At 62.0% G+C, this 57,671-nt stretch carries 47 protein-coding genes, 4 tRNA genes and 1 pseudogene (1 of these 52 running past the window's edge); 13 read left to right on the forward strand and 39 right to left on the reverse strand.

Annotated elements, in window-relative coordinates; translation table 11 throughout:
• Positions 1 to 50: 50 nt before the first annotated feature.
• Positions 51 to 1,835 carry an aspartate--tRNA ligase gene (gene aspS, locus ACE03M_RS07035; RefSeq protein ID WP_485933275.1) on the reverse strand — a complete coding sequence of 595 codons (1,785 nt, stop codon included), beginning with the start codon at positions 1,833 to 1,835 and terminating at the stop codon, positions 51 to 53.
• 119 nt (positions 1,836 to 1,954) lie between these two features.
• Between aspS and ACE03M_RS07040 the strand changes: the two genes are divergently transcribed.
• A complete protein-coding gene (locus ACE03M_RS07040; RefSeq protein WP_485933277.1) occupies positions 1,955 to 2,329 on the forward strand; it encodes an ArsR/SmtB family transcription factor in 375 nt (124 codons plus the stop codon).
• Between the two features lie 83 nt (positions 2,330 to 2,412).
• On the opposite strand, the gene hisS is transcribed toward ACE03M_RS07040, so the two are convergent.
• The gene (gene hisS, locus ACE03M_RS07045; RefSeq protein WP_485933279.1) at positions 2,413 to 3,747 is read right to left on the reverse strand and encodes a histidine--tRNA ligase; all 1,335 of its coding nucleotides are present in this window, start codon (positions 3,745 to 3,747) and stop codon (positions 2,413 to 2,415) included.
• 127 nt (positions 3,748 to 3,874) lie between these two features.
• Positions 3,875 to 4,519, reverse strand: coding sequence for an MBL fold metallo-hydrolase (locus ACE03M_RS07050; protein ID WP_485933281.1), 645 nt, complete (start codon positions 4,517 to 4,519; stop codon positions 3,875 to 3,877).
• Positions 4,520 to 4,638: 119 nt separating this feature from the next.
• Here ACE03M_RS07050 and ACE03M_RS07055 point away from each other — a divergent pair, with 119 nt between their 5' ends.
• Together ACE03M_RS07055 and ACE03M_RS07060 are read left to right on the forward strand one after the other, a co-directional pair.
• The gene (locus ACE03M_RS07055) at positions 4,639 to 5,991 is read left to right on the forward strand and encodes a DUF349 domain-containing protein (protein WP_485933282.1); all 1,353 of its coding nucleotides are present in this window, start codon (positions 4,639 to 4,641) and stop codon (positions 5,989 to 5,991) included.
• A 96-nt stretch (positions 5,992 to 6,087) separates the two neighbouring features.
• Positions 6,088 to 6,648, forward strand: coding sequence for a hypothetical protein (locus ACE03M_RS07060; protein WP_260848028.1), 561 nt, complete (start codon positions 6,088 to 6,090; stop codon positions 6,646 to 6,648).
• Between the two features lie 30 nt (positions 6,649 to 6,678).
• Here the strand turns inward: ACE03M_RS07060 and ACE03M_RS07065 are convergent, their stop codons facing one another.
• The 18 genes and pseudogenes from ACE03M_RS07065 to ACE03M_RS07150 all read right to left on the reverse strand — a co-directional run bounded on the left by ACE03M_RS07065 (position 6,679) and on the right by ACE03M_RS07150 (position 26,397).
• Positions 6,679 to 8,976 carry a RelA/SpoT family protein gene (locus ACE03M_RS07065; RefSeq protein WP_143921810.1) on the reverse strand — a complete coding sequence of 766 codons (2,298 nt, stop codon included), beginning with the start codon at positions 8,974 to 8,976 and terminating at the stop codon, positions 6,679 to 6,681.
• 16 nt (positions 8,977 to 8,992) lie between these two features.
• The gene (gene secF / locus ACE03M_RS07070; protein ID WP_485933283.1) at positions 8,993 to 10,009 is read right to left on the reverse strand and encodes a protein translocase subunit SecF; all 1,017 of its coding nucleotides are present in this window, start codon (positions 10,007 to 10,009) and stop codon (positions 8,993 to 8,995) included.
• The gene (secD, locus tag ACE03M_RS07075; RefSeq protein WP_485933284.1) at positions 10,006 to 12,357 is read right to left on the reverse strand and encodes a protein translocase subunit SecD; all 2,352 of its coding nucleotides are present in this window, start codon (positions 12,355 to 12,357) and stop codon (positions 10,006 to 10,008) included. The genes secF and secD overlap by 4 nt, the downstream gene beginning before the upstream one ends.
• Before the next feature lie 33 nt (positions 12,358 to 12,390).
• A complete protein-coding gene (locus tag ACE03M_RS07080; RefSeq protein ID WP_485933285.1) occupies positions 12,391 to 12,999 on the reverse strand; it encodes a preprotein translocase subunit YajC in 609 nt (202 codons plus the stop codon).
• Positions 13,000 to 13,080: 81 nt separating this feature from the next.
• Positions 13,081 to 14,124 carry a Holliday junction branch migration DNA helicase RuvB gene (ruvB, locus tag ACE03M_RS07085; RefSeq protein WP_143921914.1) on the reverse strand — a complete coding sequence of 348 codons (1,044 nt, stop codon included), beginning with the start codon at positions 14,122 to 14,124 and terminating at the stop codon, positions 13,081 to 13,083.
• A gap of 77 nt (positions 14,125 to 14,201) precedes the next feature.
• Complete coding sequence (gene ruvA / locus ACE03M_RS07090; protein WP_485933286.1) at positions 14,202 to 14,798, reverse strand: Holliday junction branch migration protein RuvA; 597 nt, start codon at positions 14,796 to 14,798, stop codon at positions 14,202 to 14,204.
• A 177-nt stretch (positions 14,799 to 14,975) separates the two neighbouring features.
• Positions 14,976 to 16,613 (reverse strand): HNH endonuclease signature motif containing protein, encoded by a 1,638-nt coding sequence (locus ACE03M_RS07095; RefSeq protein WP_485933359.1) that lies wholly within the window; start codon positions 16,611 to 16,613, stop codon positions 14,976 to 14,978.
• An 857-nt stretch (positions 16,614 to 17,470) separates the two neighbouring features.
• A pseudogene (gene ruvC, locus ACE03M_RS07100) lies at positions 17,471 to 18,068 on the reverse strand (crossover junction endodeoxyribonuclease RuvC).
• A 21-nt stretch (positions 18,069 to 18,089) separates the two neighbouring features.
• Positions 18,090 to 18,842 carry a YebC/PmpR family DNA-binding transcriptional regulator gene (locus ACE03M_RS07105; protein WP_143921815.1) on the reverse strand — a complete coding sequence of 251 codons (753 nt, stop codon included), beginning with the start codon at positions 18,840 to 18,842 and terminating at the stop codon, positions 18,090 to 18,092.
• Positions 18,843 to 18,969: 127 nt separating this feature from the next.
• On the reverse strand, positions 18,970 to 19,449 hold the full coding sequence (locus tag ACE03M_RS07110) for an NUDIX hydrolase (protein ID WP_235344391.1): 480 nt from the start codon (positions 19,447 to 19,449) through the stop codon (positions 18,970 to 18,972).
• A 224-nt stretch (positions 19,450 to 19,673) separates the two neighbouring features.
• Complete coding sequence (locus ACE03M_RS07115; protein ID WP_485933287.1) at positions 19,674 to 21,695, reverse strand: alpha/beta hydrolase family protein; 2,022 nt, start codon at positions 21,693 to 21,695, stop codon at positions 19,674 to 19,676.
• Positions 21,692 to 22,291 (reverse strand): HIT family protein, encoded by a 600-nt coding sequence (locus ACE03M_RS07120; RefSeq protein WP_143921817.1) that lies wholly within the window; start codon positions 22,289 to 22,291, stop codon positions 21,692 to 21,694. The genes ACE03M_RS07115 and ACE03M_RS07120 overlap by 4 nt, the downstream gene beginning before the upstream one ends.
• A complete protein-coding gene (thrS, locus tag ACE03M_RS07125) occupies positions 22,288 to 24,294 on the reverse strand; it encodes a threonine--tRNA ligase (protein WP_143921818.1) in 2,007 nt (668 codons plus the stop codon). The genes ACE03M_RS07120 and thrS overlap by 4 nt, the downstream gene beginning before the upstream one ends.
• Positions 24,295 to 24,479: 185 nt before the next feature.
• Positions 24,480 to 25,829, reverse strand: a complete 1,350-nt coding sequence (locus tag ACE03M_RS07130) for a DUF4190 domain-containing protein (RefSeq protein WP_485933288.1) — start codon at positions 25,827 to 25,829, stop codon at positions 24,480 to 24,482.
• 184 nt (positions 25,830 to 26,013) lie between these two features.
• Positions 26,014 to 26,085: transfer RNA gene (locus ACE03M_RS07135), tRNA-Val, on the reverse strand.
• A gap of 36 nt (positions 26,086 to 26,121) precedes the next feature.
• Positions 26,122 to 26,193 (reverse strand) — tRNA-Val (locus ACE03M_RS07140).
• Positions 26,194 to 26,227: 34 nt separating this feature from the next.
• A tRNA-Cys gene (locus ACE03M_RS07145) sits at positions 26,228 to 26,298 on the reverse strand.
• Positions 26,299 to 26,324: 26 nt separating this feature from the next.
• Positions 26,325 to 26,397 (reverse strand) — tRNA-Gly (locus ACE03M_RS07150).
• A gap of 136 nt (positions 26,398 to 26,533) precedes the next feature.
• Here ACE03M_RS07150 and ACE03M_RS07155 point away from each other — a divergent pair.
• Positions 26,534 to 27,010 carry a PGPGW domain-containing protein gene (locus ACE03M_RS07155; RefSeq protein WP_485933289.1) on the forward strand — a complete coding sequence of 159 codons (477 nt, stop codon included), beginning with the start codon at positions 26,534 to 26,536 and terminating at the stop codon, positions 27,008 to 27,010.
• A 124-nt stretch (positions 27,011 to 27,134) separates the two neighbouring features.
• Here ACE03M_RS07155 and zapE read toward each other — a convergent pair whose 3' ends face one another.
• From zapE to hrcA, 8 genes are all read right to left on the reverse strand, one after another.
• Entirely contained in the window at positions 27,135 to 28,145 is a 1,011-nt protein-coding gene (gene zapE / locus ACE03M_RS07160; RefSeq protein WP_143921820.1) for a cell division protein ZapE, read from the reverse strand.
• A gap of 97 nt (positions 28,146 to 28,242) precedes the next feature.
• A complete protein-coding gene (era, locus tag ACE03M_RS07165) occupies positions 28,243 to 29,178 on the reverse strand; it encodes a GTPase Era (RefSeq protein ID WP_485933290.1) in 936 nt (311 codons plus the stop codon).
• Position 29,179: 1 nt separating this feature from the next.
• The gene (locus tag ACE03M_RS07170; RefSeq protein WP_485933291.1) at positions 29,180 to 30,433 is read right to left on the reverse strand and encodes a hemolysin family protein; all 1,254 of its coding nucleotides are present in this window, start codon (positions 30,431 to 30,433) and stop codon (positions 29,180 to 29,182) included.
• A gap of 3 nt (positions 30,434 to 30,436) precedes the next feature.
• Positions 30,437 to 30,925, reverse strand: a complete 489-nt coding sequence (gene ybeY, locus ACE03M_RS07175) for an rRNA maturation RNase YbeY (protein WP_198396321.1) — start codon at positions 30,923 to 30,925, stop codon at positions 30,437 to 30,439.
• Positions 30,922 to 31,974, reverse strand: a complete 1,053-nt coding sequence (locus tag ACE03M_RS07180) for a PhoH family protein (RefSeq protein ID WP_485933292.1) — start codon at positions 31,972 to 31,974, stop codon at positions 30,922 to 30,924. The genes ybeY and ACE03M_RS07180 overlap by 4 nt, the downstream gene beginning before the upstream one ends.
• A 28-nt stretch (positions 31,975 to 32,002) precedes the next feature.
• Positions 32,003 to 32,785, reverse strand: coding sequence for a 16S rRNA (uracil(1498)-N(3))-methyltransferase (locus ACE03M_RS07185; RefSeq protein WP_485933294.1), 783 nt, complete (start codon positions 32,783 to 32,785; stop codon positions 32,003 to 32,005).
• Positions 32,782 to 33,897, reverse strand: coding sequence for a molecular chaperone DnaJ (dnaJ, locus tag ACE03M_RS07190; RefSeq protein WP_143921826.1), 1,116 nt, complete (start codon positions 33,895 to 33,897; stop codon positions 32,782 to 32,784). The genes ACE03M_RS07185 and dnaJ overlap by 4 nt, the downstream gene beginning before the upstream one ends.
• Before the next feature lie 121 nt (positions 33,898 to 34,018).
• A complete protein-coding gene (gene hrcA / locus ACE03M_RS07195; protein WP_485933295.1) occupies positions 34,019 to 35,089 on the reverse strand; it encodes a heat-inducible transcriptional repressor HrcA in 1,071 nt (356 codons plus the stop codon).
• 141 nt (positions 35,090 to 35,230) lie between these two features.
• Between hrcA and ACE03M_RS07200 the strand changes: the two genes are divergently transcribed.
• The gene (locus ACE03M_RS07200; RefSeq protein WP_485933296.1) at positions 35,231 to 36,094 is read left to right on the forward strand and encodes a DUF3097 family protein; all 864 of its coding nucleotides are present in this window, start codon (positions 35,231 to 35,233) and stop codon (positions 36,092 to 36,094) included.
• Positions 36,095 to 36,217: 123 nt separating this feature from the next.
• Positions 36,218 to 37,057: a DUF4870 domain-containing protein gene (locus tag ACE03M_RS07205; RefSeq protein ID WP_485933297.1), complete on the forward strand. Its 840-nt coding sequence runs from the start codon at positions 36,218 to 36,220 to the stop codon at positions 37,055 to 37,057.
• Positions 37,058 to 37,185: 128 nt separating this feature from the next.
• Here ACE03M_RS07205 and hemW read toward each other — a convergent pair whose 3' ends face one another.
• Entirely contained in the window at positions 37,186 to 38,418 is a 1,233-nt protein-coding gene (gene hemW / locus ACE03M_RS07210) for a radical SAM family heme chaperone HemW (RefSeq protein ID WP_485933298.1), read from the reverse strand.
• Complete coding sequence (gene lepA / locus ACE03M_RS07215; protein WP_260848033.1) at positions 38,419 to 40,290, reverse strand: translation elongation factor 4; 1,872 nt, start codon at positions 40,288 to 40,290, stop codon at positions 38,419 to 38,421.
• 187 nt (positions 40,291 to 40,477) lie between these two features.
• Here lepA and ACE03M_RS07220 point away from each other — a divergent pair, with 187 nt between their 5' ends.
• From ACE03M_RS07220 to rpsT, 4 genes are all read left to right on the forward strand, one after another.
• Positions 40,478 to 41,245: an endonuclease/exonuclease/phosphatase family protein gene (locus tag ACE03M_RS07220; protein WP_143921831.1), complete on the forward strand. Its 768-nt coding sequence runs from the start codon at positions 40,478 to 40,480 to the stop codon at positions 41,243 to 41,245.
• A gap of 11 nt (positions 41,246 to 41,256) precedes the next feature.
• The gene (locus tag ACE03M_RS07225) at positions 41,257 to 41,853 is read left to right on the forward strand and encodes a type II toxin-antitoxin system PemK/MazF family toxin (RefSeq protein WP_485933299.1); all 597 of its coding nucleotides are present in this window, start codon (positions 41,257 to 41,259) and stop codon (positions 41,851 to 41,853) included.
• Between the two features lie 61 nt (positions 41,854 to 41,914).
• Positions 41,915 to 42,280, forward strand: a complete 366-nt coding sequence (locus ACE03M_RS07230; RefSeq protein ID WP_485933300.1) for a VOC family protein — start codon at positions 41,915 to 41,917, stop codon at positions 42,278 to 42,280.
• A 215-nt stretch (positions 42,281 to 42,495) separates the two neighbouring features.
• Positions 42,496 to 42,756 carry a 30S ribosomal protein S20 gene (gene rpsT / locus ACE03M_RS07235; protein WP_143921834.1) on the forward strand — a complete coding sequence of 87 codons (261 nt, stop codon included), beginning with the start codon at positions 42,496 to 42,498 and terminating at the stop codon, positions 42,754 to 42,756.
• A 105-nt stretch (positions 42,757 to 42,861) separates the two neighbouring features.
• On the opposite strand, the gene holA is transcribed toward rpsT, so the two are convergent.
• From holA to ACE03M_RS07260, 5 genes are all read right to left on the reverse strand, one after another.
• Positions 42,862 to 43,845, reverse strand: a complete 984-nt coding sequence (gene holA / locus ACE03M_RS07240) for a DNA polymerase III subunit delta (protein WP_143921835.1) — start codon at positions 43,843 to 43,845, stop codon at positions 42,862 to 42,864.
• A gap of 63 nt (positions 43,846 to 43,908) precedes the next feature.
• Complete coding sequence (locus tag ACE03M_RS07245) at positions 43,909 to 46,206, reverse strand: ComEC/Rec2 family competence protein (RefSeq protein WP_485933301.1); 2,298 nt, start codon at positions 46,204 to 46,206, stop codon at positions 43,909 to 43,911.
• Between the two features lie 40 nt (positions 46,207 to 46,246).
• Positions 46,247 to 47,140 carry a helix-hairpin-helix domain-containing protein gene (locus ACE03M_RS07250; protein ID WP_485933302.1) on the reverse strand — a complete coding sequence of 298 codons (894 nt, stop codon included), beginning with the start codon at positions 47,138 to 47,140 and terminating at the stop codon, positions 46,247 to 46,249.
• A gap of 146 nt (positions 47,141 to 47,286) precedes the next feature.
• Positions 47,287 to 48,162: a DegV family protein gene (locus ACE03M_RS07255; protein ID WP_485933303.1), complete on the reverse strand. Its 876-nt coding sequence runs from the start codon at positions 48,160 to 48,162 to the stop codon at positions 47,287 to 47,289.
• Positions 48,159 to 49,466 carry a UDP-glucose dehydrogenase family protein gene (locus ACE03M_RS07260; RefSeq protein WP_485933304.1) on the reverse strand — a complete coding sequence of 436 codons (1,308 nt, stop codon included), beginning with the start codon at positions 49,464 to 49,466 and terminating at the stop codon, positions 48,159 to 48,161. Before ACE03M_RS07260 ends, ACE03M_RS07255 begins: the two co-directional genes overlap by 4 nt.
• A gap of 94 nt (positions 49,467 to 49,560) precedes the next feature.
• Here ACE03M_RS07260 and ACE03M_RS07265 point away from each other — a divergent pair, with 94 nt between their 5' ends.
• Positions 49,561 to 50,256, forward strand: coding sequence for a hypothetical protein (locus tag ACE03M_RS07265; RefSeq protein ID WP_485933305.1), 696 nt, complete (start codon positions 49,561 to 49,563; stop codon positions 50,254 to 50,256).
• A gap of 20 nt (positions 50,257 to 50,276) precedes the next feature.
• On the opposite strand, the gene nadE is transcribed toward ACE03M_RS07265, so the two are convergent.
• A complete protein-coding gene (gene nadE / locus ACE03M_RS07270; RefSeq protein WP_485933306.1) occupies positions 50,277 to 51,104 on the reverse strand; it encodes an ammonia-dependent NAD(+) synthetase in 828 nt (275 codons plus the stop codon).
• 39 nt (positions 51,105 to 51,143) lie between these two features.
• Entirely contained in the window at positions 51,144 to 54,068 is a 2,925-nt protein-coding gene (gene leuS, locus ACE03M_RS07275) for a leucine--tRNA ligase (RefSeq protein WP_485933308.1), read from the reverse strand.
• Between the two features lie 190 nt (positions 54,069 to 54,258).
• On the opposite strand from leuS, the gene ACE03M_RS07280 reads away from it, so the two are divergent.
• On the forward strand, positions 54,259 to 56,067 hold the full coding sequence (locus ACE03M_RS07280) for an AMP-dependent synthetase/ligase (protein WP_485933309.1): 1,809 nt from the start codon (positions 54,259 to 54,261) through the stop codon (positions 56,065 to 56,067).
• Positions 56,068 to 56,178: 111 nt separating this feature from the next.
• A complete protein-coding gene (locus ACE03M_RS07285; RefSeq protein WP_143921919.1) occupies positions 56,179 to 57,195 on the forward strand; it encodes a glutathione S-transferase family protein in 1,017 nt (338 codons plus the stop codon).
• Positions 57,196 to 57,270: 75 nt separating this feature from the next.
• On the opposite strand, the gene ACE03M_RS07290 is transcribed toward ACE03M_RS07285, so the two are convergent.
• On the reverse strand, positions 57,271 to 57,671 hold the 3' portion of the coding sequence (locus tag ACE03M_RS07290; RefSeq protein ID WP_222103586.1) for a DedA family protein. It continues 364 nt past the right edge of the window; only the last 401 of its 765 coding nucleotides appear in the window; the start codon falls outside the window, past its right edge; it ends in the stop codon at positions 57,271 to 57,273.

Genomic DNA, 57,671 nt, shown 5'->3' on the forward strand with positions numbered 1-57,671 from the left:
CGATCCCTGGTCCGGGCTGTCGGAGGAGAAGAGGTCAGGACCGTTGGTCATCAGGCCTCGGCGTCGTCGTCTTCCGGTTCGAAGTCCACGCCGGCCTCGGCACGCTGTGCGTCGGTGATCGGTGCGGGAGCCTGGGTGAGCGGATCGTATCCGGCACCCGTCTTCGGGAAGGCGATGACTTCGCGGATCGAGTCGACCCCGGCGAGCAGGGACACGATGCGGTCCCAGCCGAAGGCGATGCCTCCGTGCGGGGGTGCGCCGAACTTGAAGGCTTCGAGGAGGAAGCCGAACTTCTCCTGTGCGTCTTCCTCGGAGATGCCCATGATCTTGAACACCCGTTCCTGGACGTCCTTGCGGTGGATGCGGATCGAACCTCCGCCGATCTCGTTTCCGTTGCAGACGATGTCGTAGGCGTAGGCCAGGGCAGCACCCGGGTCGGATTCCAGGGTGTCGAGGAATTCCGGCTTCGGAGCGGTGAAGGCGTGGTGGACAGCGGTCCATGATCCTTCACCGACAGCGACGTCGCCTGCGGCCTGAGCCGCTGCTGCGGATTCGAAGAGCGGTGCATCGACGACCCACACGAAGGCCCAGTCGCCTTCTTTGATGAGTCCTGTGCGTTCGGCGATCTCGTTGCGGGCGGCGCCCAGGAGAGCACGTGAGCTCGCAGGGTCACCGGCGGCGAAGAAGATCGCGTCACCGGGGGTGGCTCCTGCGGCGTCGACGAGGCCTGCCTTCTCCTCATCGGAGATGTTCTTGGCCACGGGACCGGTCAGGGTGCCGTCTTCGGCCACGAGCACGTAGGCCAGGCCCTTGGCGCCGCGCTGCTTGGCCCAGTCCTGCCAGGCGGCGAGCTGACGACGAGGCAGTGAGCCGCCGCCGGGGTAGACAACCGAGCCGACGTAGTCGGACTGGAAGACCCGGAACGGGGTGTCCTGGAAGAATTCGGTGAGGTTGTGCAGTTCGAGCTCGAAGCGAAGGTCGGGCTTGTCGCTGCCGTACCTCTCCATCGCCTCGGCGTAGGTGATGTGCGGGATCGGCGTAGTGATCTCGTGTCCGATGAGCTTCCACAGAGCCACGAGGATCTTCTCGGCAAGCTCGATGATGTCCTCCTGCTCGACGAAGGAGGCTTCGATGTCGAGCTGGGTGAACTCGGGCTGACGGTCCGCGCGGAAATCCTCGTCACGGTAGCAGCGTGCCAGCTGGTAGTAGCGTTCCATGCCGGCGACCTGCAGAAGCTGCTTGAACAGCTGCGGTGACTGCGGCAGGGCGTACCAGGAACCGGGCTGCAGGCGTGCGGGGACGAGGAAGTCGCGGGCGCCTTCAGGGGTGGACCGGGTCAGGGTCGGGGTCTCGATCTCGAGGAATTCCTGCTCGTCGAGGACAGTGCGGGCTGCCTTGTTCGCGGCCGATCGCAGACGCATGGTGGAAGCCGGACCGGACCGACGCAGGTCGAGGTACCGGTAGCGCAGGCGGGTCTCCTCGCCGACGGTGCCGGCGTCTTCGGCGTGGTCGGAGACCTGGAAGGGCAGCGCCTCGGCGAGGCTGAGGATCTCGACGTTCGTGTCGATGACCTCGATGTCACCAGTGGGCAGGTTGGCGTTGGTGTTGCCCTCGGGACGCAGGGACACGGTGCCGGTGACCTTGACGACGGATTCGTTGCGCAGCGAGTGCGCATCGTCCTCACGGACGACGACCTGGACGATGCCCGAAGCGTCACGCAGATCGATGAAGGCGACACCTCCGTGATCGCGACGACGGTCGACCCACCCGGTCAGGGTGACGGTCTGTCCTGCGTGTGAGGCTCGCAGGCTTCCGGTTTTGTGGCTTCGCAGCACCTAGGGCTCCTTTACGATGTTTATGTGGCAGCGCGTGAACAATGATAGTCGCTCGCCAGTGGAATACCGGCATGGCCCACTGCAGGTCATCTGCCGCGGGCGACGAGGAAGAGGATCACATGAGCACAAGTGGCACGGGCACGGAGGATCTCGGCTCGGATGTGGGAACCGACCCCACCTCCGCGCAGGTCGAGGTGGCCGCGGAGACCTTTCGCATGCTCGCCTCCGGGACTCGCCTCCGTCTGGTCTGGACGTTGGTCAATCAGGAGCTCGATGTCTCTTCCCTCGCCGAGGCGATCGGTGCGGCTGTACCCACCGTGAGTCAGCATCTGGCGAAGATGAGATTGGCGGGCCTGATCTCGTCTCGCCGGGACGGGCGTCGGATCTTCTACACCGTCGACGATCCGCACGTGGTCTCAATGGTGCGCGAGATCTTCGATCACATCGCCCCCGACGGATCGTTGGCACCCGACCCGCCCGCGAGCGGCTCCTGACACTGGGCAGCGGCTTCACACCTGGGCCCAGGCAGGATAGAGGCTTCACACCTGGGCTCAGTCAGGATTCGGTCTGAACGATCTCAGTCCCGGTACACCCGTGGCTTACGGTCGGCAGCGACAGGCTCCCATGTCTGCGGGTTCGCCGGAGCCTGCTCCCCGGAGCGGATGTCCTTGATTTCGTGACCACTCTCACCTTCGGTGAACCACACGAAGGGGATACCCCGACGTTCGGCGTAGCGAATCTGCTTTCCGAACTTCGCAGCACTCGGTGAGACCTCACAGGCGATGTCACGGGCACGCAGAGCGGTGGCAACCGCATCGGCTTCACCGCGCTTGTCCTCATCCGTCACAGCGACGACCACAGCCGACGGTGTTCCACGCGTGGCCTTGATGCCGCTGTCGGCATCGAGGACGAAGGCCATGAGCCGCGAGACGCCGATCGACATCCCAACACCGGGGTAGCTCTTCTTACCCACAGTCACGAGCGAATCGTAGCGACCGCCTGAGGCCACCGATCCGAGTTCTTCGTGTCCGATCAGCTGCGTCTCGTAGACGGCTCCTGTGTAATAGTCGAGTCCACGTGCGATCTTCAGCTGCGCCACAACGACGCCGGGTGCTCGCTCGTGGGCGGCGCGAAGCATCGTCGTCAGAGAGTCGAGACCCTCGTCGAGCAGGGGGTGTTCGACGCCGAGCGCACGCACGTCGTCCGCGAAGTCCGGCGAATCCGATTCGATCGCGGCCAGTGCGAGGCACAGTCGCTGCTGCTGCTCGTCGGCCTCGGCTTCCGCAGCCAACAGTTTGCCCACCTCGGCGGGACCGATCTTGTCGTACTTGTCGAGGCAGCGCAGGACGGCCTGGATGTTGGTGAGTCCGATGCCACGCGCGAACCCTTCGAGGAGCCTGCGATCGTTGACCACGATCTTGACCCCGGGCACGCCCAGTGGGGCCAGCCGGCTGAAGGCGTCGGCGACGGCGAGTGGAATCTCAACTTCGAAGTGTCCGGGCAGCTCCGCCTCGGCGACGACGTCGATATCGGCCTGGATGAACTCGCGGTACCGGCCCTGTTGGGGGCGTTCACCGCGCCACACCGGCTGGATTCGAGCGGCTTTGAACGGGAAGGAGAGTTCGTTCGCATTGTCGGCGATGAACCGCGCCAGAGGCACAGTGAGGTCGAAGTGCAGCCCCAGCGGATTGCGCTCGGCGCCCTCGGAGTGCAGGCGGCTGACAGCGAAGATCTCTTTGTCGATCTCTCCGTCCTTGGCGAGCTGGCTGATCGGCTCGACTGCACGGTGGTTGAGTGCCGAGTATCCATGCAGCGCGAAGGTGTGTTCGAGGACGTCGATGATCGACCTCTCGATTACGCGCTCTGCTGGAAGTCGTTCCGGGAAACCGGACAGTCGGGCTGACTTCGCCATTGTTCTCCTTGGTGCTCTTCGTCTCTGGTGGGTGTTGTCGTACCTGGTGGGTGTTGTCGTACCTGGTGGGTGTTGGTCGGTTCGTCTCGCTCGGAACCGATTCGTCTCTGGAAGAACCGATTCGTCTCTAGAAGAACGGGTTCGTCGCCAGCTCGTGGCCGACTCGGGAGCCTGGACCGTGTCCAGGATAGATGGGAACGTCGGGCAGCGTCGCGAAGGCTCGCAGTGATTCTGCCATCGCCGAGGCGTCTCCCCCTGGGAGGTCGACGCGTCCGATCGCTCCGGCGAAGACCACATCGCCGGTGAAGATGATCTCCTCACCGTCGGCCTGCACCCGCAGCAGAGTTGAACCTTCCGTGTGTCCGGGTGCGGCCACAGCAGTGATCGTCAACCCTGCGACCTCCACCGTCTGCGCGTCGATCAGCGCGTTGACCTCGGGCGCTGACCAATCCTTGACGAGGGGTTCGAGCATCTGGGCGAACTGAGGGCTGAGAGTCTCGGCGGGCTTGTCCAAGCGATAACGGTCGGTATCGCCCAGGTAGACGGGCACATTCCAGCGGGACAGGACGTTGGTCAGTCCGAGGATGTGGTCGGGGTGACCGTGGGTGAGGAAGATGGCCCGAGGCACCAGATTCTCTTCGTCCACGATCTCGTCGAGACCGGGTGCACAGTCGAAACCTGAGTCGACGAAGATGGCATCGTCGTGGCCTTCGGCACGCACGGCGTAGCAGTTGACTTCGAGAAATTCGGCGCGGGTCACAAATACATCCATGCTCAAAGTCTATCCAGAGCATGGGGCTTGGTTATGCTGGGATAACGTCAATCAGGAAATCGAGTGATCTGCAGGCACAGAGTCCCGCAGGTTCGACCGATGGAAACAAGGTGAGAATCATGTCGACCCCGACCCCGAAGCCGGTCCCGCGCCCGTCCTCTCTGCCCCGTCCACAGGCGGCTCAGACCGTGACCGGGACTACCGTTGATCATGATGCGGAAGTCCGGCGCGCAATCGAGCACGGTCGCGCTGACCAGGAAGGCAATGTCTTCGTCGTCACTGCCGACGGCGAGCGTGCGGTCGGGCAGTATCCCGATGCCGGCCCTGAGGAAGCCTTGGAGTACTTCGCAAAGAAGTACGTCGACCTGGTGGAGAACGCAGCACTTCTCCGCAATCGTCTGTCCGCCGGTGCTCCCGGTCGCGAAGTGTCCTCTGCTGCGAAGACCCTGCAGGAGACCCTGCCGGAGGCCAATGTCGTCGGCGATCTCAAGGGCCTCTCTGCCACCTTGGATACCCTGATCTCGGATGCGCAGGCCACCGAGTCGAAGCAGGCTGCCCGTGCGGAAGCAGCCAAGCTCGAGGCCGCACAGGAACGCGAAGAGATCGTCGCCGAGGCTGAATCGCTGGCCAAGCGCGATCCCGCGAAGATCCAGTGGAAGCAGTCCGGGGCACGTCTGCGTGAGCTCTTCGGTCAGTGGAAGGACATGCAGCGCAGCGGTCCCAGACTGCCGCGTGCCGTGGACCAGGAGCTGTGGGGCCGCTTCTCGCAGGCTCGGAACACGTTCGAGCACAAGCGCAAGGAATTCTTTGCAGAGCTCGACAAGCAGAATTCCGAAGGCAAGCGGATCAAGGAGAAGCTCGTTGCCGAGGCGGAATCGCTGTCCGACTCGACCGACTTCCGCAATGTGTCGCAGAAGTACAAAGACCTCATGAACCAGTGGAAGAAAGCTCCGCGTGCCTCGCGCAAGGACGATGATGCTCTCTGGGCGCGCTTCCGCGCCGCCCAGGACGTCTTCTTCGCAGCTCGAGATGCAGAGAATGCTGCCGTCGACGAGGAGTACAAGGGCAACCTTGAGGCCAAAGAGGAGATCTTGGCCAGGGCGCAGGGTCTGCTGCCGATCGGTGATATTGCCGTGGCGAAGAAGGAACTGCGCGTCATTCAGGACGAGTGGGAGGCTGCCGGCAAGGTGCCTCGGGCCGACGTGTCCCGCATGGAGAACGGGCTGCGTGATGTCGAACGCGCCCTCTCCGATGCCGAGAACGCCGAATGGAAGCGCAGCAACCCGGAGACCAAAGCACGCACGTCCGGTGCGCTGAGCCAGCTCGACGACTCGATCGCCGAACTGGAACAGAAGTACGAGAAGGCGAAAGCCGGTGGCGACGAGAAGGCCGTCGCTGAAGCACAGTCGGCACTCGACGCACGTCGGGCCTGGCGAGACCAGCTGTCTCAGACAGCTGCCGAACTGGGCTGATGGGGCTTCCACAGCCTGGCGACCATGAGTCGCGGGTTATCCACAGATCGGATCTTCGGTCTTGAACACGCCTCCATACAGCGCAATAGTTGCTGTATGGAGGCGATGTTTCATCTACGCGACTACAGCTATGAGCACCTCACCGAACTGACGCTGGACGGACTGCTGACGCGGCTGACCGAGTCCACATGGGTCCGCAAGGGCGCTGTGCTCAGCTCAGAGGACCGCATGGCGGCGCTGCGGGCGCAGATCCCACCTCGCCTTGTGCTCTCCCATGACATCGCGTGGTGGGTTCACACCGGCCTTGGCAGAGCTCCGAGTCCGCTGACGTTCATCACCTATCCGAGGCGGCGCTACGTCGACAGCTGCGACGTCGTCGTCCATGAACTCACCATTGCGCGGAACGAATGGGAACTGATCAGCGATCTGCCCATCACCACGGAGGACAGAACGCTCTACGACCTGCTGGTCCCCCACCTGCGCACCCCCGATGAACGTTCGGCCCAGGTCGTGAAGAACCTCATCGACGAACTTCCCGCAAGAGCCAGACAACGGTTCCGCATGTATCTGGCGGAGATGTCCCGCAGGCCATATGTCGCCCACATGCGAACCGTCTTCGAGCGGACCTGTGCCGCATCAGACCGCGATAGACGCTGAACCAGTGCGGCAGTCTGAATCCGGTCGCCCTCAGCCCCCGGCGATGCGGTAGACGTCGAAGACCCCTTCGACCTTGCGAACTGCCGAGAGTACGGTATCGAGATGGCTGGCGTCGCTCATCTCGAAGACGAACTTCGACTGGGCAACTCGAGCCCGTGACGTGGCAACCGAGGCGGACAGGATGTTGACGTGAGTCTCGGTGAGGACCTTCGTGATGTCCGAGAGCAGACCTGAGCGGTCCAAGGCCTCGACCTGGATCTGAACGAGGTAGATTCCGCTGGTCGTCTCGCCCCAGGAGACATCGACCATCCGCTCAGGCTCCCGCTCGAGGGACGCGATGTTGGGGCAGTCCACACGGTGAACGGAGACTCCCGAACCACGCGTGACGAAACCAAGGATCTCATCACCTGGCACCGGCGTGCAGCAGCGGGCGAGTTTCACCAGGACGTCGTCGACGCCTTTGACTGTGACTCCCCCGGACGAGGAATGATGGCCCGAGGACTGACCAGTGCGATTGCGCGGTGACGGTGGCAGAACCGTCTCTTCGTTGTCGTCTCCAACTTCTTTTGCCAGCAGATCAACGACGTGGGCGGCCGAGCTCACGCCGTTGCCGATCGCAGCGTAGAGCGCGGTGACATCGGGCAGGCGCAGCTCAGTGGCGACAACCTGCAGCGCTTCCTGACTCATCAGCGCCGAGGCGGAGAGCGTGTGACGACGCATTGCCCGAGCCAGCTGCTCGCGACCGTTCTCGATCGCCTCTTCGCGGCGTTCCTTGGAGAACCATTGACGGATCTTGCTGCGTGCGCGAGGGCTCTTGACGAAGCCCAACCAGTCACGGCTGGGGCCTGCGTTCTCATCTTTCGAGGTGAAGACTTCGACCGAGTCGCCGTTCTTCAGCTCGGTGTCGAGCGCGACGAGACGACCATTGACCCGGGCGCCCATGGTCTTGTGCCCGACCTCGGTGTGAACCGCATACGAGAAGTCGACGGGAGTCGCCCCTGCCGGCAGACTCATCACGTCACCCTTGGGAGTGAAGACGTAGACCTCTTTCGAATTCACTTCATAACGGAGGTTGTCGAGGAACTCATCGGGGTCGCTGACCTCGCGCTGCCATTCCAGCAGCTGACGCAGCCATGCTGCGTCATCAACTTCGCCGTCATCTGAGACTTTGACCGACCGTGCGGTATTCGACGTAGCGGCCTTCGACGCGTTGCGGCGATCCTTGTACTTCCAGTGGGCGGCGACGCCGAATTCTGCGCGTCGGTCCATTTCGTGGGTTCGGATCTGGATCTCCACGGGTTTCCCGTTCGGTCCGATCACCGTCGTATGCAGGCTCTGGTACATGTTGTACTTCGGCATCGCGATGTAGTCTTTGAATCGGCCGGGGACAGGATTCCACCGGGCATGGACGATCCCCAGCGTGGCGTAGCACTCGCGAACGGTCTCGACGAGGACGCGAACCCCGACGAGGTCATAGATGTCGGCGAATTCGTGACCGCCGACGACCATCTTCTGATAGATCGAGTAATAGTGCTTCGGTCGCCCTGTGATCGCGGCTTCGATGTTTGACTGCCCGAGCTCCGATTGGAGTTCGCTGGAGACCGTGGCCAGATACTTCTCACGTTGGGGTGCCCTATCGGCGACGAGTCTCACCACTTCGTCGTAGACCTTCGGGTGGAGAACCTGGAAGGACAGGTCCTCGAGTTCCCACTTGATCGTGTTCATGCCGAGGCGGTGAGCCAATGGGGCATAGATCTCGAGGGTCTCACGAGCCTTCTTCGTACTCGATGAGGCGGGTACGAAACGCCAGGTGCGGGCGTTGTGAAGACGGTCTGCAAGTTTGATGACGAGGACACGGATGTCCTTGGCCATGGCCACGATCATCTTCCGCACGGTCTCCGACTGCGCGGCCTGGCCGTAGGTGAGTTTGTCGAGCTTCGTCACCCCGTCGACCATCGCGGAGACTTCGGGACCGAACTCCTCGGTGAGTTCCTTCAAAGAGTAGGAGGTGTCTTCGACGGTGTCGTGAAGCAGCGCGGCGGCGAGGGTGACCGGCAGCATGCCGATCTCAGCCAAGATCGTGGCCACGGCCACGGGGTGCGTGATGTAGTCATCACCCGACCTGCGGGTCTGACCACGGTGAGCCTGTTCTGCGACCTTATAGGCCCGGACCACCAGATCGATGTCGGCTTTCGGGTGATTGGACTGCAGAGCCCTGATCATCGGACCGAGGACACGTGGGTAGCCAGGGTTGTTCTGCGCCCTGGCCGCCCACCATGCTAAGCGGGAGATGCCTCGCGGACGGCGCGAATCGGCGGAAGAAGCCATGACATCCCCTTTCTGCTCAGACCTCGGCGTGAATCACCGGCGGAACATCTTCTGCTCCATTCTTCAAGCGTAGTTCACGCACAGCCTCTTCCTGCTCCTTGACTGCGGGTTCATTTGCCCGCAGGAGGGCATAGAGGGGGCTGGCGACGAACAACGTCGAAGCTGCTGCCACAATCGTACCGATGAACAGCGACAGTGAGATGTCGACCAGAGTTCCCGCGCCGAGCAGGAATACACCGATGAAGAGAATCGATGCGATCGGGAGCACCGACACGACGGAGGTATTGATCGAACGAACCGTTGTCTGATTGACGCCGAGGTTGACCAACTCAGAGAATTTCAGATTGCGTTTGTCCTTGAACCGAGTCGTATTCTCTCTGATCTTATCGAAGACCACCACAGTGTCGTAGAGCGAGAAGCTCAGGACCGTCAGGAAGCCGATCACCGCCTCAGGAGTGATTTCGAATCCTGTCGCGGAATAGATGCCCGTCGTGATGATCATGACGACCAGCAGTCCGACGATCGCTGCCAGAGACATCTTCCAAGTACGGAAGTACAGCGCCATCACGATCATGGCGATGCCGACGAAGATGACGAGAGCGCGAATCATCTTCTCGGTCACGTCCTGGCCCCACTCGGGGCCGACGAACGTGGATGTGACGTCTTCTGCCTTGACGTCGTATCCGCTCACAAGAGCGTCACGGACTTCCTGCATCTCGTCATCGCTGAGCTGGTTCGTCTCGATCTTCACAGCTGTATCGCCCGTAGGACTCAGACGTGGTTCGGAATTGCCCACGACCCCGGCGACGATGTCTTCGCCCTTAGCCGGCGCAGTGTCCGAGACGTGGTCGACCTGGAACTGCGATCCGCCCTTGAAGGCAATACCGAAGTTGAATCCTGCGATCAATGGGACGAGCAGTGACAGAAGAACCAGACCGCCGGAGATCAGCAGCCAGAGTTTGGCCTTCCCGACGAAGGGAATCGATGACTCACCGTTGTGGAGCCGGTTGCCCCAGGCAAAGAACCGTTTCACTTGTCTGCCTCCTTGCCATTGTCGGCAGAATCTTCGGCGGCCTTCTTCTCAGCCGCCTTCCGCTCTGCGATCGTGCTACCGGTTCGTGCCGATTTCGTCGACGACGCGGTCTTCTTCTTCGACTTCGTCTCGGTCGCGACATCGACTGGCTCTGTGGAATCAGAGGCCTCGTCGGAATCGGTGGACCGAGACTTCGTTGACCGTTTGGTCGTCGTCGTGCCACGAGACTGGCTGGATGACTCGGATCCGGCATCGACCTTCGACGATGCAGACGAAGATCCAGACGTCGAAGTTGTCGACTCGACAGTCGACTCCTCGACCGAATCCGCCTCGGGGTCGGAGGACATTCCTGCCTTCCGGGTTCGAGCCTTCTCCCGTCTGCGTGCCTCCGGCGACTTCTCGTCGTCGTCGATGCTGAGGTTGAGCGCGCCACGATAGGCAGCGGGCTTGACACCCAACAGCCTCGGATCCATACCGGACATCGGATGGCCCTGACCGAAGAACTTGGTGCGTGCGAGCACTTCCAACATGGGGTGCGTGAACAGGAAGACGATGAGCACGTCGATGATCACAGTCAGGCCCAGGGTGAAGGCGAACCCGCGCACAGAACCGACAGCCAGGATGTAGAGGATGACCGCGGCAAGCATGTTCACGGCCTTGGAAGCCCAGATGGTGCGTTTGGCACGATCCCAACCGACTTCGACCGCCGAGAGCAGATTTCTGCCGCTGCGCAATTCGTCTCTGACTCGTTCGAAGTAGACGATGAACGAGTCCGCCGCCATGCCGATGCCGATGATGATACCGGCGACACCTGCCAGAGACAGTCGATAGCCGTATCTCCACGAAGCCAGAAGCAGCAGGAGATACGTCAGCACGCCGGCGACGACGAGGCTTGAGACCGTGACCAGACCGAGCACTCGGTATTGCAGGAGCGAATAGATGACGACGAGGATGAGTCCGACGAGACCGGTGAGCAGGCCGATATTGAGGTAGTTGGTACCCAACGTCGGCGAAATCTGATCCTCGCTCTGGACCTGGAAGCTCAACGGCAGAGAGCCGTTCTTGAGCTGGTCGGCCAGGGTCTGTGCCTCGTCAAGAGTGAAGTTGCCCGAGATCTCAGCATTGCCGTCAGTGATCGCTGCGTTCGATGTCGGTGCCGAAAGCACGTTGCCGTCAAGAGCGATGGCGAACTGGTTGTACGGCTGCTGCTTCCCGGTGATGTCCGAGGTGATCTGCTTGAAGATCTCACGCCCGACGCCGTCGAACTTGAGGTTCACTGCAGGCTGGTTGGTCTGCACTCCGTTGGCGCCGGCCGCATAGCCGAAGTTGGCGTCTTCGAGATGCTCGCCCGAGAGTTCGACGGGGCCGAGAATGTACTTGGCCTCTCCGTCCTTACCGCAGGCGACGACCGGTTCATCGGCTGGCTGCTGCTGTCCACCGGTCCGATTCTTCGGATCAGTGCAGTCGAGCTCCGAGTACTTCTTGATGATGGACTCGGTCTGCCACTTGTCGACGTCCTTCTCGGGGTCGAAGAGCGGTCTCGGCGTCGAATCAGTGACCTTCGTGTCGTCGCCCTTGCCGGACCCGCTCGCTTCGGCCGCCTGTTCGCCGCTCTTCTCCCCGGATTTCTCAGCGTCCTTGCCTGCCGGTCCTGGAACGCTGCCACCGGCCCTGGCGACATCGCCGCCACCGGCCTTGGCAACTTCGCCGCCACCGGCCTTGGCAACTTCGCCGCCACCGGCAGGTGCATTCCCGCTGTCCTGGCCCGGTGCTCCAGCTCCGCCCTGACCGCTGCCGTCGCCCTGTGCACCAGCATCTGCCTGTGCACCGGCACCGCCACCGGTGAGATCTTCGAGTCGCTTCTTCTCCTCGTCTGTGAGTCCTTCAGAGGGGTCCTGCTGCTCTCCCCCGCCGCTCTTCTCCTGTTCCTTCTGGATATCCTCCTGGGAACGAGGGTCACCGACGAGTGCGACTCGACGGAAGACGAGCTGCGCGGAAGAACGGACCAGGTTACGTGTCTCCTCGTCCGGGTTGCCCGGCAGGTTCACAATGATGTTGCGATCGCCTTGGGTCGTGATCTCGGCTTCGGAGACACCTGTCGAGTCCACACGCTGTCGAATGATCGACACGGCTTGATCAAGCTGCTCTTTGCTGATGTCCGTGTCCTCTGAAACCTGGGGCTCCAGGATGATCGAGGTTCCGCCCTCGAGGTCGAGTGCGAGCTTCGGAGTGGTCGTGGCATCTGACCATACGACACCGCCGGCAATGATGCCGAGGAGCAGTGCAGCGATGATCGACAGCCACACGAAGCGCAAACCAGGACGTGGCTTTTCTTCAATATCGGACACGTTTCAGCTTTCGATTGAGTGCAGTGAGCGAAGTCAGTTCTTCTTGTTGTTCTCAGGATCGGAAGAATCGGTGCCGGATGCGTCAGCATCAGTGTCACCGGAAGCATCCACGACGTCCTCGGCACGCTCAGACCCGGGAGCATCGTCGCCGGTGACGGAGTCTGCGTCATCGGCCTTGGGCTGATCAGCATCCGTGTTCAGTCCGGTGTCGGAGTCAACGAGATCGTCTGCTGGAAGATCCGCATCATTATCGGTGTTCTCGGCGCGCTTACGCTCATTCATGGCGTCGAGTTCTGCGTCGGTGATCGCCGGGGTATCCCTGCTCTCAGCGTCGTCGGCAACGTCGGCAGATCCTGCAACAGCGCCGCCGGCGGCAGCACCTTCGGTTTCAGGGTTGTTGATCTGGCCGATTGCCTGACGGTGAACGCGGAGGACGGTGCCGGGGCCTGACTCGAGGGTGACCTGGTTGTTTTCATCGTCGATGGACAGAACCGTTCCGAACACACCGAACGTCGTCATCACGGTAGCCCCGGGGACGAGTCCCGTCTTGATCTGCTCTGCACGCGCTTTCTGTTTACGCCGAGAATTGAACAGGAAAAAAATAAGCAACGCTGCAAGCGCGAGAGGGATCAATAAATCCACAGGTATCTACCTTTCATAAGAATGAACCAGTCCACTACCTTAGTTCGTACTCAGTACTCAAGGCGAACTCAATTGCCGGGATCAGAACTCATAGTTTGCTGGGATCTGCATCCCGAGATGTTTCCAAGCTGCTGACGTCGCAACTCGACCGCGTGGAGTGCGGCTTATGAGCCCTTCTCGCACAAGGTAGGGTTCCGATACGGTTTCCACGGTGTCGGCCTCTTCTCCGACGGAAACAGCGATGGTTCCAAGGCCAACCGGCCCCCCGGCGAAACGTTTGCACAGAACTTGCAGCACGGAACGGTCAAGACGATCCAGTCCAAGTTCGTCGACCTCGTAGACCTTGAGCGCCGTGAGCGCTGCGGCCTCATCGATGATGCCGGTTCCGCGCACCTGCGCCCAGTCTCTGACCCTTCGCAGGAGGCGGTTGGCAACTCGAGGAGTGCCGCGAGACCGGGTTGAGATCTCCGTCAGACCTGCAAGATCTGCTTCGATTCCGAGCATGTGAGCTGACCGCTTCAGCACGGTCAGGAGATCATCGCTTGAGTAGAAGTCTAAGAGTCCGGTGAATCCGAACCGGTCACGCAGAGGTGCGGGCAGCAGACCGGAACGAGTCGTGGCCCCGACCATGGTGAACTGGGGCAGGTCGAGCGGAATCGCTGTGGCGCCGGGGCCCTTGCCGACGATGACATCGACACGGAAGTCTTCCATCGCGACATAGAGCATCTCTTCTGCGGCGCGAGCCATCCGGTGGATTTCGTCGATGAAGAGGACTTCGCCTTCCTCCAGTGAAGAGAGGATCGCTGCGAGATCTCCTGCATGCTGAACTGCCGGCCCGGAAGTGACCCGCAGACTCGTCTGCATCTCATGCGCGATGATCATTGCCAGCGTCGTCTTCCCCAGGCCGGGAGGCCCCGAGAGCAGCACGTGGTCGGGGGCTCTGTTCCGTGCTTTCGCAGCATCGAGCACGAGGGACAGCTGTTCGCGGACCTGAGGTTGGCCGATGAAGTCCTGCAGTCCTTTGGGACGAAGTGCTGCTTCCGCATCGCGCTCGGCGGTCTCCGCGCGGCCTGAGACCAAACGCTCCTCTTCGGCGCCGGTCAGTTCCTGATCACCGAATTCCATTTCGTAGGAGGTGTCACCACCGCCGTAGGAGTTGTTTCCACCGCCGTAAGAGCTGTTTCCACCGTCATAGGAGCTGGTCACTTCCTAGCACCCAGAACCTTGAGCGAAGCCTTCAGCAGCTCCGAGGTGCCCGCATTCTGGCCGAGATCATTGATCACTTCCTGCACGACGTCAGCGGCCTGTGCTTCTTTCCAGCCAAGACCGACCAAAGCGTCGACGACCTGCTGATTCGCACCGCCGAACGACAGCTGCGGCCCTGGCTGGGACACGGAGAGCTTCGGCAGTTTGTTCTCGAGTTCGAGGATGATTCGGGAGGCGCCCTTTTTGCCGATCCCTGGCACGCGGGTCAGCGCGTTGGCATCCTGATTCGAGATCGCGGCTGCCAGTTCGCCCGGCCCCATCACCGACAGAATTGCCATGGCCAGGCGGGGACCGATTCCGGAGATCGACAACAGCACGTCGAAGGTGTGATTCTCATCTTCTGTATCGAAGCCGAAGAGAGTCATGGAATCTTCACGCACAACCAGGGTGGTCACGAGTTCGATATCTGCACCATGACGTGTGTTTGAAAGGGTATCCGGCGTGACGTTGACTCGGCGCCCGACACCATAGGTGAGAATCACGAGGTGGTCAGCTGCGATGCGATGGACCGTACCGCTGAGGAAACTGATCACGGCCTGCCTTTCGAGTGGGAACACATGTACGAATCCAGGCTATCAGCTAGTCCCCGAGTACCTGACTCGACATACCGACGATACCAAGGCTCCGCCCCGCAATGGTCTGTCCGGAAAACATCACCAGCGCGTCACAGCGGTGGGAGCTCTGCCACCACTGCGGTGGGAGCTCTGCGATCACTGCGGTGGGAGCTCGGCTCCGTCGAACAGTCCGTCAATGATCTCCTGCGCGACGAACCTGGCGTGTAGGATCGGACGCCGTTCGACGTCAATGCCCAGTGGCGGGATCCATCCTGGTCGGCCATCGTGGAGCATTCGGGCATACCAATCCGATTTGTCGATCAGGTGGTGATGCAGTCCGCATGCCAACGTGAGGTTGTTGATGTCGGTCTTGCCCCCGTCAGCCCAAGGCACAATGTGGTGCGCGTCGCACCATCCTGGCGGTGCATCGCATCCGGGGAAGGTGCAGCCTTGATCTCTGGCTGCGAGTACTGCCACTTGCCTGTTCGTGGCATATCGACCTTCGGTGGCGATTTCCATCGTCTTGGCTTTATCCGACATCAGGTGGAAGAAGACTGAACCGTTCAATCCTTCGCTGACCGCCGTTGATAGAGGAAATTCGGCTTCGCAACCTGTGGTCGATCGTCCTTTTCCGGTCGCAATGTCTTCAGCTTTTGCGGTGACGACCAAGGCGAATGGCGAACCTCGCCCTATCCGGTCCATCTCGACGCGTGAGATCATTGTTGCAAATCGTTCGTAGATGCGATTGCGCACTGTTCCTTGACTCCCGCTTGTGTCGACCAGCGCTCCGTCTTCGCTGACTCCGAAGCTCGAGAACCCAGAAACAGCCGAATCGGAACCTCCTGAATCGGCAATCCAGTCCGGCCGATCCTCTGGCAGAGCATGTGGCAACGGCGCGTCCGAGACGTCCCCGGCCAAAACGGCTCGAAAGATGTCGAATTCAGGCTCGGCAGGACCCTCGTCTTTCACGGTCGTGCGCGTGCCATCAGTCGTGCGCGCGCCATCGTGAGCCTGCAGGGGCTCCGTCGAGCCCGGTGCGCTCTGTGCGTTTTCCGAGTTGTCACCTGGCAGAATACGCGAGGCCAGCAGTCCGTTGAGGATTCCTCCTGAGACTGAGTCCAAGAGGCCTCTGAGATCCCAGTCGCCGTCATCTCGGGCTCGCACAGTCACGTAACAGCGCGAACGATCCCGCGAAAGCTTCGGTTCTTCTCCGTCGGGATCAATACAGTCCAAAATAGTAGCGAAGATCGTTTTCAAATCTGAGACCCGGACTCGTGGGGCCCTTTCCACAAGGTCCGCTTCGACTTTGTCGCGCACACTGGATGAAACCCAGATCGGCAGCTTGGAAAGACAGTCGTTGATCGCGGTCGCCTGACCCGCCGAGAGCACTCCCGAATGCAGGGCCTTGGAAACGATGGGGTTGACGGGTTCTCTGGCCTGACCAGTCATGTACACGCGGCCGCCGAGATTTTTGGCGAGCTCCGCACGTCGGTTGGCTTCATACCCGGTCAGATTCAACCGGTTCTGGACCAGCGCCTTCGTCGTCTTCGCTCCATAGTCGGTGGGAGTCCCGCACCGTTCATAGACCGACAGAGCGACAGCAGACATCGCTTCGAGAATGCGAGTGGCGGTTTCGATCCCGTTGATGACAGTCATCGCGTAATCAGGCCCAAGAGGACGTTCGAATCTCAACAGTTCGTCTTTGAGGATACTGAGGTTACCGATGCTGCGGGTCAACTCGGGGGCAAGTCGGTCGAGGTCGCGCCATTCGGCATCCGATAGAAGTGGATGCATCACGACAGAAGTCGATCGACCTTCGTCCGCAGTTGGGGACCGGTCGATCCCACCGCCATCACTCTGCGTTCCAGAATCGACTGGAGCAACCTGTTCATCGGCATATGCACCTTCGGTGCTGTGCCGGTCAGAATCGTCGTCGCAACTTTCCATGGGTGTGGCTGGAACAGCCGCGATCGAATCGAGCTTCTCCGCCAAAGGATTGCCTGTCAGGTCCATTCCGGCGGCCTCAAGCTGCTCCCGAAACGATGTAGGCTCCGGCATCGACAACGATTCATCTTCGTCGGCGGCGGACTCCCCCACAGCTGTGCCAGGTTCCTGCGGGCCTTCGGCAGACTCTCCCGCGGCGGTACCAGGTGAGCGCCTATGGCACTTTCCTGGTGTCCGGTCGGGGGTGAGAGTCGTCGTCTGTACATCCGTTCGTCAACAACATTGTTGCGTGTATAGTCCCATTGTATTAGATCTAATGCGCATTGTATAGACTTTTATTCGATTCTATCTACATTCGATTCGTCGTATTCTATGTTGTTCTATTCGGCTAGAGCGACATTCATGCTCAGCCAAGAAGGATTGACACCTGCGCACACTGCACATCGGAAACTGACAGGACTGCTCGGTTGTCATCTCCGCTCTGCTCGGTGGTCATCTCCGCGCCGACACCCGCGATCACACACCCGGACTCGCGCACAAAAGAACCGTCACACCCGCTTCGCACTGCGAAACGAAGTGACGGCGAAGTGACGGCACAATGTCGGAGTGGAGTGCCGCAGTGACGGTGAAGCGCAGCGACAGCGGGACGACACTCAACGACTGGACGACCGGACGGCGAAACAGCGGGACGCCCGACCGCGATGACACTACTTGGCTTTGCGAAGGGCCTTGGCCCACTGCTCCTGAGCTTTCGTCAGGCCCGTGCCTTGACGTCCGGCGCTCTTGCGCTCATTCAGGTCCTTATTCGCTCCAGGAGTCGATTGCCCGCTCAGAGCTCCACGCCATGAGTGGCAGATCGCGATCGCGAGAGCATCCGCGGCATCGGCCGGCTTCGGCGCAGCCTCGAGTTCGAGGATCCGGGTCACCATGTTCGTGACCTGCTTCTTATCAGCCCGTCCTGACCCGGTGATGGCGGCTTTGACCTCGGAGGGCGTGTGCATCGCCACCGGCAATCCGCGCCTGGCGGCAAGCCCCATAGTCAGGCCTGACACCTGGGCCGTTCCCATGATCGTGGAGACGTCATTGCGGGCAAATACTCGCTCGATGGCCACGACATCGGGACGGTACGTGTCCAGCCAGCTGTCGAACGCCTCGGCGAGGGCGCCCAGACGCAGATCCACGGAGTCCGTGGATGGCGTGCGCAGCACATCGACGGAAACCATTGTGGCCTTGCGGGGCGGGCAGGGTGTCGATGACACCCAGCCCGCACCGGGTCAGACCAGGATCAACGCCGAGGATTCTCATCAGTCACCATATTCGGACTCATCAGGAATCAAGTTCGGCAAGAACCTCGTCGCTGACATCAGCATTGGAATAGACGTTCTGAACTTCGTCGCTGTCTTCGAGCGCATCGATGAGGTTGAAGACCTTGCTGGCGGTGTCCGCGTCCAAGCTGACTTCGATCCCGGGCACGAAGGATGCCTCAGCCGAGTCATAGTCGATGCCTGCGTCGACAAGCGCTGTGCGCACGGCGACGAGGTCGGTGGCCTCACAGATGATCTCGAAGTTCTCGCCTTCGTCCTTGACCTCTTCGGCTCCGGCGTCGAGGGTGGCCAGGAGGATCGAGTCCTCGTCGGTTCCCTCGGCGGGAACGGTGATGACGCCCTTGCGGTCGAAGTTGTATGTGACCGATCCGGGGTCTGCCATGGTGCCGCCGTTGCGCGTGACTGCCACGCGGACTTCAGAGGCTGCCCGGTTGCGGTTGTCGGTCAGACATTCGATAAGGAGGGCGACACCGCCTGCGGCATAGCCTTCGTACAGAATGTTCTCGTAGTTCACGGCAGAGCCGTCGAGACCACCGCCGCGCTTGACCGCGCGGGTGATGTTGTCGGCAGGAACCGAGTTCTTCTTCGCCTTCTGGACCGCGTCGAACAGCGTCGGGTTGCCTTCGAGATCAGGCCCACCGTTGCGAGCGGCAACCTCGATGTTCTTGATCAGCTTGGCAAAGAGCTTGGCCCTCTTGGAGTCGATGGCAGCTTTTTTGTGTTTAGTCGTTGCCCACTTGGAATGACCTGACACTGGTGTTCCTTCCTATAGATACAGCCCCCTAGAGTCTATACGCTCAGCACACCGTTATGTGCGCTGTGCCGGACGAAGCAGCTCACCGCTCATGCGGTAAGTTCCCTCGGCCGATGCCGAGCGGCCACTAGTCAATGACGAGGGGAACCTCGGGCACAGAGCCTTCAGCGACAAGATCCATGAGGCTGAGAAGATTCTTCGGATAGATCGTCTCCGTCGTGGTCATCAGCTCTTCGCGAGACCACCACCGGAATTCCAGCAGACTGCGCTTCTCGATGTCAGTCCAGACGGCGTCCTCGAGCTCGATGTCCTCGCTCGTGCGGAATGCGAAGTAGGTTTCCCGCTGGTGCAGAGACTTCTCCGTGAATTCGAACACCCCGTCACGGGTGGCCAAGGGTCCGATGAGCTCTCCGGGTTCGCATTCGATCCCGGTCTCCTCGGCGAGTTCGCGGGCCGCTGTCTGAGCCGCAGACTCCCCCAGTTCGGATCCGCCGCCGCAGGTCATCCACCACTGGTGTGTGGGCGTGAGCAGGTCCTGAGCACGAATCAGGAGAACCTCGTCGCGCTCATTGAGTAATACGACCCGTGAGGCTTTACGAGGTTTCATGGTTCTCCAGGAGTTGACGATGGACGGATGCAGTCTGAGCAGAATAGTGAAGCGGCAAGCAACCGGCAAGACCGCAATCGTAACCGACAGAACGATATCGGGTAGTCCCCAGACGACCAAGCTGGTGACGTTCAATGTGAGAAATCACCGACTTGGGACGTGTTCTGGCCAGGTGCAAGAGGGGTAGGGGCATCGCCTCAGAGGCGGTTGAGTCGGTCATCGGCTCAGTGGATCGCCGAGGCGGTCTGGTCGTCGAGATTCGCATCGACGTCTCCGCCCAGATGCTGGTCCCACCAGTCGAGCATCGCTTCGAAACGCTGCCGACGGTGGCGGGGCTGGCCCGAGCGTGAGAGTTCGTGGTTCTCTCCGGGGAAGATGAGCATTTCGGTGTCCACACCGGCCCGCTGCAGCGCGGCATAATACTGCTGAGCCTGTTCGAGCGGACAGCGGAAGTCGAGTTCCGAATGCATCACCAGGCTGGGCGTGTGCACCTGCGAGGCGTGTGCCAAAGGCGACTGCCGTGCAATGGCCTCCCGATCACGGGTGGTGTACTCCTCGGTGAAGAACCGTCCGATGTCAGAGGTGCCCACGAAGCTGTCGGGGTCGAGGTAGCCGCGTTCGACGATGGCCGCCTGGAAGCGATGATCTGCAGCAGTGATCATCGCGGTGAGATAGCCGCCGTAGGATCCGCCCTGGACGCCGAGACGGGTGGAGTCGAGCTCGGCATCATTGGCCAGCGCGTGGTCGAGGACCGCGAGAACGTCGGCCATCGCTGGGGCCGCCATGTCCCCCTGCACTGCGGTACCCCACGCACGGGTGCGTCCGCCGGAGCCGCGCGGGTTCGCGTAGACCACGGCGTACCCGGCGGAGGTGAGCACCTGGGTCTCATCGAACCACCCGTGGGTGTACTGCGCGAACGGTCCACCGTGGATGTTGAGAATGACGGGGAACGGTCCTGGGCCGCTGGGCTTCGCCAGCCACCCCGTGATGGCCCCGCCCTCACCGTCGACTCGAAGAAGCTGCGGGAGGACGGAATTCGCGGGCGCAGGATGTGCTCTGAGGACCTCGCCGTCGCCAGCGGATGTCCGGCCGGATCCGGAGAGTCGCACACGGTCGAGAACAGCAGGGTTCGTGGGCGTCTCCCCTGTCCAGACGAGATTGTCTCCGTCCACGTCGAAGCCGTTGACCACTGCCGTGTCATCCGTGAGGAAGTTCAGTTCGTCCAGTGTCCGTTTCTCGGCTGCCAGATCGATCGAGATGATTCGTGAGGCTCCATCCGTGTCCACGACAGCGATGACAGAAGCCTCGGCCGCATCTGAGCCGTCTCCAGCTGTATCGATGACCTGGGGCCGGATCGACGCGACCGAGACGGTCTCCGGGTCGGTCAGGCGTCGTGTCGAGCCAGTGGTCAGATCGTGGACGAAGAGTCCGGGCATCTGCCCAACGAAGTCGAGTTCGTCTCGGGTCAACTCGTTGCCGACGAGCAGCACAGTCTCATCGTCGATCCAACTGTGCAGGTTCACACTCATCCGCGGCAGCGTCAGCGGCTCCGGGTGGTCTCCGCCAAGCAGCCACACCGTCGTTCGCAGGTCGGACTCGCCATGGTCGGGCACCACCGAGGAAACCACGCTGGCTCGGGTGCCGCTCGGTGAGAACTGCGGGTCGTGGACATCTGACTCCGGGGACTCCAGGAGTGTGGACAGCGGTACCTCGGCGCCGCCGGCGATGCCGGACTTCCCCAGGCCCGGTTCGGCGAGATCGACCAGGAATGCCCGCGCCGGACGGTCGTTCGTGTAGCCCAGCCCGTTGCTCAGGTAGGCCGCCGAGGTGATTCGCCGTGGCGCTTCCTCACCGGCAGGGATGTCGTCGTCCTGGCCGTAGCGTCCCGGCTGCGCCACCCGCGCGACGTAGAGTGCCCGCGCCCCATCATCGTCGAGCGCGAACTCGGAGACGCCGAGGTGGTTATCCGTGATCCGATGTGCAGTCTCGAGGCTGGAGCCGGCGAACAGCTGGGCTGATTCCTTCTTCGCCGCACTCAGATATCCGGACCAATTGCTGCGGATTTCGGGGGCGAAGTCTCGCCAGTTGTGCGTCAGCCGTCTCGAGGTCTCCCCCGACAGCGCGAAGAGCTGCGAGAGATAGCTGTTCGACTCAAGGTCGGGGCGGGTGATCGTGATGACGGCTTCGCTGCCGCGCAGCAGTGGGGATGAGTACTCGGCGAGAGAGTCAAGATCTTCGGGGTTCATCTGTTCCATTCCTTTGACAGCGCAGCCTGCACGTCGGCGTGCACCTGCGGCAGAGCTTTGGTCTGTGCCACGACGGGCAGGAAGTTCGAGTCCCCGCCCCATCTGGGCACAATGTGCTGATGGAGGTGCGCGGCGATTCCGGCACCTGCCACGGGTCCTTGGTTCATTCCCAAGTTGAAGCCGTCAGGGGACGATACGGCGCGAATCACGGTCATCGCCTTCTGCGAGAAGTGGGAGAGTTCCGCCGTCTCCGACTCGGACAGCTCCGTGTAGTCCGCGACGTGACGATAGGGGCAGATGAGGAGGTGGCCCGGGTTATACGGGTACAGATTGAGCACTGCGTACACTTCCTCGCCGCGGGCCACGATCAGGCCCTGTTCGTCGGACCTCGTCGGCGCCGTACAGAACGGGCACTCGGAAACTCCGGAGTGCTTGGGTTTGTCCTGCCCTCCGATGTAGACCATCCGATGCGGTGTCCACAGCCGCTGGAAACCATCGGACTCCCCCGGAAAACCCGCAGCCGCCTCGGGTTCGGGCATGCCTTCACAAGGATCGGGCCTGCCCTCGCCGAGGCGGTTGTGTGGGTCCTCTGTCATACCTGGGCCTTGGTTTCGATGGATTCGACGATTCGGGTGACCGCCTCGGCGACGGATACGCCGTTGTCCTGCTCACCGTTGCGGAAACGGAACGACACAGCATTCGCGTCGCGATCCTCCCCACCGGCGATGAGCACGAAGGGCACCTTCGACTTCGAGGCGTTGCGAATCTTCTTCGGGAACCGATCGTCGCTGTCATCGATCTCGACGCGAACGCCGGCAGCCCGCAGCTGTGAGGCCACCTCGGCGAGGTAGTCGTTGAACTCCTCGGCCACGGGGATGCAGGTGACCTGGACCGGTGCCAGCCAGACGGGGAACGCGCCCGCATAGTGTTCGATGAGCACACCCATGAACCGCTCGATGGACCCGAACTTCGCCGAGTGGATCATCACCGGCTGCTTACGAGTACCGTCGGCGGCCTGGTATTCCAGGCCGAAGCGCTCCGGCTGATTGAAGTCGAGCTGCACGGTCGACATCTGCCAGGTCCGGCCGATGGCATCGCGGGCCTGGACGGAGACCTTGGGACCGTAGAACGCGGCTCCGCCGGGATCGGGGACCAGTTCGAGCCCGGTCTCCCGTGCAACCTCTTCGAGGACCTGAGTGGCTTCTGCCCACTGTTCATCGGAGCCGATGAATTTGTCCTTCTTCTTCCCGTCTTCGTCGCGTGTGGAGAGTTCGAGGTAGAAGTCGTCGAGTCCGAAATCACGCAGCAGGCTGAGGACGAATTCGAGCAGGTGACGGATCTCCTTCGCGGCGTCTTCCTGCGCCACATAGGAGTGCGAATCGTCCTGGGTCAGTGCGCGCACACGGGTGAGACCATGGACGACCCCAGAGGCCTCGTCACGGTACACGGTGCCGAATTCGAAGAGACGAAGGGGAAGTTCGCGATAGGAGCGTCCGCGCGAGCGGAAGATCAGGTTGTGCATCGGGCAGTTCATCGCCTTGAGACGATAGGGGGTGCCCTCCTTGACGATTTCCCCGGATTCGTCGCGGACCTCGTCGACGGAGATCGGCGGGAACATGTTCTCGCCGTAGTACGGCAGATGCCCGGAGGTGTAGTACAGGGTCTCCTTGGAGATGTGCGGGGTGCCGACGTACTCGAAGCCCTCTTCGATGTGGCGGGCGCGGACGTAATCCTCCATCTCGCGCTTGATGACTCCGCCCTTCGGGTGGAAGACGGGCAGACCGGAGCCGAGCTCCTCGGGGAACGAGAACAGATCGAGTTCCGCACCGAGCTTGCGGTGGTCACGGCGTTCTGCCTCGGCGAGGCGATCCTGGTGGGCTTTGAGATCCTCCTTCGAGGCCCAGGCGGTGCCGTAGACGCGCTGCAGGCTCGCATTGGCCTGGTCTCCGCGCCAATAGGCCGCCGAGGAGCGGGTGACTGCGAACCCGTTGCCGATCAGTTTGGTCGTGGGCAGGTGCGGTCCACGGCAGAGGTCCTGCCACACGATTTCGCCCTTGCGGTCAAGGTTCTCGTAGACAGTGAGTTCACCGGCGCCGACCTCGACGGAGGCCGAGTCGTCGGAGCCCGCGCCCTTGTCAGAGATCAGTTCGAGTTTGTAGGGCTCATCGGCCATACGCGCCTTCGCCTCATCTTCGGTGACGACGACTCGATTGAAGGTCTGGCCGGATTTCACGATCTGGGCGGCCTTCTTCTGAATCGCCTTGAGATCTTCAGGGGTGAAGGGCTCAGCGACATCGAAATCGAAGTAGTAGCCGTCTGTGATGTAGGGCCCGATGCCGAGCTTCGCGTCTGGGAACAGGTCCTGAACGGCCTGGGCGGTGACGTGTGCGGCCGAGTGGCGCAGGATGTCGAGACCCGCGGGGGAATCGATGGCGATCGGAGCGACCTTGTCACCAGCGGAAAGTTCGCGGCTGAGGTCGACAGGCTGCCCGTCGAGCCACATTGCAACGACCGTGCGGTCCGTGGAGAAGATCTCCGTGCCGGTCAGTCCCTGTTTCCAAGGAATGGTCTCTCCCGCGCAGTCAATGCTGTCTGCCACTGATCTTCTCCGTTCGTCTGTTCTAGGGTGTCTCGCCACTCGAGTCTAATACCAAATCGGCGGTGCGAAACCAGTTGGGTGGCAGTCGTGAGACCGCCACCCAACTGGTGAATCATATGCAGTTTTCGATGTCAGCGCGGTTCGCGCCTACGTCAGTCGGGATCGGAGGGTCGTCCCGAGCCGTATCACGCGGCCTTGCTGAATTCGAAGTCCTTGCCCTTGCCCAGATCTTCGCTCATGGAGAGCTTCAGGTGCACCTTGTCGACCTCGGCGGACGGAACTGCGAATGCGAGTTCGACGGTCTCTTCTCCTCCAGCCGGGATCGGGTCAGAGAAAGGGAAGCCGCCCTTGTATTTGGAGGCGTCGAACACATCCTCATATTCCTTGCCCGCACCATTGTCGGCGGTGAACTGTGCAAGCGAAAGATCGACGTCGGAACTTCCACTGTTCTTGGCAGTCACAGTGACGATCGCGATCTCGCCATTGCTGCTTTCGGCGCCTGCAGCATATTCGGACGCGGTACCTGATTTCACGGCGACCGCCGCCGTCACATCGGTGCCGACCTCGACACCGCCGCCCTCGACCGGAGGAGCCGCCGCTTCACTGCCGTCAGACGAGCCTGCACCCTGACTGGGGTCCTGCGCAGGGTCGGAGGGACCCTGAACCGGAGCTGCGGATGAGGACTGCTCGTCGGCGGCTTCGCCGATCGCCGTGATGAACATGCCGCCGAAGATCAAGGTGACGATGACCGAGATGATCGAGAACAGGATGGCGATGAAGCTGAGGATCATGCCGGTGATGGTCATGCCCTTGTTATTGGCCAACCCCTTCTTGATCGCGGAGAGACCGACGAAGGCGAAGATCACGCCGGCAACGCCGAAGATGAATCCGATTCCGAAGAAGATGGACAGGACGATGCCGGCGATGCCGCCGATCAACGCGAGGATTCCCCAGATGTTCTTCGACTTGTTGTTCCCCGAGCCTGCAGAATACGAACCGTAGCTCGCATTTGGGTTGGCTGGGATGAACTGGTCCGAAGAACCCTCAGCACCGGCGTAAGCGGGCTGCTGGCCGTACTGGTTCGCGTCATAGCCCTGCGCGTTGGGGTCGTAGCCCTGACCATAGCCGCCCTGATTCTGGCTGTAGGGGTCCTGGCTGTAGGGGTCCTGGCTGTAACCCTGCGCGTTGGCATCGTAGCCCTGAGCGTTGGGATCATAACCCTGGCCGTAGCCGCCCTGGTTCTGGTCGTATCCTGGAGCACCCGTGTCGTTTGGCTGCGAGCCGTACTGGGGCTGCGAACCGTACTGCGGTGGCTGCGAACCGTACTGCGGCTGCTGATTCGGATCGTTCTGCGAGCCGTACTGTGGTGCCTGCTGCCCGTTGTTCTGCGAACCGTACTGCGGTGGCTGCTGCCCGTTGTTCTGATCACCCGAAAAACCAGGAGCACTGGGCGGCTGGTTGTCGGGGCCCTGACCGTTGGGGTTCTGATTTCCAGAACCGTTGTTCGGTTCGTACGGGTTCTGAGGAGTAGACATGAGTGCTCCGAAGTCTTCGTCGATGGTTACCGTCACTAGCGTACTAGTGAATGTGTCGCTTTCCCCATGGCATCCACGTGGCAGTCCTGACACACGACCGACACATCGAAGCCGAGCTCTTCGCGCTGGAGGCGCGGATGGTGAATGCACGAAGCCCCGAGTGAGTCACTCGGGGCTTCTCCTGTGCGCGATACTGGGATCGAACCAGTGACCTCTTCCGTGTCAGGGAAGCGCGCTACCGCTGCGCCAATCGCGCCCTATTCATTTGTTGCACCGGAACACAAGGTCCCTGTGCGCGATACTGGGATCGAACCAGTGACCTCTTCCGTGTGAAGGAAGCGCGCTACCGCTGCGCCAATCGCGCCGACTCACCAACAGCGAACCGTTGGACGAATCCGAGGTGGCGACGGGATTCGAACCCGTGTATACGGCTTTGCAGGCCGCTGCCTCGCCTCTCGGCCACGCCACCATCAAGGCAGTGCCATGACGCCTTCGAGCGGATGACGGGATTCGAACCCGCGACCCTCACCTTGGCAAGGTGATGCTCTACCAGCTGAGCCACATCCGCATTTCTCGCTGCCCGGTTTCCCTGGCAACGAGATATAACTCTATACGCAGGTGGCGGTCCATGCAAAATCAGATCCGAGTGATCGTGGTCACACACACAAATCGGGCTTTCAGACTCATCGACTTATATTGGAAGAGTGAACGACGATCCCCATGACAAGCGCCCCACAGGGTGGCTGTCACGCCATCACAAGCAAGGCGTGCGCCCCTGGCGCAAGACGCGTCTGAGCTTCCTGCGCTGGCGCAGAACCGTCATGGCCAACCCGCACACGGCACGGCTCTATCGGACCATCGTCGGTGGAGTGGGCACGCTCATCGTGCTCATCGGCCTGGTGCTCGTGCCGTTTCCGGGCCCGGGGTGGCTCATCGTCATCATCGGACTGTTCGTCATCTCCAGCGAGTTCCGTTGGGCGCAGCGGATTCTGCACTTCGTCCGCCTCAACGTGGAGAAATGGACGCACTGGGTCATGGCGCGGCCGGTCTGGGTGCGCTGGACGCTCGCTGCGGTTACAGCGGCACTAGTTGCCGTTGTCGTCTGGGCCGCCTTCAGGATCATCGGACTCCCCGACTGGGTGCCCGAAATCGAGGTCCTCAAATACCTCGAGCTGCAGTAGCGCCGACGAACCTGCCCAGAGAGCCAATTGCTGCCTGGGGAGCCACAATTGCTGCCAAGGGAGCCAGCTGCCGCCTGGAGCGCTTGTTAATGCGAGGAGGGCCTGTTACTGCGAGGAGGGCAGATTACTGCGAGGAGAGCGCTGTCAGGCGCGAAAGGCAGCGCATGTACTTCTTCCGGTACCCTCCAGCCAATGACTCTTCGGTGAAGACCTTGTTCAACGCCTGTCCCGAGTTGATGATCTTGACGTTGCGGTCATAGAGCCTGTCGACGAGGGCAACGAAGCGCAGCGCGACACCCTCGTTGTCGATCGTCGTTACGTCTTCCCACACGGCCGCGTCCAACCCATCGACCATGCGACCGTACCGAGAGGGATGCACGGTGGAGAGATGGCGCAGAAGTGTCGGAAAGTCGTCGCGGGCGACTGTGCCGGTCAACTCAGACGTCGCGGCATCGAGGTTCTCGGCAGGAACCGGTTCAGCCGGCTCGCTCAGCCCACGGTGGCGGTAGTCCTTGCCCTCGATGCGGTAGATGTCGAACTGATCGGCCAGCGCCTGGATCTCTCGGATGAAGTCCTGTGCGGCGAAGCGGCCCTCCCCCAACGATCCGGGCAGAGTGTTCGAGGTGGCGATGATCTTTACGCCGGCGTCGGTGAGTTCGCGCATGAGGCGTGACATGAGCACCGTGTCGCCGGGATCGTCGAGTTCGAACTCGTCGACGCAGACGAGCTTCATCTGTGAGAGATCGTCACGGGCACGGATGAATCCGAGCGCGCCGACGAGGTTCGTGTATTCGACGAAGGTGCCGAAGGTCGCAGGCTTCTCATTCGCGTGCCAAGCCGAGGCCAACAGGTGTGTCTTGCCCACGCCGTAGCCGCCGTCGAGGTAGACGCCCTTTGGTCCGTCCTTGCCCTTCGAGAACAGCTTGCCCAGGAAGCCCTTGGATGTCGACGACGCTGCGAACTCCTCAAGTTTGTTGCGTGCCTGGGCCTGCGAGGGCTCCGAGTCATCGGTGCGGTAGCTGGCGAAGGACACGTCGTGGAACTGCGGTGGCGGGACGAGGCCCGCAATCAGTTCTTCGGGTGCAACGTGGGGGGAACGGTCGCTCAGTGCGACCAGAGTCTGCTCGGCATTCACTCGGCCTAGTCTATTGCAGGCCACGCGTGGTCGATCAACTGCCTCTGACGTGAGAGTGCTCTCAGCTGGCGGGAGAGCACTCCCAGCTGAAGTCGTCTCAGCTGAAGTCGAAGCCCAGACGCCCCAGCTGCTTCGGGTCTCTCTGCCAGTCCTTGGCGATCTTCACATGCAGGTCGAGGTAGACCTTGGTCCCGAGCAGTGCTTCGATGCCGCGCCTCGATTCGCTTCCGATCTCTTTGAGTCGGCTGCCGCCCTTGCCGATGATGATCGCCTTCTGGCTGGAACGTTCGACGTAGAGGTTGACGTGGACGTTCCACAGCGGGTTGTCCTCGCTGCGTCCCTCACGCGGGTACATCTCCTCGACCTGAGCGGCCAGGGAGTGTGGAAGCTCGTCGCGGACGCCTTCGAGCGCAGCCTCACGGACGAGCTCGGCGATCATCATCTCCTCCGGCTCATCCGTCAGCTCCCCCTCGGGGTAGAGCGGCGGAGAGACCGGCAGGTGACCGGTCAGAACGGAGTCGACCGTGTCGATCTGGAATCCGTCGACGGCAGAAACCGGAACTACATCGGCGAAGTCGGCGAGGCCACCCACAGCCAGCAGAGCCTCGGCGACCTTCTCCTGGGGAACCTTGTCCGTCTTCGTCACCAGGGCCACGATCGGGGTGCGGCCGTCGAGGAGCTCGAGCTGGGACGCAATGTACTTGTCGCCGGGCCCGATAGGTTCATCAGCGGGCAGGCAGAAGCCGATGACGTCGACCTCGCTCAGCGTCGAGGCCACAAGATCATTGAGGCGGCTGCCCAGCAGGGTCCGAGGCTTGTGGAGTCCCGGGGTGTCGACGAGGATCAGCTGGTGATCGTCTTTGTGGACGATGCCGCGGATCGTGTGCCGAGTGGTCTGGGGCTTCGCCGAGGTGATCGCCACCTTCTCCCCCACCAGCGCATTCGTCAGCGTTGACTTACCGGTGTTCGGTCGGCCCACGAAGCAGGCGAAGCCGGCCCGGTAGTTCTCGGGGTAGTCTGTACGAAATTCCATTTCAGTCCTCTTCCTTCGTGACCCTGACGTGGGTGATGCGGTGGCGGCGGCCCTGACCCTCCATCGCTTCGATGTAAAGACCTTCGATCGATGCGTTCGAGCCGTCGATGGGAACGCGGCCGATGAGCTTCGTGAGCAGACCGCCGACGCTGTTGACGTCGTCCTCGTCGATCTTCACATCGAAATAGTCGGCGAAGTCGGAGATCGACATGCGGGTGCTGATGACGAATGAGCCGTCGTCGACCTCGACGAGTTCATCATCACTGGTGTCGTACTCGTCTTCGATCTCGCCGACGATCTCCTCGACGATGTCCTCGATGGTGACGAGTCCGGCGGTGCCGCCGTATTCATCCACGAGGATCGCCAGATGCGTCGAATCGAGCTGCATCTGCTCCAGCAGGTCATCAGCAGGTTTGGTCTCGGGGACGAACAGAACTCCCCGTGCCAGGATATCGACCGATCGTTCTGCGTCCTCCGGGTGGAGGTGGAGCCGTCTGGCGACGTCCTTGAGGTAGGCAACGCCGCGAATGTCGTCAAGATCCTCTCCGCTGACGGGGATCCGTGAGAATCCCGAGCGGAGGAAGAGATTCATGACCTTGGTCAGCGGTGTGCCGGAGTTGACCGTCACGAGGTCGGTGCGCGGAACCATGACCTCATTCGCCGAGGTGTCCGAGAGGTTGAAGACGGATTGGATCATCTCCCGTTCGCCGTCTTCGATGATGTCGGACTCACTGGCCCGCTCCACGAGGTCGCGCAGCTGGTCGGAGGTGACGAAGGGGCCGTCCTTGTACACGCGGTCAGGCGTCAGCAGGTTGCCGAGGAGGACGAGGATGTTCGTCAGAGGTTTGAGTACGACAAGTGCTGCGCCCACGACCCAGCTGAGGTTGAGGCAGACGGCCAGAGAACGGCGTCGACCGATTGTCCGTGGGGACACGCCGGCGACGACGAAGACAGCGATCGAGGCGGTGAGCACTGTGAGCACGACCATGAGCGGTCCCACGGAGTAGATCGAGTTATAGGCCAGAGCAATGAAGACCGTGGCCAGTGCCTCCATGAAGTTTCGGACGAAGATGATGACGTTGATGTTTGTGGGCAGATCGATGAGGATCTTCTCTGCCCGAAACGCAGACTTCTTGCCTTCGTCCTTCGCATCCTGGATCGCCTGATGCGACACGCTGAGCAGAGCGGCATCGACAGCAGACAGAGTCGCCGAAACGACGAGACACAGTGCGGCACCGAGGAACAGCCAGAGCACGGCTCAGACCTCAGTGGGAGAAGGGATGTCGGTGCGACCGTCGTAGCGGGCAGCGAAGAAGGTGAGCAGCAGATGCCGCTGCAGGGCGAACATCTCCTCCTTCTCCTCAGGCTCGCCGTGGTCGTATCCGAGCAGGTGCAGGAATCCGTGGACGGTCAGCAGGAGCACCTCATCCATGGTCGAATGCCCCGAGGACGAGGCCTGAGCGGCGGCCACCTCGGGGCAGATGATGATGTCACCCATCTGGCCTTCGGTGGGAGCCCCAGCCTGTCCCTGTGTGAGCTGGTCCATCGGGAACGACATCACATCGGTTGGACCGTCGAGGTCCATCCAGGTGATGTGGAGTTCCTCCATCGCCTTCGCATCGACCATCGTGACTGCGAGCTCGGCGCCGGCGTGCATGTGCAGAGCCTGGCCCAGGTATTCGGTCAGAGCCACGACCTCGTCGAGGTCGATTGCTTCGTCTGTCTCGTTTGAGATCTCGGTATTCACTCGGTGCTTCCCCACAGGTCATAGGCATCGACGATCTTCGTCACCAGCTGATGGCGGACGACATCCTTGCTGCCAAGGTGGCAGAATTCCATGTCGTCGATTCCGGTCAGAATGTCCTGGACGAGGTTGAGACCGCTGCGGGTCTTGCCCGGCAGGTCAATCTGAGAGACGTCACCGGTGACGACCATCCGCGCGCCGAAGCCCAGCCGGGTGAGGAACATCTTCATCTGCTCACCGGTCGTATTCTGCGCTTCATCGAGGATGATGAACGCATCGTTGAGGGTGCGGCCGCGCATGTATGCCAACGGTGCGACCTCGATGGTCCCCGTTTCGATGAGCAGCGGAATCGACTCGGGATCAACCATGTCGTGCAGGGCGTCGTAGAGGGGCCGCACATAGGGGTCGATCTTCTCGTTCAGCGTTCCCGGCAGGTAGCCCAGGCTCTCCCCCGCCTCAACCGCTGGGCGGGTGAGAATGATGCGTGAGACCTCTTTGTGCTGCAGGGCGTTGATGGCCATGGCCATTGCCAGGTACGTCTTGCCCGTACCTGCTGGACCGATGCCGAAGGTGATCGTGTGGTTGCGGATCGCCTTGACGTAGTCGTGCTGGCCCATCGTCTTGGGACGGATGGACTTTCCGCGGGTGGACAGGATGTTCGTTCCCATCACCGCCGAGGCGGCTTTGCCCTCCGAGGAGAACGACGCCACCCGATCGATCGTCTCCTCGTTGATGCGGTGGCCGGAGCCGTGCAGCTTCTTGAGCTCCCCGATGACGGAGACGAAGGCTGCCACGCGCGGCGGCTCACCGCTGGCCTGGACCTGGTTGGCGCGCACGTGCAGGTCGAGGTCGGGGAATACTCGCTCGAGCTTCCGCAGGTTCGACTCCCCCGGCCCGAAGAACTCGACCAGATCGATGGAGTCGGGAATCACGAGACGCACTGTGTCCGATGCAGCTTCTTCGGCAGGTGTGTTGTTCACAGAGTTCGTGGGCTGAGTGGAGGTGTCCAGAATGATCCTTAGTGACTGTTCGTACTTGTGGGAGTACTGCAATTGTGTGCTTCCATCGTAGTCGCCTTCGTCACCAACGGCCCAATGAATTCTGAGCCATGACGAGTCCGGCGGCTCCGGCCGACGATGACCGCAGGACCGTGGGTCCCAGGAGAACGGCTTTCGCACCGATGGCTGCGAGGGCATCGAGCTCAGCGTCGCTGATCCCGCCTTCGGGACCAACGACTAGGACGATGCGTCCAGAGTCCGCGGCCGAGGAATCTTCGATGACCGACGCATTCGCTGGTCCAGAGTCCCTCAGAGCCTGCGACAGTTTCTGCTCGGCGGCTTCATGGAGGACGTAGACGGTGTCTGTGGCGGTCAGAGTCGATGCCAGGTCGGTGCCGCGGACCAGGTCGTGGCGCAGAGGGAAGCGGGATCGTCTGGCCTGCAGGGATGCCGCCCGCAGAACGTTGTCCCACTTGGCTGCGAGCTTGTCGCGCTTCTTCGCGGGCCAATCGGCGATCGAGCGTTCGGCGGCCCACGGGACCACCTCGTCGACTCCGATCTCTGTGGCGGCTTCGATCGCCTGCAGATCGCGGTCGCCCTTGGCCAGAGCCTGCACGAGAACCAACCGTGGCTGGTCCTCGTCGGTGTGAGTCACCGAGGCGACGTGCAGTCCGAGTTCGTTCGCCGAGGCGGTCGATACCGTTCCGCGTACGCGGGTGCCGGATCCGTCGACGATTTCGAGCTCGTCCCCGGGCCCGAGTCTGCGGACTCGGACCGCGTGTCCGGCCACGTCCTCACCGAAGGTGAGCACCTGACCGGCGGCCGCCTCGGCGACCTGGGTCGAGAAGAAGACGGGAAGACTCACCGACCGGCGAACTTCTCACGCATGCGGGAGAACATGCCGCGGTTCTGGGTGGTGATCTGAGCGCGTGGGGTCTCTTCCTCACGCAGAGTCGCCAGCTGTGACAACAGTTCCTTCTGCTCATCGTCAAGCTTGTCCGGCGTCAACACGTCGACCGTGACGAGCAGGTCGCCTCGGGTCTCCGAACGCAGTCGGGTGGCACCGAGTCCTGGAAGCTTGATGACGGTGCCTGACTGGATGCCGGCTTCGATCGAGAGCTCCTGCGAGCCGTCGAAGGTGTCGAAGGGGATCGAAGCGCCCAGAGCGGCTGCGGTCATCGGCACGGAGACGGAGGCGCGCAGGTTGTCACCGTCGCGCTGGAAGACTTCGTGGCGGGAGACCATGACCTCGACGAAGAGGTCACCAGCAGGACCTCCCCCGGGTCCCACTTCGCCCTGCGACGAGAGCTGGATGCGGGTTCCGTCGGAGACTCCGGCAGGGATGCGGATCTTCATGGTCCGCTGCTTGCGGACCCGACCGTCACCCTGGCAGTTGAGGCAGGGGTTGGGAATGACGGTGCCGAAGCCGTGGCAGGAGTTGCACGTCTGGTTCGTCACCATCTGGCCCAGGAGCGTCCGGGTCATGCGCTGAACGCTGCCGGCACCGTGGCACAGGGAGCATGTCTCAACGGATGTGCCCTGCTGGGTTCCGGCACCTGAGCAGGTGTCGCAGACGACGGCAGTGGTGACATCGAGGTCGATGTTGCCGCCGAACGCGGCGGTCTCGAGATCGATGTCGACTCCGACAAGCGCGTCCTTGCCGCGCTGTGTGCGCGGCATCGGACCGCCGGCCGAGCCGGCTCCCCCGCCGAAGAAGGTTTCGAAGATATCGCCGAAGCCGCCGAAGCCGCCACCGGCTGGGAAGCCCTGTCCGTTCTCGCCGCCGCCCATGTCATAGTTCCGGCGCTTCTCCGAATCGGAGAGGACATCGTAGGCGAGGGAAATGGCTTTGAACTCGTCCTCGTGTCCCGGGTTCACATCGGGGTGATACTTCCGGGCCAGCTTTCGGTACGACGATTTGATTTCAGCCGCCGAAGCGTCCTTGGACACTCCGAGTGTTTCATAGTGATCGGCCACAGAAACTTCTCTCTCCCTGGTGGTGTGCGTTGTTCGCGTTATCGTGCCTGTTCGCAGTGTGGTGCTTGGTCACGCTGTGCTGCTTGTTCGCGCTGTGCTGTGTGCTCTGGTGTCGGTGCATCTAGCCCTGGTCGAGGACAGAGGAGACGTATTTCGCCACGGCTCGGACAGCTGTGATCGTCGTAGGATAGTCCATCCGGGTCGGCCCGAGCACTGCCAATCGCGCGGTGGACCCCGCGTCATGACCATATTCGGCGGCCACGAGGGATGTCGAGCTGAACGACTCGTGAGTATTCTCACGACCGATCCGAACGCTGATCTCCTCTTGGTCCTCAGCCATCGACGTCAGCAGCTTGAGCAGTACGACCTGCTCTTCGAAAGCTTCGAGGATCGGTGCCATCTTCTCACCGAACTCCCTGCCGGATCGAGCCAGGTTTGCTGTGCCTGCCATGATGATGCGCTCTTCACGCGTGGCAATGACGAGATCAGTGACGGCGGAGCGGACCTGTACCAGTGCCGCGGCTGCGTCGGTTCCGACAGCGCCGGCTCCCACGACAGGTTCTGACTGAGTGCCGTCATCGTTCTGGGCCGAAGCACGAGGTGTGGCCGTGCTCACGACTCTCGACAGCTTCTGACCGGAGAATTCGGAGTTGACCTCATCGCGGATTCCGCGCAGCGACTCATCGTCAACGACGCCCGGCGTGATCACGATCTTCTGCTCAACCTGCCCTGCATCGGTGATGAGGACGACGAGGATGCGGTTGGGGCCAAGACTCACTACCTCGATGTGTTTGATCGTGGCACGCGAGACTGTCGGATACTGGATCAGCGCCACTTGGTGGGTCAGGCCCGAGAGGACCCTCACCGTGCGGTCGAGCATGTCGTCGAGGTCCCCGTTGCCGTCGATGAGCTGGAAGATCGCGCGCCGCTCAGCGTGTGTGAGCGGTTTGAAGTCGTCGATGCGATCAACGAACATCCGATAGCCGAGATCAGTCGGGATTCGACCAGCGGAGGTGTGAGGCTGCGCGATGTAGCCCTCCTGCTCCAGGTGGGCCATGTCATTGCGAATCGTGGCCGGAGAGACACCGAGCGTGTGCCGCTGAACGATGGCCTTCGACCCGACGGGTTCATTGGTGGCGACGAAGTCTTCGACGATCGCCCGCAGAACCTGTGCTCGCCTGCTGTCGTTCATTCGTCCCCTTCCTTCGTTCGGCACCGCATTTGGCACTCATCTGCTTTGAGTGCCAATTCTACGCTTCTTACATTCCGAATTCACTTTCGGGCCTGCCCCAGCGGGTCTGCACCTATCGCGTCAAGTCCTTGATTAGGGTGGTTGACCGTGAATACCTTTGATCGCTACGGGCCCGATGTGCTGGCAGGTACCTCGCCTTCCTCGCACCGGCCCAAGAAGTCCACGCCTGTTGAGCTGGGTCTCGGAATGGTTCTCGAAGACGCGATGAGCGGATATGTCGGCGCCGTCGTCGGCGCTGAGAGGACCACCGCCGGGATCGTCGTCAATCTTGAGGACCGGGCAGGCAAGGTCCGCGCGTTCCCCCTGGGTCCTGGCTTCCTGCTTGAGGGCAAACCCGTCGACATCAAGCTGCCGACCAAGAAGAAGTCGACTCCCGGTCGCACGGCTTCGGGCTCACGTGCGGTCGGCAATGCTCGTGCCCGGGTGGCTCGCGGTTCCCGCATCTGGGTCGAAGGCAAACACGATGCCGAGCTCGTCGAGAAGATCTGGGGCGACGATCTGCGCATCGAAGGTGTCGTCGTCGAACCGCTGGGTGGACTTGACGATGTCGCCGACAAGCTCGCCGCGTTCGGTCCTGACAAGGATCACCGTGTCGGAGTCCTCGCCGATCACCTCGTGTCCGGCACCAAAGAATCCAAGATCGCCGAGGCGGTGCGTGCTGATCCCCGCTACCGCGACGTCGTCCACATCATCGGTCATCCCTATGTCGACATCTGGCAGGCTGTGAAGCCTCATGTCGTCGGCATCAGGGAATGGCCGGTGGTCCCCCGTGGTGAGGATTGGAAGACGGGAATCCTGAGACGTATCGATTGGCCGCACGCCGACCACCGGGATGTGGCACGGGGCTGGGTGCGCATCCTGGGCAAGGTCAGCACCATAGCCGATGTCGAACCCACACTCTCGGGTCGAGTCGAAGAGCTCATCGACTTCGTCACCGTCGGCTGAGACTTCGGTCGGCTGTGGCCGCGGTCGAATGTGATCGAACTGGTACAGGATTCGGGCTTTCCCCAATTCGGCGCCAGGGCATTTCCGATAGTGTGAGTGTCCAGAAGCCCTGAAAGGACCCGCATGTCTTACAACCCCCAGCAGCCGAACAACGGCCCTGACCAGTCGCGTCCAATGCCGCCGAACTATTCTCAGGCCTCTGGACCCCAGCAGCCCTACAGCCAGCAGAACCAAGGCTACGGTTCCCAGCAGCCGAACCCCGCTCAGCAGAACTACGGTTCCCAGCAGAACCAGCCAGCTCAGCCGGACTTTGGTGCACAGCAGCCAGGGTACGGATCACAGCAACCGAGCTACGGTTCGCAGCAGCCGGGTTATGGCTCGCAGCAGCAACAGCCCGGCTACGGATCACAGCAGGCCTACAGCAGTCAGCATCAGTACGGGCAACAGCAGCAGTATGGCCAGGGTCAGCAGCAGTATGCTCAGCAATCCTATGGTCAGCAGGCACACAGCTACGGACCGGGTCAACCAGTCGGAAATCCGGCGCTGTTCGACTCACGAATGATTCCGGAGAATGCCTACGGTCCCGGCTCCGAGATGTTCTGGCAGGCCAGCGAGGCCGAGAGAACCACGGTCCTATGGACTCACATCGGGTCGATCTTCGTCGGTTTCCTGCCACTGATCATGTTCCTCGTGAAGAAGGACGAATCGCCTTATGTGCGCGAACACTCGCGGCAAGGCCTCAATGCAATGATCACGAACTGCATCGCCACGTTCGCAGCCGTCATGGTGTTCATGGTCATCGCCTTCGTCCTCGCTCTCGTCACCTTCGGTCTCGGCTTCTTCGTCTATTTCCTGGCATTCCTCGTCCCGCTCGTCTACACGGTGCTCTACATCATCGCCGCTGTGGCCGGGAACAAGGGAGAAGGGTACAAGTTCCCACTTACCTTCGAATTCGTGAAGTGATCAGATCCGCCACATGATCTGAGAGTCATCTCAGCACAGAGAAGCCGCCGCCATCGCAATCGATGACAGCGGCTTCTCTGCGTTCGGTTCAGTTCACATGGTGGTGGTTCAGTCCACGTAGTCTCGGTTCAGTCCACGTAGTCCGTGAGGATACGAACCATGTAGTCAGCCATCAGCCGGCCCTGCAACGTAGGTTCGAAGCGGCCTTCATCCACGGCGTCTCCATCGAGAAGTCCCTGCTGGACGAATCCCCTGATCGCTCTGTCACTGCCTGTGCCCAGTGAGTCCAGAGGCAGTTCCGAATCGATGCGAGCCGCGAGCATGATCCGCTCGATCTCCTGGGTCGATGCTTCCAGCACCTCCCGTCCGATGGCAGGCGACTCGCCTGCCAGCAGCCGGTCGGACCAGGCACGAGGATGTTTGGCGTTCCAGAACCGCACTCCACCGATGTGCGAATGGGCTCCGGGTCCGAAGCCCCACCAATCGGCATTGCGCCAGTAGGCCATGTTGTGGTCGCAGCGGGTCTCCGCTGACGTCGACCAGTTGCTGACCTCGTACCAGTGCAGACCGGCCGCCTCCATGGCGGCATCGGCGATCTCGTACTTGTCGGCCAGGTCATCTTCGTCGGGCATCGGCAGTTCACCTCGGCGAACCATGGCGCCCATCTTCGTTCCGGGTTCGACGATGAGCGAATAGGCGGAGATGTGATCGACGTCGTTGCTCAGCGCCACCTGAAGTGACCTGCGCCAATCGTCGATGGACTCCCCCGGTGTGCCGTAGACGAGGTCGAGGCTCAGTTCCAGACCGGCTTCTTTGATCCACTTCGCCACATCCGGGATCTTCTCCGGATCGTGTGTGCGGTCCAAGGTAGCGAGCACATGGGGCACAGCCGACTGCATGCCCAAGGAGATCCTCGTGAACCCAGCCGCTGCCAGGGTCGCAATGTAGCTCGGGTCCAATGTGTCGGGGTTCGCTTCGGTCGTGACCTCGACATCCGGTGCCAACCGGAAGCGGTCTCGGATGTCATCCATCACACCGGCCAGCACCTCGGCGGCCAACATCGTCGGGGTACCTCCGCCGAAGAAGATCGTCGTCACCGCACGGTCGGCGCCCCCCGCCTCGGCGAGGACACGAGTCGACAGATCAAGTTCGCGGGCAAGATTGCTGCGGTAGTCCTCGCGGGAGGCGCCGGGTCCCAGATCCTCTGCGGTGTAGGTGTTGAAGTCGCAGTAGCCGCAGCGGACCCGGCAGTAAGGGACGTGAACGTACAGGCTCAGCCCGCGAGAGGCCGCGCCGACCCCGGCCGAGGCCGGCAGCGAACCGTCAAGCGGTGGAGTCTCACCAGTCGGTTGTGCGGGCACTTACTTCTTGGATTCCTTCTTTGGCTCCGGATCATCCGAGGACAGAGCGGCGATGAAGGCCTCCTGAGGGACCTCGACATTGCCGACGACCTTCATCCGCTTCTTGCCTTCCTTCTGCTTCTCCAGCAGCTTGCGCTTACGGCTGATGTCTCCGCCGTAGCACTTGCTCAGCACATCCTTGCGGATGGCGCGGATGGTCTCACGAGCGATGATGCGCGAACCGATGGCAGCCTGGATCGGCACCTCGAACTGCTGGCGCGGGATCAGCTTGCGCAGCTTGCCAGCCATGAGCACACCGTAGGAGTAGGAGTTGTCGCGGTGGACGATCGCAGAGAAGGCGTCGACGTGATCTCCGTGAAGCAGGATGTCGACCTTGACCAGGTCCGCTGCGTCTTCGCCGTCATCGGAGTAATCGAGGGTCGCGTAGCCCTTGGTCTTCGACTTCAGCTGGTCGAAGAAGTCGAAGACGATCTCGGCCAGGGGCAGTCGGTAACGGATCTCGACCCGGTCCGAGGACAGGTAGTCCATTCCCTGAAGACTGCCGCGACGCGTCTGGCACAGTTCCATCACCGCGCCGATGTAATCGCTCGGGGTGAGGATGGTGGCCCGGACCATGGGTTCGCGGACCTCTTTGATCTTGCCGGTCGGATACTCGCTCGGGTTCGTGACCTCCATCTCCGATCCGTCTTCCATCGTGACGTCGTAGATCACGCTGGGTGCGGTGGAGATGAGGTCGAGGTCGTATTCGCGTTCGAGGCGATCACGCAGGACTTCGAGGTGGAGAAGTCCGAGGAATCCGCAGCGGAAGCCGAAGCCCAGCGCCGTCGAGGTCTCTGGCTCGTAAGCCAGCGAGGCATCGTTGAGTTTGAGCTTGTCAAGGGCATCGCGCAGGATCGGGTAATCCGATCCATCGATTGGGAACAGCCCGGAATACACCATTGGCTTAGGTTCCTTGTAACCCTCAAGCGCCTGCGTGGCTGGTGCAGAATTCAGTGTGACCGTGTCGCCGACCTTGGACAGGCGCACGTCTTTGACACCGGTGATGAGATATCCGACCTCGCCGACGCCCAGGCCCTTCGTGGCCTTCGGCTCCGGTGAGGAGACGCCGATCTCGAGGAGCTCGTGGGTGCTGCCCGTCGACATCATCGTCAGCTTCTCACGCGGATGCAGCGAACCGTCGATGAGGCGCACATAGGTCACGACCCCCCGGTACGTATCGTAGACGGAATCGAAGATCATGGCTCGAGCCGGCGCATCGGCGTCGCCGACAGGAGCAGGAATGTCCGAGATGATGCGATCGAGGACTGCGTCGACACCTTCACCGGTCTTGCCCGACACCAGCAGACAGTCCTCGGGCTCGCAGCCGATGAGGTTGGCCAGCTCTTCCGCGTACTTCTCGGGTTGCGCGGCGGGGAGGTCGATCTTGTTGAGGACGGGAATGATCGCGAGATCGTTCTCCATGGCCATGTAGAGGTTGGCCAGAGTCTGGGCTTCGATGCCCTGTGCTGCGTCGACGAGAAGGAGCGCACCTTCACAGGCAGCCAGGGATCTGGAAACCTCATAGCTGAAGTCGACGTGCCCCGGAGTGTCGATCATGTTGAGAGCGAAGGGAGTGCCCTCGTTCTCCCAGGCCATGCGCACGGCCTGGGACTTGATCGTGATTCCGCGTTCGCGTTCGATGTCCATCCGGTCGAGGTACTGAGCTCGCATATCGCGCGGCTGAACCGCCCCGGTGACCTGGAGCATCCTGTCGGCCAGGGTCGACTTTCCATGGTCGATGTGAGCAATGATGCAGAAATTGCGGATCAACTCGGGTGATGTAGCGGACGGCGAAATCCGTTCGAGTGCTTGCGGCTTCACCTGAGGTGACATGAACGCCCTTCCTTCGACAGACTTCCTTCGACAGACCAGAACTTCCATTGTTCCATGGGTTGCGCACCAGACTGGAATCCTCCGCACCCCGGTGCATGCGAGCCCAGCTTCTTATCTCCGACTCGAACTCACTGAGAATCCCGGTGCCGATCCTGCACATTCGACGGCGATCGGCGAAGATTGAGCCATGAGCGATTTCTCGATCATGAGCTTCAACCTCAGATATCCGGCGATGGACGGCCATCCCGTGGCCAAGCGCCTGCCCATCGCCGCCGAGCTCATCACCCAGGCTCACCCTCATATCATCGGCACGCAGGAGGGTGAGCTCGATCAGCTCGAGACACTCATCAGCCTGCTTCCCGGTGAGTACATCTGGTTGGGTGAGGGACATTCGGGCGGCAATTCGGGTGAGTTCACCGCGGTCATCTACGACTCATCGCGATTCGACGTCGACACCGTCGACATCAGCTGGCTGTCCGAACATCCGGAGACGGTCGCCTCCGAATCCTGGGGTGTCTCCCACGCCCGGACGCTGACAGTGGTCGATTTTCGGGATCGTCTCGCCGGGCAGTCGCTGCGCCTGCTCAACACTCACCTCGATCACAAGTCCGAAGAGGCTCGTCTGGAATCAGGGAAGATCATGGCCGGCCATCTCGCCGCGGCCACCGGTCCGTGCGTGGTCACAGGAGATTTCAACGTCGCCACGGGCTCCCCCGTCTACAACTATTTCTGCACTGAGCTGGGACTCACCGACACCGGGGCAATCGTCCCGGGTGAGAACATCGGCACCTTCCACCGCTACAAGGGCCCGAAGGACGGGGATGGCCGGATCGACTGGATTCTGACCTCATCGGACCTGCGGACCGTGTCCACCCGGATCAACACCTTCTCTGCTGACGGCGAATACCCCTCCGACCACTTTCCGGTCGAGGCGGTCCTGAGCTACGTCGATTAGGCTTAGTGACCATGAGTTGGAAATCACTGGTCAATCGCGTCGTCAAGATCGGCGTCAACGAAGGCTTCAAATTCCTCAAGGAATCACAGGCGAAGAAGAAAGCGGGCCCGCAGGGGTCGGGCCCGCGCCCGAATGATCCTGGAAGAAGTGGAACTGGTGGGGCAGATGCGCGGTCATCCGACCCCGCCTCGGCGGGTCAGAGCGACTACCCGGGTGATTACCGCGGCCCGGTCAAAGTCACCTATTCACCCGATCTCGACGGTGATGCCGATCCGGGAGAGGTCGTCTGGGGATGGGTCCCCTACGAAGAAGACCATTCCCAGGGCAAGGATCGCCCTTCCCTGGTCGTGGGCAAGGACGGTCGCTGGGTGCTCGCGCTCATGCTCACCAGCCAGGACCACATTTCCGGTGGAGTCGGAGAGGTTCGCGAAGACCGCCATGCCCGGTGGATGAACATCGGCAGCGGCGATTGGGACTCACACGGCAGGCCCTCCGAGATTCGTCTCGACCGTGTGATCCGACTCGATCCGCAGTCCATCCGTCGAGAAGGATCGATCATGCCCCGCGAGATCTTCGAGCAGATCGGCAGGAACGTCGCCGCCGGATGAGCCTGCTCGTCCATCAGCACAAAGCATTGACAGGATCGTCTCCCCCACTGAGAATTCGATCATGGACAGTCACAAGATAGGCACCATCGTTTCCGCGGACCTGACAGTCCCGGAGGCTGGCCCACTCCGTGATTTCTACACAGATGTGATCGGATGGACTGTCGAAGAGTGGGACATGGAAGGCTACTCCGACTACTTCCTCAAGACTGCAGACGGTGCTGACTATGTCGGCGGTATATGCCACCGGCGCGGCGCGAATGCATCGCTTCCGCCTGTCTGGCTCGTATACATCAACGTCGCCGATGTCGCAGTCAGCGCGCAACGATGCACCGCTCTGGGCGGCAAGGTTCTTGTTCACAATGATCAGTTCGCGGTGATCGAGGACCCGGCTGGCAGTATCCTCGCCATCACACACGTAGACAGCTGATGCTCGCTCGCGTGATTCACGCGGATTGAATTTCTGCCTGACGGAATCAGCCTGTATCGTTGAGAGAGTATCTTCATCAAAGGCGTGTGTCTCGCTGAGGTCGGGTGAAGATGCCATCAGGCTCGATATCATCGATGTGTTTCCCCGCGGAGATGAGTATGTCGGTCAGGTGTGCCCTCACGACCATGTTCCACTAACACGAAAGAGTGTTGAAATTGGCTAATATCAAGTCACAGATCAAGCGGATTGAAACCAACGAGAAGGCTCGCCAGCGCAACAAGGCTGTGCGGTCCGAGGTTCGGTCACATATCCGCGTCGTCCGCGAGAACATTGCTGCCGGCAACAAGGACGAAGCACAGCAGGCTTATGCTGTTGCCGCCCGTAAGCTCGACAAGGCCGTTTCGAAGGGTGTTCTGCACAAGAACAACGCTGCGAACCGCAAGTCGCGCATGGCCACGCAGATCAACGCTCTCTGAGTCGATCACTGAGGCTATAGCTTCGAGGGGCCCGATCCGTTTGGATCAGGCCCCTCAACTATTCACCATTCAGAGTCTGTACTCCGCTCAGAGACTCTTCACCGCTCAGCGCTGACGAGCCAACCGGCAGACTTCGGAGACGAACCATTCGACCGCATAGACCGGGTCACGGCCTCCGCCTTTGACGGCCTCATCAGCTTCGGCTGCCGCGATCAATGACTGCCCCAAGGCGACTTCGTTCCACCGGCGCACCTCGCGCCGGGCACGATCGACCTGCCAGGGAGCCATCTTCAGCTCCGAGGCGAGCTCGCCGCTCGATCCCGAGAATCCCTGGACCTTGGCCATCGATCGCAGCTTCATCGCGACCGCGGCAACCAGGGGCACCGGGTCGGACCCGGTCGACAGTGCGTGGCGCAGGAGGCTCAGCGCGCTCTTCGCATCACCTCCGACTGCGGCGTCGGCGACTTTGAAGCCGGTGGCCTCCACTCGTCCGCCGTAGTACTGGTCGACGATCTGCGCGGTGATGGTTCCGTCGGTGTCCTCGATGAGCTGGTCGACTCCGGCATTGAGTTCGGACAGGTCGGCCCCGAGTGCAGACATGAGCGCGGCCATCCCTGATTCGTCGATCTGCCTCTTCGCAGCCTTGAATCGTCCTTGGGCGAATTTGGCGCGGTCGCTCTCGTTCTTCAGCGGCGCAGCATCGACCCGGGGGAATCCATTCGACTCGATCTTCTTGACCAATTTGGCGCCGCGGTTGCCGCCTCCGTGAAGAAGCAGGACGACGGCATCGTCATTGGGCTCATCGAGGTAGGCGAGCGCATCTGCCAAGAACGCCTCCGAACACTTCTCGACGCTGTCGACGACGATGAGTTTGGAGGAGGAGAACAATGAGGGCGAGGCGGCCATGAGCAGCTCTCCACCTTGGTATCCGGCGGCGTCGAACTCGATCTCCTCCGGGTCGGACTTCCGCGCGGCAGTGACGATCCGATCCTTGGCCATGCGGATGAGCACAGGCTCGTTTCCGGAGATCATCACTACGGGCGCGGGCTTCGCGGAACTCCACGGGATCAGGGTCTTCTTCACTGCCATGCGCCCAGCCTATCGTTAGCCACGGGCTCGATGTGCCTCGGTCACCGGAGCCTACCGCGGGAGTCACTGTCCATCACCGCCACAGCTTCGCCCCGTACTGTATTGCGCGTTTGCATAGATGGCGATGGTGCCGCAGAGGTCGGTGCGCAGAACCGGGACGGGCCCGAAGGCTCGTTGGGCTCGTGGGGTGGGATGGCCGTAGCTGTTCTCCCCCACTGAGATCGCTCCGAGGCGAGCGCCTGCAGCAGTGAAGAAGTCTTCCGACAGGTCGGAGGAGCCATGGTGGGGTGCGATGAGCAGGTCGACGGGTTCGAGATTCTGGGCGACGATGAACTGTTCGTCTTCTCCGATGTCGCCGGGGACAAGGTAGCGCAGTCCCTTCTGTTCGACCCTGAGGACCAGTGAGTCGTCATTGCGCACTTCGGTCCCCTCTGTCTCTGCGGTCTCTGCTGCTCCTGCGGTCTCTTCTGCTCCCGCGTTCTCCTCTGCCCCCGCGGTCTCTCGCGCAGGTGGCCAGAGCACCTCGATCTGGGCCCCACCGGCGTCGAACGTGCGTCCACGCGCTGTCGTGACCACCTCGGCGCCGGTGTCCTCGACAATGCTGTGCAGCGCCTCTCTCCCGCTGACGTTGGTAGACACCCATAGGCGGTGCAGGGTCCGCGACCAAGTGGTTCCGGCATACCCGGCGCTGTGATCGGCGTCGAAGTGGGAGATGAGGAGATCGAACTCCTCGATCCCGCCCTCGTCGAGGCACACATCGACGGGCTTCGGGTCCTTCCCTGTGTCGATGACGAGGCCGCGGCCCTCGCCGAGGTTGATCAGTGTTGCCGATCCCTGCCCGACATCGCAGATCATCACCAACCAATCGTGTGCCGGTGGCTTCGTCCGACCGACCACGATGATCAGTGCGGTCAGGCAGATGCAGAGGACGACGACTGGGACTCCCCACAGCCTTCTGCGCACCAACAGCCAGGAGCCTGCACCCAGCACGATGAGGAGTCCGAGCGCGGCCAGTGTCCCCCACGGCGGTTCGGGCCAGTCGAGCGCAGCTCCGGGCAGTCCGGCACAGATCCTGGCAACGGCCACGATCCACCATGAGCACAGCGAGCCGAGCCAGGCGGGAAGCTGAGCACACCACAGCAGTCCGGGGACTCCGACGAGACCGACTCCCCCGCATACCAGCGATAGGAACCCGAGGACAGTGGCGGGCAGGACTGCGGGCGCGGCCAGAGCGTTCGCCGCCACCGACCACAGCCCTATCCGGGGGGCGATGGCCACGAGGACCGGGGTGCAGGCCAGTTGGGCGACCAGGGGCACGATGAGGGCGCTGAGGACGATGGCGGGGACCATCGACAGGCGCAGGCTCAGTCGCCGCAGAATGATCGGGACGACGAACATGATTGCAGCGGTCGAGACGACGGAGAGCACGAAGCCTACCGAGGTCGCCAGCACAGGGACAACGGTGAGCAGGATGCACACGGTCGAGCTCATCACTGCCACCGGTGAAATCCCTCCCCCACGGAGGAAGACGAAGGCGACCGCGATCGCCATACCCGCGGCACGGATGGCGCTGGGTTCGAACCCGACCACGAACACATACCCCATGCAGGTGAGAACCCCGAGACCGACGCGAGTTCGAGGACCGGCCCCGCACAGTCCGGCCAACAGTCCGGCGCCGAGACTGACAATCGTGACATTGCTGCCTGAAACAGCCGAAATGTGAGTCAGGGACACCACACGCATATCGTCTTCCATCCGTGCATCCTGAGGCTCGGTGTCACCGACCACGAGGCCCGGCAGCAGTGCACCGCCGCTGTGTCCTGAGGCCAGGGAGTCCTGCCGCAGCTGCATGCGCAGGTCTCCTCGCCACTGCCACAGCCTGTTCGGTGTGCGCAGGACCGTCGCTTCATTGCTGCTGATGCGGATGTCGTCGAGAGCTTCTGTGCGCATGGACACGTGCGAACCATCGGAAGGCGTGGAGGGGCTGAGCACCTCGGTGAGTCCTGTCGATGTCAGCACCGTGAGTCGAGACCAGCCAGAAGCCCCCGGTTGGCTGTGTCCGACCACGATGCCCTCCACATCGGTGACTTCTTCAGTTCCGCGGCCGGCACCGAGCATGGCGGTCTGAACCGAGAACAGACACGCGAACACGATGAGGAGCACTCCCAGGTGGTGGTGTCTGCGCAGGCAGAGGAAGCCGAGACCGACAAGGGGCGGAGCGGCGAGGAGCGCCCATGGCCCTGGAGCCACCAGCGCGGTGATCCACAGACCCAGCGCGCAGATGAGCAGGCGAACGGATCCTGGCCAGACCTTCGCAGCCGAGCGCGCCCAGTTGAGTACGGCTCTCCAACGATCTCTCACCCACTGAGCCTTCGAACAGTTCGCTCGCTCTCGCCGGGCCCTATCCGACCGAGACACGATCTTTGAGGCTCTCGAATGTCTTAGGTCCGATCCCCTGGACAAGCAGCAGATCTTCGATGCTGGTGAAGGGCTGTACTTCGCGGTAGGCGATGATCGCCTCGGCCGTCACCGGTCCGACTCCCGGCAGCGTCTCCAGAGTCGCGAGATCAGCCGTATTGAGATCCACCTGTGCGCCCTGCTCTGCAGCCCCACCGTCGGAGGCACCGGCCGCGCTGGCTGCTCCGCTGCCGGGAGCACCAGCTGCGCTGTCTCCTCCCTCACTGCCGGTCCCTGCGCCCCCTGCCGCCTTCGATTCGGCACTGCCGGGATCGGCGCTTCCGGGTTCTGCTTCCTCTCCGTGGGCGGGGATGTGGATCTGCTCGCCGTCTTGGAGGATGCGAGCGAGGTTGACAGCCTCCGCATCCGCCTGTTCCTTCAGTCCGCCTGCCTTCTCCACGGCGTCCTGGACTCGAGCTCCAGCGCTCAGGGTCACGACTGAGGGTCTCTTCACCGCCCCGGTGATATGGACGACGACCGTGCCGGGATCGACGCTCTGGACTGCCGGCGTGGCTTCGTCTGCAGCAGCTTGGTTCTGTCCTGGAGATGCCCCCGCCTTCGTCTCGGTCGAGGTCGCTCCTCCGCCGGAGGCCGAACCCTCCTGGACCCCAGTGGCGGCATGCTGTGGGGCCGGGCGAAGAATGAGAAAGGCCATGACGAGCACAGCAATGGTAGCGACGGTCACCGCGACGAGGATCGGCAGACGCACCCGGCGCGGCTCGACCGGCTCCTCTTCGCCTTCGCTGTCGCTTCCGAAGACGTCTCCTGGGACCCATCCGCCGCGTTCGGCGCTGGAGTTGATGAGGCCTGCGAAGCGATCATCGGGAGAGACAGCCATGTCGACAAGCTAAGGGCAGCTGCTTCGATCGCACCAGGGCCGAAATGCCGCCTGTGGAAACCGTTCGCCGGTCCACACCTCAAACGCACATGAGTCGGACCGTCGTCCACAGTTCAACGAACGTGAGTGGCCCTGCGGTAAGGAGATCAGGGTCTGGTCTGGACAGTGATACCGATCGTGCCGGAGCCGACGTGGGCGGTGATGATGGTCGACAAGGTTCGAAACGTCGTCGGCAGACCGGCACCTTCGATCTGCTCGCGCAGCATGACCACATCGGGGTGGGAGGGTTCACCGTCCGCGTGCTGGATCTCCACGTAGACGTCCTGCTCATCGGAGTCGATCTCTGTCGCGGCTTCACCGGCCAGCGCAACCATGCGCTCCAGTGCCTTCGTGCGTGTCCGGACCCTCGCGACAGGAGCGACGACACCAGCGCTGAGTCCAAGCACCGGAACGATCTGCAGGGCTCGGCCCAGCAGTGAGGAGGCGGCGCCGATGCGACCACCTCGGCGCAGGTGCTCCAAGGTCTCCGGAGCGAATGCGGTTCGAGTCTCGCCAGCGCACCAGTCGGCGACTGTGCCGGCGATCGATGCCACGTCGTGTCCCTGCGAGATTCCGGCGGCCGCGATCGCCAGAGCACCGGCCAGTCCCGCCGAGGTGGTTCGGGAGTCGACGACATTGATCAGCGACTCTTCGTTCTGTGCTGCGGCCACGGCCGAGTCGCGGGTCCCGGAGAGATCTCCGGACATGGTCACGGTGATGATCGACTCGGCACCATGATCAAGCAACGTCGCATAGGCGTTCGCGAACTGAGCAGGTGTCGCCATGGACGTCGACACCTCGGCGCCCTCGTCCATCTTCCGGCACAGGTCTCCAGCGGCGAGTTCCCCGTCGGTGAAGGCGACCCCTCCGACGAGCACCGTCAGGGGAACGACGGCGAAGAGATCACCGGTGATCTCACGCAGCGTGGCTTCCTCTGCATCCGACAGCTGGGCCGTCGAATCAGTGACCAGGCCAATCCTCATGGACGGCCCAGAGCCCGATATGTCCATCCAGCTGAGCGCCACACCTGCGTAGTCAGCACATTCCTGCCATCGATGAGGACTTTGCCCGCCACCAGCGACGCCGTGGCGACCGGATCAAGATCCCGATATTCCTGCCACTCCGTCAGCAGCAGCACCGCATCGGCACCAGCCAGCGCCTGAGAGGCATCAGCCACATAGTTCAGCTCGGGAAACGATCGTGCGGCATTGTCGATCGCCTGAGGATCCGTCACCGTAACCACACCGCCCTGCGTCGCAATCAGCCGCGCCACCGCCAGAGCAGGCGAATCCCTGACATCGTCGCTGTTGGGTTTGAACGCGGCACCGAGGACCGTGATCTTCTTCCCGATGAACGAGCCGTCCAAAGTATCCCGGGCAATGTCGACCATGCGCACACGCCGACGCATGTTGATCGAATCGATCTCACGCAGGAACGCCACCGCCTGGTCAGCCCCCAGCTCACCGGCACGCGCCATGAATGCACGGATGTCCTTGGGCAGACACCCACCGCCGAAGCCGAGTCCGGCATTGAGGAACTTCCGTCCGATGCGATCATCCATCCCGATCGCATCCGCCAGCTGAGTCACATCCGCGCCCGAGGCTTCGCACAGCTCAGCCATAGCATTGATGAACGAGATCTTCGTGGCCAGGAACGAGTTCGCAGCGGTCTTGACCAGCTCGGCCGTCGCGAAGTCTGTGACCATTCGCGGGGTCTGGTCCGCCAGCATCGTCGCATACACTTCGTCGAGGACTGCTGTGGCCTGCTCGCCGGACTCGCCCTCAGCTACGCCGTAGACCAGACGATTCGGGTGCAGTGTGTCCTCAACTGCATGGCCCTCACGCAGGAACTCCGGATTCCACATCAGAGACGCACCCGTGGGAGCCAGCACAGAGGCCAGACGCTCAGCGGTGCCGACAGGAACCGTGGACTTACCCACAACCACAGACGTCGAAGTCAGGTGGGGAACCAGCGAATCTACTGCGGCATCGACAAACGTGACATCGGCTGCGAACTCCCCGGGCTTCTGCGGAGTCCCGACACACACGAAATGGATCGCCGAATCCGCGACACGCGAGACATCGGTGGTGAACTCGAGACTGCCGAGATTCTGACCCTTCACCAGCAATTCACTCAGGCCCGGTTCGAAGAACGGCGGCCGACCAGAGGTCAGCGCCGCAATCTTGTCTGCGTCGACGTCGACGCCGACCACCTCGTGTCCCAGTGATGCCATAGCCGCCGCATGCACAGCACCCAAGTATCCGCACCCGATGACTGAAATCTTCAACCCGTGTTCTCCCTGCTTCGTCCCGGCGTTTCAGCCACACTATATGCCACTAGGTTCCACGATATCTGCAGGTTGAAACAGTACCCTTGGAATTGTGAAGCGTTTCTTTGATTTCCTGACCAACTCACCGGCAGCCGTGACATTCGCGGTGCTCAGCGTTCTGGGCATCGTGGTCTTCGCTGTGCCCGGACTGCATCCGTTCGCCTGGATCCTCGGCCTCGTTCTGTGCCTGGGCGTCATCGGCGCCCTGCTCATGTTCCATGGCGAGTGGAGGCGCGCGCAGACTCAGATCGATTCCCTGCGCCAGCTGCTGAGCACCGAGCGCGGGCGCCTCGACACGCTGGGACTGACCCCCGTCGACGAAGAGGTCACTGCGCTGCCCGACGAAGAGCGAGCACAGCGGATCCTGGACCTGCTCCCGGATTCTGCCGGTCTGGTACAGTCGCTACGTCTTGACGCGACCTACGGGGCGCTCGAAGTCGACGAACTCGAGCCGCTGCACACGTTCAGGCAGGAATTCTCGAAGTCCAGCTTCGACAATTCACGCTCGCACACCGCGTTCATGAATCTCTATCGCGCGGCCGAGGCTCTCTCGATCTGGGTCAACGAAGAGACGCGGCCGCTGGCCGACGATAAGACGAAGCGAGAGATCCGTCCAGGTGACACCCGCAAGGGTGGCTGGCGAGAGTACACAGAAGCACGCAGCCGCGGCGAGAGCTTGGGCGACAGGTTCGTCTCCGCTCGGTGGGAATTCAACCAGACAGCATTGGAACTCGGACTCGTCGCCTGAGCCGAATCAGTGGCGCCGAGTCAGTGGCGGATCCACCACGAATCGGTCGGTGTCACCGGAGTCCGACGTTTGTGCTCGGTGGCACGGTACTTCTCGATGAGTGTCGCAGCCGCGGACTTGTCGATGTCTCTGCCCTCGAGGAAGTCGTCGATCTGGTCATAGCTGAGCCCCAGTGACGACTCATCAGTCTGGCCCGGTTCGTCATCGAGCAGGTCCGCTGTCGGAGCTTTGTGCGCTAGGTGCTCGGGCGCGCCGAGGTGGGCAAGCAGTGCTCGTCCCTGCCGCTTGTTCAGCCCGGCCAGCGGCACCACATCGACACCGCCGTCGCCGAATTTGGTGAAGAAGCCGGTGACCGCCTCGGCAGCGTGATCGGTGCCCGCGACAAGGAGCCGCTTCTCCCCCGCCAGCTCGAACTGAGCGACCATCCGCATCCGTGCCTTGACGTTGCCCTTGCCGAAGTCGGTGATGGCTTCTCCGGTGGCGTTCTCATATTCCGCGGCCGCTGCGTCTGTGGCCGAACCGATGTTGATGACGATTTCGTGGTCGGCGCGGATGAAACCCATTGCATCCTGAGCGTCACTCTCATCGGCCTGAACGTGATGCGGCAGACGGATCGCCCAGAATTCCGCTCTCGCTCCCCGCCGACGCAGCTCCTCGACCGCCAATTGGCACAGGCGTCCGGCCAGGGTCGAGTCCTGGCCGCCGCTGATACCCAAGGTCAGGCCTCTGACGCCCGTTGTCAGGATGTAGTCGACAAGGAATTCGACACGCCGAGCGACCTCCGTCGCCGGATCGATTGTCGGCCTCACACCCAGGGTGTGCCGGATCTCATCCCGAGTAGCTTCCATTGACATATGTTTCCAACCCTTCCGGGCAGACGCCGACGCTCAGGCGTCGGGGACGATATTGACCAATTTGGGCGCACGAACGATGACCTTGCGCACTCCGGCCCCGTCGAGCGCTTTGAGGGCATTCGGTGATTCCAGTGCCAGCTTCTCCAGATCCTCTGCCGAGATATCGGGATCGACCTCGAGCCTGGCACGCACCTTGCCCTTGACCTGGACTACACAGGTGACCTGGTCGGCGACCAGGTGCTGTGGGTCCGCGATGGGGAAGGTCGCATAGGTCACCGTCGATGTGCGTCCCAGCTTCGTCCACAGCTCTTCGGCCAGGTGCGGCGCGAAGGGCGAGAGCATGATCGCCAGCGGTTCGAGCACGTCGGCCGTGGCTCCACCCTGCTTCGTCGCATGATTCGTGAGCACGATCAGCTTCGAGATCGCGGTGTTGAAGCGCAGGTGGTCCATATCGTCTCGGACGCCGTCGATGACTTGGTGAAGGACCTTGAGCGTCTCCGGATCGGCCGCACCGTCCCTGATGACGGACTCACCGGTGGTCTCATCCACGAACAGACGCCACACGCGCTGCAGGAACCTCTGCGCGCCGACGACGGCACGCGTCTCCCAGGGGCGAGCCTGTTCGATCGGTCCCATCGACATCTCATAGACGCGGAATGTGTCTGCACCGTACGCGTCATACATCTCATCGGGAGAGACGGAGTTCTTCAGCGACTTGCCGATCTTGCCGTACTCACGGTTGACCTGCGAACCGTCGTACCAGAAGCTCGACTCGCCCTTGTCATCGGTCCTCTCCTCCACCTCGGCGGCGGGAACGTAGACCCCACGTGAGTCGGTGTAGGCGTAGGCCTGGATGTAGCCCTGATTGACCAGACGATGGAACGGCTCCGACGAGGTGACGTGGCCCAGGTCGAACAGGATCTTGTGCCAGAACCGGGCGTAGAGAAGATGCAGAACCGAATGCTCGGCACCGCCCACGTAGAGGTCGGCGCCGCCGCGCGGCTTGGATTCGCGTGGACCCATCCAGTAGTTCTCGTTGACCGGGTCCACGAGACGATCGCTGTTGTGCGGATCGGCGTAGCGCAGCTGGTACCAGGACGATCCGGCCCAGTTGGGCATCGTGTTCGTCTCGCGGTAGTACCTCTGCGGACCATCGCCCAGGTCGAGTTCGACCTCGACCCAGTCGCGATTGCGCCCCAGTGCAGGTTCCGGATGACTGTCAGCATCATCGGCGGCAAACGTCCGAGGTGCGAAGTCATCGACCTCCGGCAGCTCCACCGGCAGCATGGAATCGGGCAGTGCGATGGGGGTGCCGGCCTCGTTGTAGACGATCGGGAACGGTTCGCCCCAATAGCGCTGGCGTGAGAACAGCCAATCCCGCAGTCGGTACTGGGTCGACTCGGTGGCCAGACCCTGGCTGGCCAGCCAGTCGGTGATCGTCGCCTTCGCCGCATCGACTTCGAGACCGTTGATGTCGATCTCGTCGTTGGCGGAGTTGATCATCACCCCGGCGCCGGTGAAGGGAGTGTCCTCATCGTGGTCGGCTGGAGGCTGCACCGTGCGCACATAGGGCAGTCCGAAGGACTTCGCGAAGTCCCAGTCACGGGCATCCTCTGCCGGAACGGCCATGATCGCGCCGGTGCCATAGCCCATCAGCACATAGTCGGCGACGAAGACGGGGATCTGCTCACCGGTCGCAGGATTGATCGCATAGGAACCGGTGAAGATTCCGGTCTTCTCCTTGCTCTGCTGACGATCCGCGTCAGTCTTCGATGCCGCGTCCCGCTGGTAGGAGGCGATCGCCTCGGCGGGGCTGGGCTGACCACCGCGCCACGAATCGGGCGTCTGCTCAGCCCACTCAGCTGCAGTCAGCTCAGCAACCTGCGGATGCTCTGGGCTGAGGACAAGATAGGTGGCGCCGAAGAGTGTGTCCGGACGGGTCGTGTAGACCTCGACCTGAGTATCTGATTCGGCCACAGGCAGGCGCAGCAGGGCGCCCTTGGAGCGGCCGATCCAGTTGACCTGCATACTGCGAACGGCCGAAGGCCAATCCAAGTCGTCCAGGTCGTCGATGAGGCGGTCTGCGTAGGCGGTGATGCGCATGTTCCACTGCCGCAGACGGCGGGTGTAGACAGGGAAGTTGCCACGTTCGGACAGTCCCTCGGCCGTGACCTCTTCGTTCGCGAGCACTGTGCCCAGCCCCGGGCACCAGTTGACCGGGGATTCCGAGACGTAGGCTAAGCGGTAGTCCTGCAGGATGTTCTCCTGCTCCGCCGGGCTCAGTTCGGCCCAGGGACGAGAGTCAGGTGTCTGTTTGGTTCCCTGCTCGAATGCCTCGACCAGTGTAGAGATCGGCCGTGCGGCACCGACGGAATCCTCTCCCTCGGTGGCTGCCTCCGGGTCGTACCAGGAGTTGAAGATCTGCAGGAAGATCCACTGGGTCCACCGGACGAAGTCGTCGTCGGTGGTCGCGAAGCTGCGGCGTGCGTCGTGGGCAAGCCCCAGCCGACGCAGCTGACGTGTCATGTTCTTGATGTTCGCATCCGTCGTGATGCGTGGGTGTTGCCCCGTCTGAACCGCGTACAGATCGGCGGGCAGCCCGAAGGCATCATAGGACAGAGCATGCATGACGTTGTGCCCGCGCATCCGCTGATAGCGGCCGTAGACGTCCGTGCCCAGGTATCCCAGGGGGTGGCCGACGTGCAGTCCCGCCCCTGAAGGGTAGGGGAACATGTCCATGATGTAGAGGGATTCACGCTCACCGAGAGTCTGTGGCGGAGCGTAGGCAGACTCCGAATCCTGTCGATCGAGACTTCCGTCAGCCCGGCTCAGATCGCCGGTGGGGTTCGGCGCGTGGAAAGTTCCCGCCTGTTCCCATGTGCGCTGCCATGACTTCTCGATCTTCTCGGCCAGCACCGCGTCATAGCGGAAACCGGTCTCCTCAGGATTCGTCGTCATTACCTTCCTTCACTGACTGGGCGTGAGCGGGTTTCGACCATCGTACTCTGAACATTCCCTGCTTCGACTTGGCTAGACTGCCAGATAGAGGTGTGAAGTGGTTTTGAGCCTCCAAACGTGAGCGATTTCACCTCACAACGCCAGACCAGTAGGATAACCGGGCAGTAACTTACGTCACGAAGGAGACCTCATGAGCCCAGCGACAATGCCCCAATCCACGACCCCGGTCGTCGACTTCAAGGTTGATACGACGTCATCGACGACCGATGTCTTCCTCGCGAAGGTCGCCGAGGACACGAATCTGCCGTTGCTGGCCAAACCAGTTGAGAACGGCTGGGAGGAAGTGAGCGCCGGCGAATTCCTCACCCAGGTCCGCACAGCAGCCAAGGGACTCATTGCTTCCGGGGTCGAGGTCGGGGACCGAATCGCGATCTTCGGTCCCACCTCCTTCGAATGGACGCTCAGCGACTACGCCGTGTGGTTCGCCGGCGCGATCTCGGTTCCGTTCTACGACACTTCTTCCGAAGACCAGTTGGCCTGGATGATCAAAGATGCTGAAGTCGGCCGAGGTCTTGTCAGCACACGTGAGCATGCGGACCGGGTCGAAGCCGCCGCGGCCGCCGCCGGCATCGCGGCTCCACAGCTGTGGGTGTGGGACCAAGGAGCCTTCGCCGAGCTCGAAACGACCGGGCGAGAGATCAGCGATGACGCCCTCGAAGCTCAGCGCTCACAGGTCACCGGCGAATCGGTCGCCACTCTTATCTACACCTCCGGCACCACCGGCAAGCCCAAGGGCTGCGTCCTCACACACGGGAACTTCGTGCAGACGGTGCAGGCTGCTCAGGAGCAGATCCCCGAGATCTTCACCGGAGGCATGCGCGCCCTGTTGTTCCTGCCGCAGGCACATGTCTTTGCCCGCTTCATCGAGGTCCTTGCGATCAGCTCCGGCGCTCTGCTGGCCCACCAGTCCGACCTGACCAAGCTCACCGACGCGCTTGCCAGCTTCCGTCCATCGTTCATCCTCGGAGTTCCTCGTGTCTTCGAGAAGGTCTTCAACTCGGCACTGGCGACGGCCCAGTCCGGCGGCAAGGAGAAGATCTTCCGTAAAGCAGAACAGGTCGCGGTCTCCTATTCCAAGGCCACGGATGCCGGCAAGGTCCCGGTCGCGCTCAAGCTGCAGCATGCGCTCTTCGACAAGCTCGTGTATTCGAAGCTCCGTACGGTCATGGGCAACAACGTCAGTGCAGCGGTATCCGGCGGCGGCCCCCTCGGTGCCCACCTCGGCCACTTCTTCCGCGGAGTCGGCCTCGTCGTCCTCGAAGGATACGGCCTGACTGAGACGACCGCCCCGATCACTGTCAATGTGCCGGAGAAGTCCAAGATCGGCACCGTCGGCGTCCCCCTTCCCGGTGTCAGCGTGGCGATCGCACCCGATGGAGAGATTCTGGCCAAGGGCGTCCCCGTCTTCCGCGAATATTGGAACAATCCCGAGGCCACCGACAAGGAATTCCACGACGGATGGTTCGCCACCGGCGACCTCGGTTCTCTCGACGAGGACGGCTACCTCACGATCAGTGGCCGCAAGAAGGAGCTCATCGTCACGTCGAGCGGCAAGAACATCGCGCCGGCACCTCTCGAAGATGCACTGCGCCGCCACCCGCTCATCGGCCAGCCCGTCGTCGTCGGTGACAACCGGAAGTTCATCTCCGCGCTCATCTTCCTCGACTCTGAGATGCTGCCGACATGGTTGAAGAATCATGATCTGCCGGAGATGGACCTGCGCCAGGCTTCTGCCGACGAAACCGTGAGAGCCACCATCGAGCAGGCAGTCGAGAACGTCAACAGAACCGTGTCACGGGCGGAGGGCATCAAGAAGTTCACGATCCTGCCCGTCGAACTCAGCGAAGACAACGGCTACCTATCGGCAAAGCAGTCGGTCAAGCGTCACCTCGTCGGCAAGGACTTCGCCGCCGACATCGACGGTCTCTACGCCGACTGACCACAGCCGGCGAGGCGACGCAGGCCCGCAAGGAGACGTAGCCTGGGATTCAAAGGAGACTACTGTGGCACTTGAGCGAAGGAGTGGACCGTGTCCGATGACAACAGCCAGATGAACAGCTACGTGGCCAAGGGTGAGGAATTCGCCCGGGACACGAACTACATCGAAGACCGGATCCTTGCCGATCCCGACTCGCAGTGGCCGGTCGAACCCGGTCGCTACCGGCTCATTGCCGCTCGCGCCTGCCCGTGGGCGAACCGGACGATCATCGTCCGCAGGCTGCTGGGCCTCGAGGACGTCATCTCCATCGGAATGCCGGGTCCCACGCACGACGCTCGGTCCTGGACCTTCGATCTCGACCCCGGCGGAATCGACCCAGTGCTGGGCATCGAACGTCTGCAGCAGGCGTTCTTCGCACGCTTCCCGAACTACCCCCGTGGGATCACCGTCCCTGCAATGGTCGACATCGCCAGTGGTGCTGTCGTGACGAACGACTTCCCGCAGATCACCGAGGACTTCTCCACTCAGTGGAAGCACTATCACAGAGAGGGCGCCCCGGATCTCTGGCCCGAAGAGTCTCGGGCGGAGATGGAGAAGGTCATGCGCCTGATCTACACCGAGATCAACAACGGGGTCTACCGTTGTGGCTTCGCCGGCTCTCAGGAAGCCTACGAAGCTGCCTTCGACCGACTGTTCGCTGCACTCGACACGATTGAGGAACGTCTGAGCAATTCCCGGTACCTCATGGGCGGCTCCATCACCGAGGCGGATGTCCGTCTATTCACCACGCTGGTTCGCTTCGACCCCGTCTACTTCGGACACTTCAAGTGCAATCGACAGACGCTGCGGGACTTCGAGAACCTCTGGGGCTATGCCCGCGATCTCTACCAGACTCCGGGATTCGGAGACACCGTGGACTTCACTCAGATCAAACAGCACTACTACATCGTCCACGCCGATGTGAACCCGACGCAGATCGTTCCCAAGGGCCCCGATCTCGCCGGTTGGCTCTCGCCTCATGGCCGAGAGAGGCTGGGTGGCGCACCCTTCGGCGACGGCACAGCCCCCGGACCTGTCCGCGCCGGTGAGGAAGTTCCGGAGGAGCACACCGCTGCCGCTTGGCTGTAACGAGGATTGCGGGTCGTGCAGTGATGCAGACCGTGCAGTGATGCGAGCCGATGGCTCAGCCCCCAGACCGAGGACTCAGGCCTCGTCCAGACCGGCTGGGCCTTCGGTGCGCTCGCGGCCTTCTGTGTGAACACCGCTGGCCTCGGTGCCCGGTACAGCCTTTGCCCTCCTGCGCTTGCGGACCTTCATCACGATCCACACCGCGACGAAGACGATCACGGCAACGATGACCAGCGTCTGGAAGTAGCCTGCGTAGGTTTCCACAACCGACCAGTTCTCGCCGAGGTAGAAGCCGGCGACGATGAGGATGGTGTTCCAGATTGCGCTTCCAGCTGTGGTCAGCAGCAGGAACTTGATGATCGACATGTTCCGCATGCCAGCGGGGATGGAGATCAGAGACCGGAAGATGGGGACCATCCGGCCGAAGAAGACTGCCTTGTCACCGTGCCTGTCGAACCATCCAACCGTCTTGTGCA

It is taken from the genome of Brevibacterium sp. AGC70 (assembly GCF_057334195.1).

Coding starts and splice junctions, on each gene's coding strand:
- ACE03M_RS07040 (WP_485933277.1), top strand. CDS start 1,955: ATGAGCACAAGTGGCACGGGCACGGAGGATCTCGGCTCGGATGTGGGA.
- hisS (WP_485933279.1), bottom strand. CDS start 3,747: ATGGCGAAGTCAGCCCGACTGTCCGGTTTCCCGGAACGACTTCCAGCA.
- ACE03M_RS07050 (WP_485933281.1), bottom strand. CDS start 4,519: ATGGATGTATTTGTGACCCGCGCCGAATTTCTCGAAGTCAACTGCTAC.
- ACE03M_RS07055 (WP_485933282.1), top strand. CDS start 4,639: ATGTCGACCCCGACCCCGAAGCCGGTCCCGCGCCCGTCCTCTCTGCCC.
- ACE03M_RS07060 (WP_260848028.1), top strand. CDS start 6,088: ATGGAGGCGATGTTTCATCTACGCGACTACAGCTATGAGCACCTCACC.
- ACE03M_RS07065 (WP_143921810.1), bottom strand. CDS start 8,976: ATGGCTTCTTCCGCCGATTCGCGCCGTCCGCGAGGCATCTCCCGCTTA.
- ruvB (WP_143921914.1), bottom strand. CDS start 14,124: ATGGAATTCGGTGATCAGGAACTGACCGGCGCCGAAGAGGAGCGTTTG.
- ACE03M_RS07095 (WP_485933359.1), bottom strand. CDS start 16,613: ATGCATCCACTTCTATCGGATGCCGAATGGCGCGACCTCGACCGACTT.
- ACE03M_RS07110 (WP_235344391.1), bottom strand. CDS start 19,449: ATGAAACCTCGTAAAGCCTCACGGGTCGTATTACTCAATGAGCGCGAC.
- ACE03M_RS07115 (WP_485933287.1), bottom strand. CDS start 21,695: ATGAACCCCGAAGATCTTGACTCTCTCGCCGAGTACTCATCCCCACTG.
- ACE03M_RS07120 (WP_143921817.1), bottom strand. CDS start 22,291: ATGACAGAGGACCCACACAACCGCCTCGGCGAGGGCAGGCCCGATCCT.
- ACE03M_RS07130 (WP_485933288.1), bottom strand. CDS start 25,829: ATGTCTACTCCTCAGAACCCGTACGAACCGAACAACGGTTCTGGAAAT.
- era (WP_485933290.1), bottom strand. CDS start 29,178: ATGGAATTTCGTACAGACTACCCCGAGAACTACCGGGCCGGCTTCGCC.
- hrcA (WP_485933295.1), bottom strand. CDS start 35,089: ATGAACGACAGCAGGCGAGCACAGGTTCTGCGGGCGATCGTCGAAGAC.
- ACE03M_RS07205 (WP_485933297.1), top strand. CDS start 36,218: ATGTCTTACAACCCCCAGCAGCCGAACAACGGCCCTGACCAGTCGCGT.
- lepA (WP_260848033.1), bottom strand. CDS start 40,290: ATGTCACCTCAGGTGAAGCCGCAAGCACTCGAACGGATTTCGCCGTCC.
- ACE03M_RS07220 (WP_143921831.1), top strand. CDS start 40,478: ATGAGCGATTTCTCGATCATGAGCTTCAACCTCAGATATCCGGCGATG.
- ACE03M_RS07225 (WP_485933299.1), top strand. CDS start 41,257: ATGAGTTGGAAATCACTGGTCAATCGCGTCGTCAAGATCGGCGTCAAC.
- ACE03M_RS07230 (WP_485933300.1), top strand. CDS start 41,915: ATGGACAGTCACAAGATAGGCACCATCGTTTCCGCGGACCTGACAGTC.
- holA (WP_143921835.1), bottom strand. CDS start 43,845: ATGGCAGTGAAGAAGACCCTGATCCCGTGGAGTTCCGCGAAGCCCGCG.
- ACE03M_RS07250 (WP_485933302.1), bottom strand. CDS start 47,140: ATGGCTGTCTCTCCCGATGATCGCTTCGCAGGCCTCATCAACTCCAGC.
- ACE03M_RS07255 (WP_485933303.1), bottom strand. CDS start 48,162: ATGAGGATTGGCCTGGTCACTGATTCGACGGCCCAGCTGTCGGATGCA.
- nadE (WP_485933306.1), bottom strand. CDS start 51,104: ATGGAAGCTACTCGGGATGAGATCCGGCACACCCTGGGTGTGAGGCCG.
- leuS (WP_485933308.1), bottom strand. CDS start 54,068: ATGACGACGAATCCTGAGGAGACCGGTTTCCGCTATGACGCGGTGCTG.
- ACE03M_RS07280 (WP_485933309.1), top strand. CDS start 54,259: ATGAGCCCAGCGACAATGCCCCAATCCACGACCCCGGTCGTCGACTTC.
- ACE03M_RS07285 (WP_143921919.1), top strand. CDS start 56,179: ATGAACAGCTACGTGGCCAAGGGTGAGGAATTCGCCCGGGACACGAAC.